At 72.0% G+C, this 57,671-nt stretch carries 46 protein-coding genes (1 of these 46 running past the window's edge); 19 read left to right on the forward strand and 27 right to left on the reverse strand.

Features of this window, described 5'->3' with window-relative positions:
• Positions 1–234: 234 nt before the first annotated feature.
• The 6 genes from lanKC to ACFVU9_RS24500 all read right to left on the reverse strand — a co-directional run bounded on the left by lanKC (position 235) and on the right by ACFVU9_RS24500 (position 10,036).
• Positions 235–2,802 (reverse strand): class III lanthionine synthetase LanKC, encoded by a 2,568-nt coding sequence (gene lanKC / locus ACFVU9_RS24475; RefSeq protein WP_387596626.1) that lies wholly within the window; start codon positions 2,800–2,802, stop codon positions 235–237.
• Positions 2,799–3,881 carry a radical SAM protein gene (locus ACFVU9_RS24480; protein ID WP_387596629.1) on the reverse strand — a complete coding sequence of 361 codons (1,083 nt, stop codon included), beginning with the start codon at positions 3,879–3,881 and terminating at the stop codon, positions 2,799–2,801. Before ACFVU9_RS24480 ends, lanKC begins: the two co-directional genes overlap by 4 nt.
• A gap of 287 nt (positions 3,882–4,168) precedes the next feature.
• The gene (locus tag ACFVU9_RS24485; RefSeq protein ID WP_387596632.1) at positions 4,169–4,609 is read right to left on the reverse strand and encodes a hypothetical protein; all 441 of its coding nucleotides are present in this window, start codon (positions 4,607–4,609) and stop codon (positions 4,169–4,171) included.
• The gene (locus tag ACFVU9_RS24490) at positions 4,609–6,747 is read right to left on the reverse strand and encodes an integrase (RefSeq protein ID WP_387596635.1); all 2,139 of its coding nucleotides are present in this window, start codon (positions 6,745–6,747) and stop codon (positions 4,609–4,611) included. Before ACFVU9_RS24490 ends, ACFVU9_RS24485 begins: the two co-directional genes overlap by 1 nt.
• Positions 6,744–8,444 (reverse strand): hypothetical protein, encoded by a 1,701-nt coding sequence (locus ACFVU9_RS24495; protein ID WP_387596638.1) that lies wholly within the window; start codon positions 8,442–8,444, stop codon positions 6,744–6,746. Before ACFVU9_RS24495 ends, ACFVU9_RS24490 begins: the two co-directional genes overlap by 4 nt.
• A 158-nt stretch (positions 8,445–8,602) precedes the next feature.
• The gene (locus ACFVU9_RS24500) at positions 8,603–10,036 is read right to left on the reverse strand and encodes a site-specific integrase (RefSeq protein ID WP_387596641.1); all 1,434 of its coding nucleotides are present in this window, start codon (positions 10,034–10,036) and stop codon (positions 8,603–8,605) included.
• Between the two features lie 237 nt (positions 10,037–10,273).
• Here ACFVU9_RS24500 and ACFVU9_RS24505 point away from each other — a divergent pair, with 237 nt between their 5' ends.
• The 10 genes from ACFVU9_RS24505 to ACFVU9_RS24550 all read left to right on the forward strand — a co-directional run bounded on the left by ACFVU9_RS24505 (position 10,274) and on the right by ACFVU9_RS24550 (position 17,111).
• Complete coding sequence (locus tag ACFVU9_RS24505; RefSeq protein ID WP_387596644.1) at positions 10,274–10,594, forward strand: NUDIX domain-containing protein; 321 nt, start codon at positions 10,274–10,276, stop codon at positions 10,592–10,594.
• Positions 10,591–11,547: a phosphotransferase family protein gene (locus ACFVU9_RS24510; protein ID WP_387596647.1), complete on the forward strand. Its 957-nt coding sequence runs from the start codon at positions 10,591–10,593 to the stop codon at positions 11,545–11,547. Before ACFVU9_RS24505 ends, ACFVU9_RS24510 begins: the two co-directional genes overlap by 4 nt.
• A complete protein-coding gene (locus tag ACFVU9_RS24515; RefSeq protein ID WP_387596650.1) occupies positions 11,517–12,002 on the forward strand; it encodes an NUDIX domain-containing protein in 486 nt (161 codons plus the stop codon). Before ACFVU9_RS24510 ends, ACFVU9_RS24515 begins: the two co-directional genes overlap by 31 nt.
• Positions 11,999–12,226, forward strand: a complete 228-nt coding sequence (locus tag ACFVU9_RS24520; protein WP_387596653.1) for a hypothetical protein — start codon at positions 11,999–12,001, stop codon at positions 12,224–12,226. The genes ACFVU9_RS24515 and ACFVU9_RS24520 overlap by 4 nt, the downstream gene beginning before the upstream one ends.
• A gap of 21 nt (positions 12,227–12,247) precedes the next feature.
• On the forward strand, positions 12,248–12,724 hold the full coding sequence (locus ACFVU9_RS24525; protein WP_387596656.1) for a GNAT family N-acetyltransferase: 477 nt from the start codon (positions 12,248–12,250) through the stop codon (positions 12,722–12,724).
• Positions 12,721–13,266, forward strand: coding sequence for an HIT family protein (locus ACFVU9_RS24530; protein ID WP_387596659.1), 546 nt, complete (start codon positions 12,721–12,723; stop codon positions 13,264–13,266). The genes ACFVU9_RS24525 and ACFVU9_RS24530 overlap by 4 nt, the downstream gene beginning before the upstream one ends.
• Positions 13,263–13,496 (forward strand): hypothetical protein, encoded by a 234-nt coding sequence (locus ACFVU9_RS24535; protein ID WP_387596662.1) that lies wholly within the window; start codon positions 13,263–13,265, stop codon positions 13,494–13,496. Before ACFVU9_RS24530 ends, ACFVU9_RS24535 begins: the two co-directional genes overlap by 4 nt.
• Positions 13,486–14,115 (forward strand): hypothetical protein, encoded by a 630-nt coding sequence (locus tag ACFVU9_RS24540; protein WP_387596664.1) that lies wholly within the window; start codon positions 13,486–13,488, stop codon positions 14,113–14,115. Before ACFVU9_RS24535 ends, ACFVU9_RS24540 begins: the two co-directional genes overlap by 11 nt.
• A gap of 620 nt (positions 14,116–14,735) precedes the next feature.
• A complete protein-coding gene (locus tag ACFVU9_RS24545) occupies positions 14,736–16,091 on the forward strand; it encodes a hypothetical protein (protein WP_387596667.1) in 1,356 nt (451 codons plus the stop codon).
• Positions 16,092–16,499: 408 nt separating this feature from the next.
• Entirely contained in the window at positions 16,500–17,111 is a 612-nt protein-coding gene (locus ACFVU9_RS24550; protein WP_387596670.1) for a hypothetical protein, read from the forward strand.
• 160 nt (positions 17,112–17,271) lie between these two features.
• Here the strand turns inward: ACFVU9_RS24550 and ACFVU9_RS24555 are convergent, their stop codons facing one another.
• From ACFVU9_RS24555 to ACFVU9_RS24565, 3 genes are all read right to left on the reverse strand, one after another.
• Positions 17,272–17,925, reverse strand: coding sequence for a septum formation family protein (locus tag ACFVU9_RS24555; RefSeq protein ID WP_387596672.1), 654 nt, complete (start codon positions 17,923–17,925; stop codon positions 17,272–17,274).
• A 557-nt stretch (positions 17,926–18,482) separates the two neighbouring features.
• Positions 18,483–19,466, reverse strand: a complete 984-nt coding sequence (locus ACFVU9_RS24560) for a hypothetical protein (RefSeq protein WP_387596675.1) — start codon at positions 19,464–19,466, stop codon at positions 18,483–18,485.
• Between the two features lie 417 nt (positions 19,467–19,883).
• The gene (locus ACFVU9_RS24565) at positions 19,884–20,954 is read right to left on the reverse strand and encodes a bile acid:sodium symporter family protein (RefSeq protein WP_387596678.1); all 1,071 of its coding nucleotides are present in this window, start codon (positions 20,952–20,954) and stop codon (positions 19,884–19,886) included.
• Between the two features lie 125 nt (positions 20,955–21,079).
• Between ACFVU9_RS24565 and ACFVU9_RS24570 the strand changes: the two genes are divergently transcribed.
• A complete protein-coding gene (locus ACFVU9_RS24570; protein WP_387596681.1) occupies positions 21,080–21,970 on the forward strand; it encodes a LysR substrate-binding domain-containing protein in 891 nt (296 codons plus the stop codon).
• A gap of 40 nt (positions 21,971–22,010) precedes the next feature.
• On the opposite strand, the gene ACFVU9_RS24575 is transcribed toward ACFVU9_RS24570, so the two are convergent.
• The 3 genes from ACFVU9_RS24575 to ACFVU9_RS24585 form a co-directional block, all read right to left on the reverse strand.
• Positions 22,011–23,954 carry a LamG-like jellyroll fold domain-containing protein gene (locus tag ACFVU9_RS24575; RefSeq protein ID WP_387596683.1) on the reverse strand — a complete coding sequence of 648 codons (1,944 nt, stop codon included), beginning with the start codon at positions 23,952–23,954 and terminating at the stop codon, positions 22,011–22,013.
• A gap of 132 nt (positions 23,955–24,086) precedes the next feature.
• The gene (locus ACFVU9_RS24580) at positions 24,087–26,432 is read right to left on the reverse strand and encodes an alpha-L-fucosidase (protein WP_387596686.1); all 2,346 of its coding nucleotides are present in this window, start codon (positions 26,430–26,432) and stop codon (positions 24,087–24,089) included.
• Positions 26,433–26,535: 103 nt separating this feature from the next.
• A complete protein-coding gene (locus ACFVU9_RS24585; protein WP_387596689.1) occupies positions 26,536–28,023 on the reverse strand; it encodes an RICIN domain-containing protein in 1,488 nt (495 codons plus the stop codon).
• 476 nt (positions 28,024–28,499) lie between these two features.
• On the opposite strand from ACFVU9_RS24585, the gene ACFVU9_RS24590 reads away from it, so the two are divergent.
• The 4 genes from ACFVU9_RS24590 (at position 28,500) to ACFVU9_RS24605 (ending at position 32,078) form a co-directional block, all read left to right on the forward strand.
• The gene (locus ACFVU9_RS24590; RefSeq protein WP_387596692.1) at positions 28,500–29,468 is read left to right on the forward strand and encodes an alpha/beta hydrolase family esterase; all 969 of its coding nucleotides are present in this window, start codon (positions 28,500–28,502) and stop codon (positions 29,466–29,468) included.
• Between the two features lie 80 nt (positions 29,469–29,548).
• Positions 29,549–30,202 carry a Gfo/Idh/MocA family protein gene (locus ACFVU9_RS24595; protein ID WP_387596695.1) on the forward strand — a complete coding sequence of 218 codons (654 nt, stop codon included), beginning with the start codon at positions 29,549–29,551 and terminating at the stop codon, positions 30,200–30,202.
• Between the two features lie 129 nt (positions 30,203–30,331).
• The gene (locus tag ACFVU9_RS24600) at positions 30,332–31,588 is read left to right on the forward strand and encodes an SLC13 family permease (RefSeq protein WP_380445316.1); all 1,257 of its coding nucleotides are present in this window, start codon (positions 30,332–30,334) and stop codon (positions 31,586–31,588) included.
• Positions 31,589–31,592: 4 nt separating this feature from the next.
• Positions 31,593–32,078, forward strand: a complete 486-nt coding sequence (locus ACFVU9_RS24605) for a universal stress protein (protein WP_387596698.1) — start codon at positions 31,593–31,595, stop codon at positions 32,076–32,078.
• Here ACFVU9_RS24605 and ACFVU9_RS24610 read toward each other — a convergent pair.
• From ACFVU9_RS24610 to ACFVU9_RS24645, 8 genes are read right to left on the reverse strand one after another with little or no spacing between them, the layout of a single operon-like run.
• Complete coding sequence (locus ACFVU9_RS24610; protein ID WP_387596701.1) at positions 32,075–34,690, reverse strand: glycoside hydrolase N-terminal domain-containing protein; 2,616 nt, start codon at positions 34,688–34,690, stop codon at positions 32,075–32,077. The genes ACFVU9_RS24605 and ACFVU9_RS24610 overlap by 4 nt on opposite strands.
• A gap of 1 nt (position 34,691) precedes the next feature.
• Positions 34,692–35,555 (reverse strand): ATP-dependent sacrificial sulfur transferase LarE, encoded by an 864-nt coding sequence (gene larE / locus ACFVU9_RS24615; protein ID WP_387596704.1) that lies wholly within the window; start codon positions 35,553–35,555, stop codon positions 34,692–34,694.
• A complete protein-coding gene (gene larC / locus ACFVU9_RS24620) occupies positions 35,552–36,778 on the reverse strand; it encodes a nickel pincer cofactor biosynthesis protein LarC (protein WP_387596707.1) in 1,227 nt (408 codons plus the stop codon). Before larC ends, larE begins: the two co-directional genes overlap by 4 nt.
• Positions 36,775–37,455, reverse strand: coding sequence for a nickel pincer cofactor biosynthesis protein LarB (larB, locus tag ACFVU9_RS24625; protein WP_387596710.1), 681 nt, complete (start codon positions 37,453–37,455; stop codon positions 36,775–36,777). The genes larC and larB overlap by 4 nt, the downstream gene beginning before the upstream one ends.
• Before the next feature lie 29 nt (positions 37,456–37,484).
• Complete coding sequence (locus ACFVU9_RS24630) at positions 37,485–38,609, reverse strand: glycerate kinase (RefSeq protein ID WP_387596713.1); 1,125 nt, start codon at positions 38,607–38,609, stop codon at positions 37,485–37,487.
• Positions 38,606–39,895, reverse strand: coding sequence for a nickel-dependent lactate racemase (gene larA, locus ACFVU9_RS24635; protein ID WP_387596716.1), 1,290 nt, complete (start codon positions 39,893–39,895; stop codon positions 38,606–38,608). The genes ACFVU9_RS24630 and larA overlap by 4 nt, the downstream gene beginning before the upstream one ends.
• The gene (locus tag ACFVU9_RS24640) at positions 39,892–40,770 is read right to left on the reverse strand and encodes an amidohydrolase family protein (protein ID WP_387596719.1); all 879 of its coding nucleotides are present in this window, start codon (positions 40,768–40,770) and stop codon (positions 39,892–39,894) included. Before ACFVU9_RS24640 ends, larA begins: the two co-directional genes overlap by 4 nt.
• A gap of 34 nt (positions 40,771–40,804) precedes the next feature.
• Positions 40,805–41,536, reverse strand: a complete 732-nt coding sequence (locus tag ACFVU9_RS24645; RefSeq protein WP_387596722.1) for a FadR/GntR family transcriptional regulator — start codon at positions 41,534–41,536, stop codon at positions 40,805–40,807.
• 352 nt (positions 41,537–41,888) lie between these two features.
• Here ACFVU9_RS24645 and ACFVU9_RS24650 point away from each other — a divergent pair, with 352 nt between their 5' ends.
• A complete protein-coding gene (locus ACFVU9_RS24650; protein WP_387596726.1) occupies positions 41,889–43,547 on the forward strand; it encodes a purine-cytosine permease family protein in 1,659 nt (552 codons plus the stop codon).
• A gap of 101 nt (positions 43,548–43,648) precedes the next feature.
• Here the strand turns inward: ACFVU9_RS24650 and ACFVU9_RS24655 are convergent, their stop codons facing one another.
• From ACFVU9_RS24655 to ACFVU9_RS24670, 4 genes are read right to left on the reverse strand one after another with little or no spacing between them, the layout of a single operon-like run.
• On the reverse strand, positions 43,649–46,030 hold the full coding sequence (locus ACFVU9_RS24655) for a beta-glucosidase (RefSeq protein ID WP_387596728.1): 2,382 nt from the start codon (positions 46,028–46,030) through the stop codon (positions 43,649–43,651).
• Positions 46,027–46,845, reverse strand: coding sequence for a carbohydrate ABC transporter permease (locus tag ACFVU9_RS24660; protein WP_387596731.1), 819 nt, complete (start codon positions 46,843–46,845; stop codon positions 46,027–46,029). Before ACFVU9_RS24660 ends, ACFVU9_RS24655 begins: the two co-directional genes overlap by 4 nt.
• Positions 46,845–47,741, reverse strand: coding sequence for a carbohydrate ABC transporter permease (locus ACFVU9_RS24665; protein WP_387596734.1), 897 nt, complete (start codon positions 47,739–47,741; stop codon positions 46,845–46,847). The genes ACFVU9_RS24660 and ACFVU9_RS24665 overlap by 1 nt, the downstream gene beginning before the upstream one ends.
• Positions 47,738–49,030 carry an ABC transporter substrate-binding protein gene (locus ACFVU9_RS24670; protein ID WP_387596737.1) on the reverse strand — a complete coding sequence of 431 codons (1,293 nt, stop codon included), beginning with the start codon at positions 49,028–49,030 and terminating at the stop codon, positions 47,738–47,740. The genes ACFVU9_RS24665 and ACFVU9_RS24670 overlap by 4 nt, the downstream gene beginning before the upstream one ends.
• Before the next feature lie 193 nt (positions 49,031–49,223).
• Between ACFVU9_RS24670 and ACFVU9_RS24675 the strand changes: the two genes are divergently transcribed.
• The 3 genes from ACFVU9_RS24675 to ACFVU9_RS24685 all read left to right on the forward strand — a co-directional run bounded on the left by ACFVU9_RS24675 (position 49,224) and on the right by ACFVU9_RS24685 (position 54,021).
• Entirely contained in the window at positions 49,224–50,294 is a 1,071-nt protein-coding gene (locus ACFVU9_RS24675) for a LacI family DNA-binding transcriptional regulator (protein WP_387596740.1), read from the forward strand.
• 246 nt (positions 50,295–50,540) lie between these two features.
• Positions 50,541–51,461: an NADP-dependent oxidoreductase gene (locus ACFVU9_RS24680; protein WP_387596743.1), complete on the forward strand. Its 921-nt coding sequence runs from the start codon at positions 50,541–50,543 to the stop codon at positions 51,459–51,461.
• 112 nt (positions 51,462–51,573) lie between these two features.
• Positions 51,574–54,021, forward strand: coding sequence for a SpoIIE family protein phosphatase (locus ACFVU9_RS24685; protein ID WP_387596746.1), 2,448 nt, complete (start codon positions 51,574–51,576; stop codon positions 54,019–54,021).
• 75 nt (positions 54,022–54,096) lie between these two features.
• On the opposite strand, the gene ACFVU9_RS24690 is transcribed toward ACFVU9_RS24685, so the two are convergent.
• The 3 genes from ACFVU9_RS24690 to ACFVU9_RS24700 form a co-directional block, all read right to left on the reverse strand.
• Positions 54,097–55,128: an ABC transporter permease gene (locus ACFVU9_RS24690; protein WP_380446218.1), complete on the reverse strand. Its 1,032-nt coding sequence runs from the start codon at positions 55,126–55,128 to the stop codon at positions 54,097–54,099.
• The gene (locus tag ACFVU9_RS24695; protein WP_387596750.1) at positions 55,112–56,671 is read right to left on the reverse strand and encodes a sugar ABC transporter ATP-binding protein; all 1,560 of its coding nucleotides are present in this window, start codon (positions 56,669–56,671) and stop codon (positions 55,112–55,114) included. Before ACFVU9_RS24695 ends, ACFVU9_RS24690 begins: the two co-directional genes overlap by 17 nt.
• Positions 56,672–56,754: 83 nt before the next feature.
• Positions 56,755–57,671: the 3' portion of a sugar ABC transporter substrate-binding protein gene (locus tag ACFVU9_RS24700; protein ID WP_387596753.1), read on the reverse strand. 136 nt of this gene lie beyond the right edge of the window; only the last 917 of its 1,053 coding nucleotides appear in the window; its start codon lies off the right edge, out of view — the gene reads right to left on this strand; it ends in the stop codon at positions 56,755–56,757.

Below are 57,671 nucleotides of genomic sequence, written 5' to 3' on the forward strand. Positions count from 1 at the left end.
CTGCGTGTCCTTCTGTCTTTGGGCCGACCTCCCTGCGGGCGGGGCGGGGGGGGGCCCCGGGGCCCCGCCCGGGCGGCCCGCGCCGCCGGGCGCCCCCCGCCCCCCCCCCACGACCCGATTCGGGGAACGGCTACTCGTCCACCCCGAGCGTGCTCATGTAGCTGTTGGCACAGGGCCACAACGCGGGCGCGTCCTCCTCCAGCTCCTGCAGTTCGAGAATCTCCTCCATGACGGTCACCTCCCTCCCAAGGTCGTCGGTGCCGGGGGCCGCGAGTCGAGGAGGGGCAGGGCTGGCCCGTCCTTCTCGAACGCGGAACTCAGGGCGAGCAGGACGCCCGCCGCTCCCGTGGCCAGGTCGGCGGAGAGCCGCAAGCCGTGGGTACCCGGGAAGGCGAGGTGGCCCCGATAGGACCGGGCGTGCCAGGCCAGACGGTGGATTTGAGTACGAATGGCCGGGGAGTCGCCGGTTTCGCCGAGGGCGGCGAGGACCGCGATGCCACCCGCACGGCCGCGGAACAGGCCGCTGTTGCGCACGAACAGCGCCTCACAGGTACGGCGGATCGCAAGGAGAGCGGCGGCCACGGCGGGGTCATGCCGGTGGCGGAGGAAGGCCCGCAGGCCGAAGGCGAGCCCGATGCTGCCACCATGCAGGTACGGGAGGTGGTGCTTCCCGCTGAAAAGGGCGAAGGCCCCGTCGGGGAGGACCTCACAGCGGGCCAGATCCTGTTTCAGTGCGGTGCCGGCGAGGTCCAGCCAGCGGCTGCCGTGGCCCTGCTCGTACAGTCGAAGGAACGGCAGGGCGAGACCGGCTCCGCCGTGCAGCAGCCCGAAGGGCGGATGCTGACCCGGTGTCACTGCTGGTTCACCACTCAGCAGTCTGGCGGCGGCCGCTTCGCCCAGACACAGGGCCTGCTCGCGGAAGGTGTCGTCCCCGGTGGTGCCAGCGAAATACAACAGGTTCAGCATGATGCCGGCCGCGCCGCCCGCCAGGGACGGGTCGAGGTCGCCGGTCCCGCGCGCACTCCATCGCTCCAGAGCTTCCAGGGCCTCATCCCGCCAGCCCAGCAGGTCGAGAGTGAGCGCGGCACCGTGCAGGCCATCGTAGAGCCCGGGCCGCGGTGTGCGGTCGCGCTCGACGGCGGCCACCAGCCACTGAATGTAGGCATCGGGGACCTCGGCGCCGGCATGGTGGAGCGCGTAGAGCACACCCGCCGCACCATGGCCCAGTGAATAACCCCCGCCGCTGGTAGGACTGGTCGGAGTGGCGGGGAAGAGCCGGTCCGGGCGCTCGGGTGAGGCCATGACGTGGATTCCGTCCACCAGTGAGTCCCGGATCGCCGGCCAATCGAGCGGGTCGGCCATAAGGAGCGTACCTGCGTCGTCGTCCTCCGGGGGCGCCCCCGGGAAGGTGAACAGTGCGGTGCGGTGGTCAGGCAGCAGAGGGTACAGCTCGTCGATCGTCTGCGCCGACCTGCGGAACTCCGCCGGCTGCAGTCCCGGTAGCGGCAAGAGGAGCCACAGCTGCAGTTGGTGGAGCAGGTAGGCGGTGGCCTCGGCTCCCCGCAGGCCAGCGGGGGCTGTGCAGCCGGCTTGGCCCACGGCTGGGGCGCGGTCGTCGTCGAGGTCGGTGGCGGTCTCGAAATCGGCCAGCACGATTCGGCCGTCCGGCCCGAGCAGGATCTTGTCCGGGTTCAGCTCACCCAGCCGCACTCCCCGGGCATGCAAGCGTCCGAGCACGTCTGCCAGGGAGTCGAGCACGCCCATAGCCCAACTGACGTACTGGGCCGCCTCGTTCGCAGCTCGCTCCTCGGTTGTCAGCGGAAGCGCGGCTGCCGCGGCTTCGGCGAGCGTCCTGCCCTCGATCCGTTCCACCGCGAGGAAGTGGTGCCCCCCATACACGTGGTGTCCGATCACCCGGGGCACGCACTCGAGCCCTGCGAGCCGTTCCAGAGTCGCGTGCTCCCGGGTCAGCCGGGCGACCGCGTCCTCGCTACGCCGATCGAGTCCGGCATGGGGCCGGGCTTCGCGCAGCTCCACCTCCCGGCCCGAGCGGGCCTCGGCCGCCAGGTAGGTTCCACCTGCATTGGTGAACTGCATCGCCCGTCGCACCTGGTAGGGGAACGGTTCGGCGGGCCCGGCGTGCAGGGCCTCCTGGTCCTGGCGCAGCGGCTCGGGCAGAGCAACCCAGTCGGGGCAGGTGAAGACTGGACGGCTCTCGTTGGGAACGAGAGTGCCGTCCGGCTTTCGCAACGTCTCTGCGGCGCCCAGGATTTCAAGACCGTTCGGGGTCTTGAAGGAGCCGTAGCGAGCGTAGAGCGGGCCGGAGCGGTGGCGCAGCGCCCCCAGGGCAGATGGGCCGGGCACCCCCTCCAGCCTGCCGCCGAGCTCCCCAAGCGCCCGCCTCAACTCGCCCTCGTCCGCGGGGTAGAGAGTGATCGGGCGGCCGCTGCTCAACCGATAGGCGTGCTTGTCGCCCAGGGCACGAGCACACGCAACGCTTCGAATGATGTCGTAGCCCACACGGTGGCGGACGGCCCAGTCGGCGACAGCCTGCGCCGTCCGGGCCAAGTGAGGCAGAGCCGGTGAGACGTGGATCAGCCAGCCCTGCTCGGGCAGCGCGAGACCACGCGGCCGCAGCCGCACGAACCAGCCGCTCTCGACCCTGTCCCAGCCCTCGGGCGGCTCGCCTGCTGCCGGGGCCAGTGCCGTTCCACCGTCCGGCAGTTGTTCCGGGAGTTCGAAGAAGTCCGGGTCGGCCAGACAGAAACGGTCGAAGTCCTTCAGCCGCATCAGGTCGCTCACCGAACAGGGCCGCTCGCTTCCTGGATGGGCACCACGAATTCCGGCGGTTCTTGCCGTACCGAACGCCGCTCGATCCTTGCCAGGTCCTCGGGGGACGCGAATCGCCGGTCCATCCGCCGTACAGCTTCCGCCCAGCCCTGCATCGAGCGGACGGAGGAGAGCGTCTGCACCACGAACGGATCCCTCAGACGCTCCCGCCCGCGCCGCCACAGCACATGCCCCGGCTCCTCCAGCAAGCTTCCGACCGTGCCCTCATACACGGCGCCGGCGCGGACCGCCCCGTCGGGTTCCACCTGCATCACCGGCGCGGACGCGCCCTGGGCAACGCGTTCCGGTTCCATGACGAGATCGAAGTTGTCAGTGGTGTGAACGGAGACCGAGGGCGGAGCGAGCTTCCGCAAGCGTGCGAGGAACTCCGAGCTGGTCAGTTGCCGGACCTGCTGGTCGTCGAGCAGTTCGCACCGGCCGAACTCCGGCCGGCTCGCGAGCCCCGCCGGCACCGCGGCGTTGAACACCAGCGTCCCCAACCCGGGGAACCGTGGCGCGATCTCCGAGGCGAGCAACTCCAGCTGGTCGAAGTTGCCGCGCACCACGACGCAGTCGATGCCGAACCGAAGTTTGCGGGCACCGCCCCGCCGCCGCTCGTGCGCCTCCTCGTCCAGCAGGCCGAGCGCAGCCATGACGCGTTCGAAGGAGCCGACCCGACCGCGGATCCGGTCGTGGACCTCTGCGGTGGCTCCGTCCACGCTGACCACCACCTCGTCGAAGCACTCCGCCAGGCGCAAAACCATCGCTCGGTCCATCACCCATCCGCTCGTGTTGACGGATGTCCGGACTCCCGCCTGCCGAAGCCTCACCGCCACGTCGAACAGCCCTGGCACAATGAGCGGTTCGCCCCCGGACAGTGCCACTACCCTCGGGCCGAGATCGATCAGCGCGTCGGCGACCCGCAGCATGTCGGCCCGGCCCAGCTGCCGCGCGGGACGCCGACCGGACTCGCTGTAACAATGCGAGCACCGCAGCGGGCACGCGTACGTCGTGTCCCACACGACTACCTCAGGCCCGTCAACGGCAGCCATCTCTCCCCCATCTCGTGGAGCCTTACTGAATCTCAGGAAAGCAGCCAGGACGAGCGGATAAGGCCATGACACGGCTGGCTTCACCTGATGCAGTGAAGCCCAGTCAGGATTCGGTCTTTGACTGCCGGCGGCGCTATGCGTCCGAATCTGCCGCGTCGAGCGGCGACGGCCAGGACGCGGCCGATGCGGCAGGTAGGCCACCATCCCGGTCCCCGTCTACGGCGCTCAGTCGGGTGAAGGCTGCGAAAGCGTACCGGCCGGCCCTGCTCTGCCTTGATCGCAGAGAGCTAATCACGCTTCGCCGTCCCCACAGAACGAGTCCGAACGGGCAGCTGGGTCACGCCGGCGGCGGCGCCGAGTTCCGCTTTGGCCTGCTCCAGTTCGAGCGACAGTTCGGCGATGATCCGGCGCATCACCTTGGTTCTCGACCGCTCCTCGGCCAGTTCGGTCCTCAGTTCGGCTGTCTCTGCCTTGAGGGTGCGGTTGGCGTCGGCGAGTTCCTGCATCGCGGTCGGGGTGGAGTCCTGGGCCTTGGCTCGGGCCTGGAAGTCCTGGACGAGGTCGGTGTGGCCATAGACGATGTCGCGCCGAAGATCGCTCTCGGTGATCAGCTCGGAAGCCGTGAGCTTTCCGGACGACGAGCGCAGGGGTGTGCCGGCCAGGAGACGGTCGGCCGCCGCGCGGATGGCGGCCCGATCGGCGTCCTGGTCGCGTGGTCGGCGTCCCATCAGTGCTCCCGCGTCTGGTTGTTGGAAACCGTCGTGTGTTCGTGCGCGTCGATGATGGCGCGGCTGCCGGCGGCCAGGGCTGCGGCACGGTCACGCAGAGGTCGCGGTGCCAGCCGGTCCGCTGCCGTGACCTCCCACTGCTTGAGTCGCAGTCGCTGCTCGACGATGCTCCGGTCGGTGTAGGCCAGGTTGGTGCACGCCAAGCGGCATTCCGACTCGTCGGGGCCGTCCTCTGCGGGCAGGCCGGCCTCGAGCCGGGCCTGGCGGCAGGCCGCGGTCTCGCGTCGCCACACGCAGGTCATGCCGTCGCCGTGGTGGATGTTCGGGTTCGCCTGGTCCAGGAGCCGCTCCACGCTCTTTTCGGCGGTGACCACGCGTCCGGAGAAGCGGGCACGAGCCCGCACCCGGTGCCGATACTCGTCGGCCGAGGGCCCGGACACGTGCTCGCCCTCATCGAGTAGGCGCGCGTCCTGCTCGTTCTGCTCCAGCACCATCTCCAGGGTCTCGATGTGGATATCGTCCATCCATGTCGTGTCGGAGCGCCCCGCGTAGCTCAAGGTCACTTTCGTGTGGACATGGGCGTACTGCAGGGCGGCTGCCACCAGTCCGCGTGGCCGGCGGACGATGAAGTACGCCAGCGTGCGCCGGAACCGGCTGGCATGGAGGTGCTTGGTCGGATCCGGTGGGATCGGCAGGGCTTCACCGGGGCAGTGGAAGGTCGCGTTCACCCAGGCCAGGAAGTCCTCCAGGTCGTTGTTGATCGACCAGCCCTGGCGGGCATTGAACTCGTTCGGGCGTGCGGCGTGCGCGTTCGTGAAGCTGGCGGGAAAGAGGAACGGGTATTCGCCGAGGCTCTCCAGCAGGGCGATTGCGGCGTGGACCGGGGCGACGACTACCCACGGGCGCTGGTCTTCCGTCGCCTCCTCGGGCAGCAGTGAGGCGCGGTCGAAGCCCTTGCCCCGACGGCCGACCATCAGCAGCTCTCCGGTCTCTTCATCGACTTCCCGGCAGCCGGGCCGCAGGTTGAGCACCTCGCCCGGGCGAGCGCCGCTGAGGTAACAGATAACCACGAAGCAGGCGGCGGCGACCATGCGGACCAGCGTCCGCAGCTCTGCGAGGGTGATTGGCGTCTCGCGCCAGGGCCGGCCGTCGATCAGTCCGGCGATCTGCCCGACATAGGTGTCCTGCGCGACCGGCAGCCCTGAGTCGCTCAGCATCCGCTTCTGGTTCGGGGTGATGCCCACGCGAACCTTGAGTTCGGGCGTGCGGATCATGCGCTTGATGGCGTGGCAGTTGACCGTCACCGTGCCGTCCTTGTGCCGGAGGCCCGGAAGCGACTCGCCGGTGCGGCGGCACCGCTCGATGTACTGCAGCAAGCGGTCGGCGGTCGGCCCGCGGAACTCGGCCTGGGAGGGGTGGACGCCCGCGTTGATCTGCTGGTGGGTCACCCAGGCGTCGCGGACGTCCGGGCCCACTGCCTCCACGACGTGCAAGGCCCAGGCCAGCAGGGCGGTCATGGTCTCCGGGGCAATCCGGGGCGTCTTGTTCTCGCGGCCTTCGGCCGGGCGCTTCGGATCGTCGTCGGAGGCTCCCGGCCACGGGTAGCCAGTGGACAGGCGTCCTTCCTCGGGCAGGTGGGGGCCGTAGAGCCACAACGTGCGGACTGCGGCAAGCATGTCGATCTTCCGGCCCTCTTTGCGTGAGAGACCGAGGACATGTGCACGATAGGCGTCCAGGGCCTGCGCAGTGACATCGCACAGGCGTGTGATCCCGTGGTCGTCGAGCCACTTCGCGAAGATCTCCAGGTCCATGAACCAGTAGCGGAAGGTGGCGACGCCGGCGCGCTCACCGCCGCGCTGCACGGTTGGGTCCCCGGGGTAGGGGTGGTCGAGTGCGGCCAGGAAGAAGGTCTTGAACGGGAGTTGGAGGGTATTCGGGTAGCGGGCCCAGATCAGAGCGGCGACGTTGACGTGCGCGTCGGGGTGCGCGGGTTTGATGTGCCAGAGCGGATCGCCGAAGCGGGAAAGCATGGCCGGATCGGTTCCCGCGCGAAGGGCTCGGTTGCGCAGGATGACCGTGTCCGCGGCTGGCCACGGATTCTCTTGCTGTTCGAGCGGCCGGAGCGCGGCTGTGGTCATCGCAGGTCCAATCGGCCGTCGAGGAGATCGTCGACGAGGTGCTGGTGGTCGTCCGTGAGGTCCGCGCGGGCTTTGCCGCGCTCGGCGTCGGTGTAGTGGTCGATGATGTCCTCCAGCTGCTGCAGGGGATTGCGGAAGCGGGCTCGCCACAGAGCCGGGTCGAGGTTGGGCCGGCGCTGGAGGATGCCGTCGCGCACGGCCAACTGGATCGGGAGCTGGTGCGGGAGGGCTCGGGCGTTCGCGCAGCTCAGGCAGTCCAGAAACGAGGCCGGGCAGGGCTGACCGGCCTCTGCGACGGGGCTGGAGAGATGGTCGACGCAGCCCACGGTGGCGGTGTCACGCTGGGCACCGAGGAGTTCCTTGAGCGACTGCGGTTCCAGCCCGACCTGCGCGGCGGCCCCGGCCAGGTCCTGGCGGGCCTGTTCGATGAAGTCCGCGGTGAAGACCAGGACGGCCTGCACTGCGCGGGCCTTGGCGACCTCCTGGCGTAACGCGGCTGCGACGACCCGTCGGCTGTCGGCCTGCACGGTGCGGCTGCCTTTGAGGTAGAGGTCATTGAGGGTGCGCCGCGAGTGCGCGACCGGGTGGCGACGGCGTTCCAGTGCCGTCTGCCGGATCCTCTTCACGTCCACCGCCGGCGGTCCGCCGGGCACGGCATTCCTGGCAGCGGGAAACCCGTGCGACCGTGCCCACGCCAGGACGTCACTGGCGTCCGCACCCACGCCCCAGGACGATCCGGTCTTGCCGCTGCCGAGGTACAGCGAGGCGAACGCCGCCGATGCCCCGCCGTGTCGGCGTGCCAACTCGCTCAGCGACAAGAGAAGTTGGTACACCCGCAACGGGGAGCGCATCAGCCGGCGCTCCTCGGCGCTCGCGCCGAGCAAGTCGGCGAGATCGGCGGGCAGGTCCTCGAGGGCAGCGATCATGTGTTCCCGCTCGGGACCGCGGCGCGGTTTGGCCTCCTCGATCAGCACGAGTCCCTCGTTCTCCCGCGCTCCGCCGGGGTGGAAGTGAGCGGCGGGCCAGGTGGCCACCGTGCCGAAGTTCTCCTGCGTCAACCCGGTCAGCAGCAGGCAGAACGCGGTCGCTTCCGACCGCGTCAGGCAAAGACGCGGGGCCAGGACCCGAAAGCCGCCAGCCCGCACGACCGCCCTGTTGTGGTTCCCCGAGGGCAGTCGCGGCAGCTCCCCGGTGCGGTCGAAGATGTCCAGGAGCGAGCCCACCTCCGACTGATGCAGGCTCAGGCTCGAGTCGTTGGCGCGCCAACGGGCCAGCAAGCGGCGCCCCACCTCGATCCTCTCCCGGGCGAGCCGGACATCGCGGCGTGCCGCCGTCATGATCGCCTGCCAGTCCGCATCCGGGTACGATCCGGGCCGCTCGATCTCGGCCCCCTTGACACGCACGTCCAGCAGCGTCTGCCAGGCGTCCTCGGGCAGTTCGGGGTCTCCCCGCAGCAGCGTACGTAGGCGCTTGACGTAGTCGTGCTGCACAGGTCGGCCGTCGTAGAAGTCGACGTACGCCTGGATGTGATTGCCCGTCAGGTCATCGGGTGAAGCCGGCTTCGGATCGCAGCCAGCCAGGACGTCGGCGAAGCTGCTGGCGGTGTAGAAGTGCCCCTCGGCGGTCCCGAAGCGTTTGCTCGACGTCCGGGCTGTACCGACTCTCCGACTGAAGGATCGGGCCAGCCACTGCTGCATGGCGGGCGCGACCTTGAACTTCGAGAAGTCATAGGTTCTGGCCCGGCGGCCGGACTCCTCCAGGAAGCGGACCAGTGTCCCGCCGCCTTCGGGCAGGATTCCACGCTGCGGCGGCTGCCAAGACGGCTCCGGGAGGGACGCCCGGCGCCCTCCCCGGCTCACCGCGCCCCCTTCACACCGCGCATCACCAGGCCGCTGTCCGCGGCAGCCGCGCGGACCAGGGCGTCCACGCCCGTCTGCTCGTCCTCATCCAGCAACGCCATCAGGTAGTCGACCTGGAGTCCGGTGAACGGCTCCAGGTAGTAGTCGCGAGTGGTATCCGGATGCGCATGTCCCATCAAAATGGACAATGCATACCAAACATCGCCGAACTGGTCGCGCAGGTCCGTGAGTTGCTCATCGCTGAAGCCTTGGACCTGCGGTTGCCAGACCATCGACAGGACCAGGAACCAGCGGAGGGCGAAGGAGTGACGGAGCATATGGGCTCGTGCCCACAGCGGGCATTCCGCCCGGCGCCGCTCGCGCTGCTCGGGTGTCAGCGTCTCGGCGGCCAAGTCCACCCACAGGTCGGCGATCCGCTCGTTGGCATCGCGGAAGGTATCTTCCCACCCGCCGACCTTCTTCGGCAGCCCGTCGTGAGACAGCCAGACCGCAAGCGGTTCAAGGCCGTTGGGCGTTCGGCGGAACAGCAGTCTGCGTTGGTCCGGGCCTATGACGTCGAGCGCCGTTGGCACGGACGATTCGGACCGTCCCTCCAGGTGGAGCTCCCGTGTTCGCGGGCTGTAGCCCGTCACGATCCACACCCCGGTGAGGCGGTCGTACCGCCCAGCGCGCTGGGCACGGCGGATCACCTCTGCCCGGGAACCCTCCCACTCGTCCATGTAGGAGGCCACCGAAGCCATCACCCGGCGCGGAATCCGGTAGTACCGCCCCTCCTTCGCCCCCTTGATGCACGCCTCCGCCAGCCAGGCCCGCGGGAAGCGCCCCTCCTCGGACAGCGGCAGCTCGACATCCAAGATGCTCGCCCACTCCTGGACCCGCAGGCCGGTCCCGTAGAGCCCGTCGACGAAGGCTGTGTCCCGGTCCTCGTTGTACCCGCGCCAGCCGCTTCGCCGCAGGCCGTCGAAGCCGTAGCCGCGCAGACCGATGTTCCGCCACTGCTCGAACCCGATTCGTAGCAGCCATTTCACCTGGCGCCGCCGAGTCGCGGTCGGCCGGATCGGATCCCGCCCGTTCCCGGCCAGCGGAACTCCGTCCTCATTCAGCACACCGGACGGCCGCCTCGATCGCTCGGACTGGCTCGGCAGCGACAGCACGGGATTGTCGACGCCGTAGCGCGGCTTGGCCCACACGTAGAAGCAGCTCAGCGCCGCCCGGTCGGTGTCGAAGCTCGTCCCCCTCACCCGCTCCTCGTTTCGGACGTCGGTGATGCGCCAGTCCTTGAACGCCTCGATGTCGCCCGCCGTGGCCTCGTCCCAGGTGCGGCCGAAGACATGAAGGAAGGTCAGCCAGACCGCGAGCGAGTACGCGTACCGGCGCATGGTCCCAACCGGCGCGCCGGCCATCGAGCCGGTGCGGAAGAAGAGGTTCACTCGCGGGTCCGCATAGCCCGTCGGAGCGATCAAGATCGGAGTGCCGTGCCGAGCCCCGTTCCGAGCAGCTCGCTCGTGGACGCCGCCGAACCACGCGAACTCTTCCTCAGCGGCAAACGGAACTGCCCCCACCATGTCGTAGAAGTCAACGGACCATCGCCCCAGACCATCCATAATTCCCCCATGCTCAGAGAGTTATTTCTACAACATGCGGATGCCCGGAGAACGGCCGGGCACATGGAGCGGGGCGAGTCGATCACCCGCGCGATGGCGCGCGAGGCCGAGGAGGAACTCGGCGTCACCATCGCCGAGGCCGACCTCGCGCTCGCCCACACGTTGCACCACCTCGACGCCGACGACGGCCGCAGCCGACTCCAGCTCTTCTTCCGCACCGGCCGCTACGAAGGCACAGTGCGCAACGCCGAGCCACACAAGTGCAACGAGTTGCGCTGGTGGCCGATCGGTCGGCTACCGGTCGACATCGTGCCCTACACCGCGCACGCCCTCGGCGAGATCACACGTGGCAACGCGCTGTCCACCGTCGGCTGGCCGGCATGACCGTGCCCGCCCTCCCCGACGACGCCGACCGGCTGCTGCGCAGCACGGCCGGTCCGTACGAGCCGCTGGGCGTGCACTCGCGGAACCGTGCGGGTCAGCCGGCGGTGTGGGAGGTCCGCACCGGCGACGGGCGCCGGATGTTCGCCAAGCGGCCCAAGAACGAGCTCATGCACCGGCGCGAAACCGCCGCGTACCGAGGCCTGGTACCTGCCCTTGGCCCCGGCCGGGCCCCGACCCTGCTCGCCGAAGACGTCCGCTCGTTGCTCCTCGTCACCGCCACGCTACCCGGCACGCCCGTGATCTCGGCCGCTCTCAGCGCAGCCGAGGAATGCGAGGTGTACCGGCAGGCCGGCCTGCTCGCGGCCCGCATCCACGCCCACCCGATCGCCGACGGCGTGTTCGGCAAGCGACTGCCCTGGAGCCAGGAGCGCGAACGGGCGCTCGCCCGCGCCCGGGACGCCCAGCTCTCGAAGGGGGACGTCAAGGTCCTGGCCGAGGCCACTCGCGCCGAACTCCCGAAGACCGCCATCGCTACCTGCCACGGCGACTGCGGCCCGCGGAACTGGCTGGTCTGCCGTTCCGGCGACGGCCGGCTCTTCGTCGGCGTGATCGACTTCGAGCGCAGCCAGGTCAAGGAGCCGGTGCGGCGCGACCTGATGCGGGTCATGCTCCAACTCACGCCACACCGGCCCGACCTCCGCACGGCGTTCCTCACCGGCTACGGGAGAGACCTCACCACCGCCGAGCAGGCGGCGTGCCGGGCCTGGGCAGCGATCGACTGCCCCGCCGCCCTGCGCTGGCCCTCGACCACCACAACGACGAAGAGATTGTCGGATACACCCGCTTCGTCCTGGAACAGCTACGCCGCCCCGCAGCGACCGTCTGAAACCTCGCTCCGTTCAACCATCTTGGAGGTAGCACCGTGGAAAGCCTTCGCCAGGCAGTGGCCGTGATCGTCCACGACCAGGTCCAGGGCCTGGTCGCGACGATCCACTACGCCACGAACAGCTGGAGCGCGACGCCGGCGTGGACGATCCCCGGCGGCAAGGTCGAGGTAGGAGAGCGCCTCGACGAGGCCGCCGCCCGCGAACTGCGCGAGGAGACCGGGCTGCTCGTCGAGCCCGAGGATCTGCGGCTCGTCCACACGATCCAGGTCCGTCAGGGCTGGGACGGCAAGGGGGCCTTCCTGCTCAGCGCGTTCCTCGCCACCGCCTGGCGCGGCGAACTGGCCAACACCGAACCGACCAAGCACCTCTCCGTCGCCTGGTCCCCGGTCGACGCGCTGCCGCTGCCGATGTTCCCGACCTCCCACGCCGCCCTCACCCTCCACCTGTCCGGTGGACGTGGCTTCTCCACCCACGGCTATGACGGTAAGCCCTTCGACCTGCACACTCTGGTCGGCGCGTGACAGCAACAGGCCGACACCGGCGACCACCCGACCCGCAGCTGCCGGCCGACACCGACGCCCGGCTGCGAGCCATCGCCAACGGACAGCCCGTCGTCGAGGGAGGCGTCGTCGTCTTCTCCGGCAGCACGGTCCCGTACGTCTACCGAACCGTGCACCGGTCGGACGGCGTAACCGACCATCACCTCGTCCGCCTCGATCCCCCGCCACCGCTTCTGTCCCCCTGACCGTCTTCTGGAGGAGTCGTCGTGTCCGGTCTCTCCGTTCGCCTCGCCGGCCCACAGGACGCCGACGAGTTGTTGCGCCTGCGCGTCGCGGTCCTCGACAGCGCCCAGCTCACCGACGAGTGGCGCTCCACCTTTCGCGACGACATGCGCGCCCGCCTCGGCACCGACCCGAACCTGCTCGCCTACGTCGTCCCCATCGACGCGCACACGCTCGCCTCGTGCGCCATCGGCATCGTCTACCGCGGCTACCGCGGCCCCACCCACCCCGGCGGGCTGTGGGGCCGCATCCACACCGTGGCCACCGACCCCGCCCACCGCCGCCGCGGCCACGCCCGGGCCACCACCGCCGCACTCATCGAAGCCGTCAAGGAAGCCGGCTGCGGCTCGATCGAACTGCGCGCCACCGAGGCCGGTGCCCCGCTCTACCAGTCCCTCGGCTTCGGGCCGCTGGACGGCTACATGGCGCTGCGCCCCGGCCCGGAGGGCTGCACGCGGTGAGCGCCTTCGACCTCGACGCCTACAACGAGCGGGCCCGCAACGGGCCGTGCTTCATCTGCTCGATGCTCGCCGGCACCCCCGGCTACGAGCACCGGATCGTCCTGGACGACGGCGTCCACGTCGCGTTCCTCGACCGCTACCCCACCCTGCCCGGCAAGGTGCTGGTCGCCCCGCACGCCCACGTCGAGGACACCATCGGCGGCTTCACCGAGGACCGGTACCTGGCCCTTCAGCGCGTGGTCCACCGGGTCGCCGCCGCGCTCGCAGCGACCGTCCCGACCGAGCGCGTGTACGTGCTGAGCCTGGGAAGCCGGCACGGCAACGCCCACGTCCACTGGCACATCGCCGCCCTGCCACCCGGCATCCCCTACGAGCAGCAGCAGTTCCACGCGCTGATGACCGAGCGAGCCGGCGTCCTGCCGGACGACCCCGAGCAGTCCGAGCACCTCGCCGCCCGGCTCCGTGCCCGGCTGCACCGCAACGCCCAGGAAGACGCGGTGGCGCCGGCGACCCGTCCAAATCACGTGGAGGAGACCGCTTGAAGGCCCGCACACCCAACCCCGAACAGGAGGGCGAGGTCTCCGACAGCAAGCGGTTCCTGTTCGGCGGCCGACTGCGCTACGACTACAGCTTCGACGACCACGAGCAGACCATGCTGACGGTCGGATTCCTCACCGTCACCACCCGCAGTGCGCGGTCGCGCTGCCCAATGTCGGCGGGGCCCGGTACCGTGCGGTCACGATCAAGGCCCAGGAGGGAACATGACGACTGAGGAAGCACCCATCACAGCCCTGACAGCCGTCATGTCACCGCGCGACGGCGCCGATGAGCAGGTGGACTGGACCGCGGTCGGGCAGGCCTGGGGTGTCGGGTTCCCGTCCGACTACATGGCCTTCATGGCCGTCTACGGAGCCGGCGGCATCGACGAGTCGGTGGGCATCCACGTCCCCGAGGAGACCACGCAGCCACCCGAGGGGCCGGGCTTCGGCAGCATGGCCAGCGAGACCGCCATCATGCGACGCCTTTGGTCGGACGACGGCGGACCGGCCGGCGTCGACGCCACCCCGGCCTCGGTGATCGCATGGGGCACCAGCAGCGGAGCCGACATGCTCGGCTGGCTCACCACCGGCTCCGACCCCGACACGTGGTCGGTCCTCGTGTGGAAGCGGCACGGATCGCCGCACTGGCAGATCCACGACTGCGGCATGACCGAGTTCCTGCGGCGCCTGTTCACCCGGGACTTCGCCGATTGTCCGCTCAGCGACGCCTCCCTGTGGGGCGACCCGTCGCCCCACTTCGTTCACTGGCGCGAGGAACGCCGCCGCTACGAAGCAGGCATCGACCCCTACACCGGACAGCTGCTGCCGTGGCACGGTGCAGACTTCACCTGACCCCGGTCCTCCACACCGCTCCGGCCAGCGCCACCGGGGTGGCCCGCGGCTCCCGATCCGGCTGCCGGGCCGCAGCCCGTGCGGCGGGGCCAGGGAGTCCTCGGGACCGCGGCCAGGCAGGCATGAAATTCACGAAAGCAGCGTGCCTGACTCGCCTCAAACCGCAATCTCGGCCCGTTGCCGGCCCCGGCGCCAGCATGTGGCCGGCAGGTCACGCGTCGAGGACGTCCCCCACCTCCACGATGGGCTACACGAACGCACGTCCGCCGCCTGACTCGCTCACCGCCAGCGCCCACGTCACCGGCCCTCGCCCAATTCCCGACCCCTCGCGTCTGCCATACCGGGCCCAACGAGCCGCGGATGCCTGAGGGGACCAAGCCTCACACGACCTGCGGTCCTGGGACAGCGGGACTACCTCCAGCCCGCACGCGTGCAGGCTCGGACGCCCACGGGAAGCCGCCCGCTCGCGGGCTTGGCGCACCAACCACCGGACGCGGCCCGCGAGACCGCAGATCCGAGTGGCGGGCTTCCGGCCGTGCTGTTCGATGCGGGGCCTTGAACGTCAAGACCAGAGGAGGCCGCTGAGGGCGGTGTCGGTGGCGGCTGCGATGATCCACTTCATGAGTGAGACGACCCCCGCCGTGACGTGGACGCATGACCTGGCCACCACCGTCGAGCTGGTACGCACCCTGCACGACCTGCCGTGGGCCGCGGACCGGTCTGCGGTCGAACGGTTGGTGGCCGAGCGCCCCGGCTGGAGGATCCGCCGGGAGATGAACGACCTGCTCGCCGTCGGAATGTTCCCGACCGGCGGGACGGAACTGTACTTCGACGCCACCGCCCCCAAGCAGGCGCACTACCGGCGGGTCCGGTTGATGCGGCTGCTGGACTTCGCCCCGACGGCAACGCCGCACCAGCGGCAGGCCGCCCTGCGGCAGCTCGCCGAAGCGCTGGGCGCCGTCGGCACGCCGACGCCGGCACCGACGGGAGCCGAGGGCTTCGGGCTGCGCTGGCGCTCGGGAGAACGGGTCATGCTGCTGCAGAGCAACGACCGGTGGGCATGGGTCTCGCTGCACCAGGCAGTCGCCGGCGCGCAGCACGTCGACGAGGACGTCCTCGGACGGATCAGCGAGGACCTCCCGCCGCTGTGGGATAGCGGAGAGCGGGACCAGCGACTGACGCTGCACCGGTTCGCCGAGTCTCCCGCGCTCGAACACCGACGGGACGTCTTCGCCGACGTCTACCGGGCGGTGTGCGGCGTGCTCGGCGACCCGACGCTGTACGGGGGCGGCCCTGACGGGCCTGACGTCCGGTGGCGTGGCAGCGGCGAGGACACCACGCTGCTGCGGCTGCGGGCCGACCGGCAGGAGGTGTGGGTCGAGACCGCTTCGGCCGAAGCGGTCGAGGCGGAGGAACTCGGCATCTTCCGGTGGGGCGGCCCGGGCAGTGACGGGAGCAGCGACTTCTCGCGGCTGCCGTACAGCTGGCAGCTGCACCTGTACGGGCCCGGCGAGACCGCCGTCTACCTGCCCGGCGGCCGACTGGCCGGCAATCTGCCGCACCTGAGGGAGGCGCTGGAGCTGCAGTTCGCCGCCTGGATCGAGCAGCTGCCCGTCCAGCGGCCCGGGGAAAAGGTCACGTTCACCATCGCCTCGCGCCGGATCATCGGCGGAATCTCCTTCACGTACTACACCGATAAGGGGTTCCTGCTCCGCGTCGGTCCCCGGCCCGGGGACCCGCAGGTGGTGGCGGCGGCCATGACCGCCGACGGGTGGCATCCGTCCGGCAAGCGCTGGAAAGCCGAGTTCCCCGCCCCGACCGCGCGGACCGCCACCGACGTCGCCGCGCTCATCATCGCCGAACTGGCCGCCCGCGGCCTCACCGGCGACCACGGCGAGGTGACCGCCCGCCGGGTATGCCTCGGACCCGCGTGGGGCTTCTTCCTCGCCACGGGGCTGGGGCTGGAGACGAGCTGACGCACCGCCGTCTGGGGCCCGCCCCCGGTCAGCTGGAGCACGGCGGGTAGCGGCAGCGGACCGAACCGGGCCAGGGCCTGATCAACGGCGGTACCCGTACTGTCCTGGCCCGTCGCCACTCCGGTGCCCCCGCTGCCTCGAAGATCGCGGACGATGGTGCCGGGCGGGCGGGCCTGGGCCCCGGGCGCTCGTCCGAGGCGCCTGCCGGAGCAGCGGGGTTCGAAATGCCACGCCGCCCGCCGAGTTGGTAGGTCGGCGGCCGGCGCGCGGTGAGTCGCCGGCGGCGGCGAGTGCCTGAGGTTGTCGGAGATCTCGCGCCCCTCGAACCGTCCAGGGAGGTCCACCGGCTCCCGACTCCCGAGATGGTCCCGCCGGAACCGTGTCGGACCCTGTTGTTAGCCTGCGCGGATGGGACTGGACATCACCGTGGTCATGGCCGACTGGAACCGGCTGGCCCGGATACCGGCGGACGAGCGCCTGGACGTACTGGACGACACCGTGTTCCCCGTCCCCTGGAGCGATCCGGTCCCGGCCGCCCTCGCCGTCGCCCAGCCCGACGGCTGGGTCTGGCCGCCCGAGCCGACCTGGTGCGCCCGGTACAGCTTCTACGGGACCACCGGCTCCTACAGCTTTCACTGGCACCTGGCCGCCGCCTGGGCGGACATCAGAGGATCGGCGGCCCCCGACCTACGGGCGGCCCTCGACCGCTTCCTCGGCGCCCTGATCCCCGAGCCACCGGACGACGGCCCCGCACCGGCCGCCGGCTTCCCCGACGACCCCTCACCCTGGCACCCGCACGTACTCCTGCTCTGCACCCCTGACGAAATCCCCGTCCTCGCCCGCTCCTGGGAGACAGCCGCACCACGGCTGGAGGAACTCCGCGCCCCGTTCGACGCCGAGTGCGCCGGCTATTCCTGCCGGCCCGCCACCTTCGACGCCGCCGCCGCACTCCTGCACGAGTGGGGCGAGGTGGTCGCCGGAGCCGAGTCCCGCGGCTGGGGCCTCATCGGCCTCCGGTGAGCTCGCCGTTCAACTGCCCTGGCAGCACCGCGTGGTCGCCTACGGCTTCGGCGGGCTGCGCCTTGCCTCCGGCGCCGACCCGGACCTCACCCTCCACCGCACGCCGTGAGACCGGAATCCCGCATCGGCCCACTGACAGTGCGGAATTCGGCCGGGCCGGCTACTCGCTGGTGAGGCCGAGCGCGGTCCGGACGGCGGCGGCCTGCGTGTGGCCGCCGTGGCTGCGAACGGCTGCGACGTCCTCTTGTGCGCTCGTGCCGTCGGAGGCGGTCCGCAGTGCCGCCAGCGCCGGCAGCATCTGGAGCAGTTCGGCCTTCAGATCGGCTGCGGGCTGCCGGACCCGGTCGCTCCAGGTGGTTGAATCCAGCGTCGCCACCTCCGCGTTGACGGCGGCCGACAGGCGGTCCGCCCAGGGCCGTGCGCTCGTCGGGTCGGCGTCCAGGTCCATACTGCGGGGCGCGCCGGCGAGCTCGCCCTCCATGCGGTCGGCGACCTGGAGGTAGCCGATCTGTTCCGTGGTCAGGGTCGTCTCGTCGCGCCGCAGCGAACCCGTCCGGTCACCCTCGTCGTCGGCGAACCAGCAGACGATCCTGTGCCCCGAGCTCTCCCAGGACTGCTCGTCGGGCAGGTAGTCGTGGACGCGCACGGAACGCGGCAGGGCCCAGGTGTCCATCGCGTAGGCGTTCCGCTGCGCCTCGCAGGCCTTGGTCGTCTCGCGCTGGAGCGGGTACGGGCCCGGGTAGAACGGGTCGTCCGCGGTCGCCACGGCGAATACCTCGCCGGAGTGGCGCTCCGCGCAGGACACCGGTCGCACGCGGGTACGGTCCTACCGCAGGTGACCGCTCCGACGCTCTCGACCTCCTCGAAGCCACCCCGCTCGGCGCCCCGTGGGAGATCACCGTCACCGCTGTCCACACCGCCCTGTGCCACCCCGGCGACCAACGTGCAGCCGACTCCGCCGCCGATCACTGCCTGGCGCTGGAACTCTGCGACGGCCTGGCCGCATTCACCACGCGGCTCGCCCCCACCGCCATCCACGCCGCAGGCCCAACAACCGCCACCGCCCGACCCCTCATCGACCACCTGGCCCACCGGACGAGCGAGGTCCGCGACGGCTACGCACTGCGCGACTTCCTCGCCCATCCAGCTGTCCGCCATCACCCCGACCCCGTAAAGGCAACCGAATTCGAACACACTCTCGCCAGCTGCGCACTAGCCTCAGGCGACCTCCCGGAACCCCTCACCGTCAAGCTGAACAACGCGCTCGCGGTCGCCACCGCAGTGATCGACGACTCCTTTCACTGACGATCCCCGGCGCTGCATGACTGGGCGGCAGCAGCCGGTTCCCCCAGCGAGCAGAACCTGCTCGTCTCACCGCGACTGCCGACTTCGGCCTGACGCCGGTGCCGGCCCCGAGCGGCGCAGATGCTCGGGCTGTTCACCGGACGTGGCGGTCGGCTGCTTCGACGGCCTCCACGAGGATCGGGCCTTGGCCGCGCTCGCCGAAACCTTCCGGGCGCGCACCGAACCAGGCCCGGGCCGATCCAAGGCCTGTCCCATCTTCCGAAGCATCGGAACCTCCACGACAGCAGGCGGGGCGATCGCGCCGGCAAGCAGGGCCCCAGCGCCGGGAAGCGCTTGCCTCCGAAGCGAGGCACTGTAGGCGCCGGCCGCCCCACCGACAGCGAGCAAGGCCTCCGCGCTCGGCAACGGCCCCTGATGACGCCGAAGCCAATCCGCTCCCTGATGAGCGAGCCGCGCGATCCGCTCGCAGGCCACGATCGAGACATCGCGTAGGAACTCCAGCACCCGACGATCACCGACCAACCGGTCGAAGCACTCGCCGGACCGCTCCGCCAGCGTCGTCCACAGGTGCCGCGCAGCGCCACGGACGGTCTGGATCTCCAGCCACTGCGGGACGTCCCGCACGATCGCAGCATCCTTACCGGCTTCCCTCAGCGCCGCGCTGACTCCGTCCACAACGGGGGCCGACTCACGGGCCGTGACTCCCTGAGCAGTTGGTGGTCCCTGCTGCGGCTGCTCCTGCAGCACCGCAATACCTGCGCTCAGCACGGCGCGTAGATCGTCCACGACCTCCGGTCCACTCGGCACCACCTCGACCCAGGCCGCGAGTACCGCCTCCAGAGATGCCCGAAGATCGATGCGAGCGAGCTGTCCACAACTGAGGTAGACGGAGTCGTCGAGTTCGGCTCCGAATTCAAGCTGCTCCCCCGACAACACTCCGTCCTCGTACACCCCGGATGCAGGACCGTCGGACAACGGCGCGTCCTTCGCCTGGGCCTGGGCCGCATCCTGCTCGGCGAGGAAGTCCCAGATGTCCCTCGCGTCGTCCATTGTTGCGTCCTCACGCGTGGCTGTCCGCTCGGTATGAGAATCACGATCGGCCAAGTCCTGGCACCTCAAGTCTGGTCGAAGGCCATACGCTGTCCTGGCGGATCAGCCGGTTCAGCATGACGTCGGGCGCACCTCCCCGACCAGCGACACGCCCGCTACGCGACAAGGCAGTTGACACATCAGAGGCACATTGCCACTGCCGCTTGCCGGGCCATTCGCACTGCCGAACGACATCCGACAGGAGACGGCCGCCAGAGCGAGTTAGTTGTCATTGTGGCGTTCTATGGGACTCTCCGACGCCAAGGGTGAACCCATCGCAGCACCTACCGGACCCGCGCCAACACTTCTGCCTGTAAAGCAAATGCGTTGATACTCAGATGCCAATCACCCCACCCAGCACGGATACGAGCAGCAAGGTCACACCGAGTGGTCAAGCACTCGTACGGGCTTCGCCCGTGCCGCAGCCTCGGCGGCCTGGGCCTCCGCGCCCCAGCGGCGGGCGAGGACGGCGCAGACCATCAGCTGCAGCTGGTGGAAGAGCATCAGTGGCAGCACCATCAGGCCGGCGGCCGGGCCGGGGAAGAGGACGGCGGCCATGGGGACGCCGCTGGCCAGGCTCTTCTTCGAGCCGCAGAAGACGATGGCGATCAGATCGCCCCGGTCGAATCCGAGCCGGCGGCCGGCCAGCAGGGTGATGGTCAGGACCAGCGCCAGCAACACCGACTCGGCCACCAGTAGGGCGGCCAGCCGGGGCAGCGAGAGCGTGTCCCACATCCCGCCGACGACGGGGGCGCCGAAGGCGCTGTAGACGACCAGCAGAATCGAGCCGCGGTCGACCAGGGCGAGGACGGCGCGGTGGCGGGCCGTCCAGGCGGCGATCCAGCGGCGCAGCAACTGGCCGGCGGCGAAGGGCAGGAGGAGTTGTTCGGCGATCTCCAGCACGGTGCCCGGCGAGATGCCGCCCTTGGTGTGCAGTAGCACGGCGGCGAGCAGTGGGGTCAGGAGGATGCCGAAGAGGCTGGAGAAGGTCGCGCTGCAGACCGCGGCGGCGGTGTTGCCGCGGCCGATGGAGGTGAAGGCGATCGAGGACTGCACGGTGGAGGGCAGCAGGGTCAGGAAGAGCAGGCCCTGGTAGAGCTGCGGTGACAGGACGGTCGGCACCAGCAGATGGGCGGCCGTCCCGAGCAGGGGGAAGAGGAGGAAGGTCACCGCGAGCACGGTGCCGTGCAGTCGCCACTGCTTGAGTCCGTTCCAGGCCTCACGGGCGGAGAGCCGGGCACCGTAGAGGAAGAACAGCACGGCGACCCCGCCGGTGGCGGCGTCCGAGACGACCGGTGCGGCGCCGCCACGGGCCGGCAGTACGGTGGCGAGCAGCACGGTGCCGAGTAGGGAGGCGATGAACGGGTCGACGCGGAGGCGGGCGCAGCGGTGTAGCACTGGCCGGGTGGGAAAGCGGCGGGAGCGGGTTGGGGTGTTCGGGCGGGGCATGGTTCTCCGCGCGGGTGGTTTCGGGTGGGACGGTCTCAGCCTTTCGCCCGTTCGGGTGATTGTGAATCCCGCTGGCTGCACTCACTGTCATCATGATTCGTGATATCAGCCGATAGAGTGGCTGGATGTTCGATCCGGTGCAGTTGAGGTCCTTCCTCGCGGTGGCCCAGACCGGCGGTTTCACCCGGGCCGCCCAACGGCTGGGGCTGCGGCAGTCGACGGTCAGCCAGCACGTGCGGAGGCTGGAGGAGACCGCCGGCCGGCGCCTCTTCGTGCGCGACACCCATTCCGTACAGCTCACCGGCGAAGGTGAGACGATGCTCGGCTTCGCCCGGACGATCCTGGAGGCGCACGAGCAGGCGCTCGGCTACTTCGCGCGGACGCAGGTGCGCGGGCGGGTGCGGTTCGGTGCGTCGGAGGACTTCGTCGACACCGAACTGCCGCAGATCCTGCGCGGCTTCCGGCGGCGCAACCCCCAGGTCGACCTCGAACTCACCGTCGGGCTCAGCGCCGTGCTCTACGAGCAGCTGGCCGACGGCCGGCTCGACCTGGTGCTCGGCAAGCGCCCGCCGGGCGGCGACGCCCAGGGCCAACTGGTCTGGCAGGACCGGCTGGTGTGGGTCGCGGCGGAGGACTTCCGGCTGGAGCACCCGGCGGAGCCGCTGCCGCTCATCGTCTACCCGCCGCCGAGCTTCACCCGGGCGCGCGCCCTGGAGGCCTGCGAACGCGACGGCCGGCCCTGGCGGATCGCCTGCACGAGCACCAGCCTGTCCGGGGTCCGGGCCGCCGCGCTGGCCGGTCTCGGGGTGGTGCCGCACGCCCGGAGCCTGATCCCGTCGGGCCTGCGGCCGCTGCCCGACCAGCCGGGCCGGCCGGGCCTGCCGGACCTGGGCACGACGGACTTCGCCCTCACCACGGGACGCACCACGGCCCGCGGCCCGGCCCGGGTCCTGGCCCAGGCCGTACTCGCGGACGCGTTCCGGCTGCAACGCGCCCCGGAGCGGGCGCAACCCTGAGCGGACGGAGTCGCCCCAGTCGGCCGGCACGGCCTCGGCGTCACGAGATCATGAACTCCCCCGTCGACAGCGCACGCTTCACGATCCGCACGTCGCCGATCCAGCCGTGGAAGATCTTGTCGAGTACGCCCGCGTACTCGTACCCGCCGAACATCCACGGTCGCCCGAGGGTGGTCAGGCCGACGGCCGGGGTCGACGGGTTGCGGGCCACCTCGCAGCCGTCCACGTACATCCGGTTGAGCCGGCCGTCGTTGACGACCGCGACGTGCCACCAGTGGTCCAGCGGCAGCTGGTGGCCCCAACAGGTCGACGCGCCGGTCTGGTTGAGCGGGTAGACGCACCACTGCAGCGCGGGCGCCTCGGACAGGCTGAGCGTGACGACCGGCTCCTGCGGGTCGGTCGCGTCCCCGCTCTTGCCGGCCTCGCCGCTCATGCCCCAGCGGCTCAGGATCCCCGACCACGCGTTCTCCCCCGGGTCCCAGTCCGCGGGCAGCTTGAAGAAGGCCTCGATCGTGTAACCGTGCTCGAACGTCTCGCGGTTGACCGGCGCGGTGGGCACGGTCTGGAGGTACGCGCCGACCGGCGGCTTGTTGCGGCTGTCGAAGAGCAGGCTGCCGTGCCCGGGCTGGTCCGGGTGGTGGTCGGACGAGCACGCGAGTGCGGTGTCGGGCGCGCCCGGGGTGGCCTGGCGGACCAGGTCGTTGCCCTGGCCGGTCAGGTCCCGGACGGTCTGCAGGACGCCGGTGCCGGCCTTGCCCCCGCCGTCGAAGCGCCAGTAGGCGAGGGTGTCGCGGACGAGCAGCTCGCTCGCGGGGCGAGCCGGACGCGGCGGGACGGGGGCGAAGCCGGCGAAGCGGCGTTCGAAGGCGATCGGGATCGAGAACCGGTCGACATCGGAGGTCAGTTCGGCCTCCCGGGCGGCCAGGGCGTTGCGCTCCTCCGCTGCCGTCTCCAGGATCCAGGGCGAGAACGTCGACACGTCGATCGTGTTCCGGTCGAGGTCGAAGCGGTAGGTGCGGATCATCGCGGCGCCGCCGTAGTAGCGGTCCTGGTAGTTGGTGATGTGAACGTGCACATCGTTCCCGGCCTTGTTCCGCAGGACGGTGCGGCCGGGCGGCCAGTAGTGCCCGTTCACGGTGAGGAACACCTGGTCGTTGCCGCTGACGAGCTTCTCCCACAGGCGCTTCCCGTAGTCGGACAGGTTCGCCTTGCCGCTGTCGTCCGCGTAGGCCATCTCGTGGGTGGTGAGGATGACCGGCAGCTTCGGGTTCTCGGCGATCATCCTGTTCGCCCAGGCGAACCCCGCGTCCGACAGGCGCCAGTCCAGGGAGAGGACCATCCACTCGCGGCCGGCCGCCGTGAAGACGTGGCAGGTGTTGTACCCGTCGGGGCTGGATGCCCGGTAACCGGGCGTGCGGGCGGCCCTCGCCGCGGTGAACGTGTCCAGGTACGGGGTCCTGCCGCGCTGGTCGTCGGTCGAGGAGCGGACGTCGTGGTTGCCCGCGAGCACGCCGTAGGCGACGCCGGCGTCGTCGAGCAGCGCGAAGGACTTCGTCGCGGCGGCGTACTCGGCCGGCAGCCCGTGCTCGGTCACATCGCCGAGGTGGGCGAGGAAGACGATGTTGTCGTCCCCGCCACCCTCGCGGTTCGTCCCGCCGTCGAGGACGTAGCGGAACGACGCCTCCAGCGGGGCGGGGTGGATCCGGTCCTCGTCGAACAGGTACTGCGTGTCCGGCATGACGACGAAGGTGAACTGCCGGCTGTCCGGGTCGGGCTCCCAACCCTCGGGGCGGGTACGGGGCTTGACGTCGGCCTCGGCGGGGGCGGCGACGCCGAACAGCCCGAGCCCCGCCGAGCCGACCCCGGCCCCCAGCAGCCCGGCCCCGCGCAGGAACCGCCGCCGGCTCGCCGCCGCTGCCCCGCCCCCGTCGAGTTCCGCGGTCCGGGGGCAGGCGCACGCGTCGGACGGATGGGAATCGTGCATGATCGCTCCAAGGAGTGGTGTGGCCCCGGACGGTTCACCGGACGTTAGGGACCGAACCTTGTCGCAGGTCATCCACGTGGCCACGCCGCGCTGAACAGCGGCCGAATGCCGCGATCACGACAGCGGCCCCCGTCACAGGGCGACGATCTGCCAGTCCTGGTTGTCACCTCCGGTGATGGTCCACTGGATGACCTGGGCGCCGTCGGCGGTGGAGGCGTCCTTGACGTCGGCGCACCACCCGTTGCGGACGTTGACGAGCCGGTAGTAGCCGCCGGTCGCGGAGGGGACGAGCTGCCACGACTGGTTGTCGCCACCGTCGCCGGTCCACTGGTCGAGGCTCGCGCCCTGGACGGAGTTGCCGGGGCTGTCGAGCACCTTGCCGCTCTTGGCGTTGGCCAGCCGGTAGGACCCGTCCGCGTTGGGCAGGAGCTTCCACTGCTGGTCGGCGCCGCCGGTCCAGGGCCGTTGGACGAGGCCGGCGCCGTCGGCGGTGGAGGCGTCGCCGACGTCCAGCACCTTGCCGCTGCGGCGGTTGACCAGTGTGAACGTGCCCAGGTCCGCGCCGAAGGGCCGGTCGTAGAGCTCCAGGGTGCTGATGGACGCCCAGACGCCGTCCGGCAGCCCGGTGACGGTGACGCGCACGTACCGTGCCCGGGTGCGGAACTGGGCGACCTGGACCTGGCTGGTGCCGGTCGTCGCGGTGAGGTCGGCCAGCGTGGTCCATCCTGCGTCGTCGGTGGAGCCCTCGATCTTGTACCGGTAGTTGGTCCGGTCCAGCTCCCAGGCGATCCGGGTGCCGGTCAGGGAACGGGTCGAGCCCAGGTCGACCTTCAGCCAGTGGCCGGTGCCGCCGTCGTTCGCGCACCAGCGGGTGGAGGTGGCGCCGTCGACGGCCTTGGCCGCGGTGTTGCCCTTGGAGCTCTCCTCGCTGTCGGCGGTCGCCGTCGCGCCGACGGCGACCGCGACGTCGGCGGGCTGCACGCTGCGGTCGAGGACAACGCCGACGACGCTGTCCTGAGGGTGGGTGGTGCGGTCGATGCCGGCGACGGCGACCCGGCCGTCGGCGCTGACGGTGTAGCCGAGGTTTCCGCCGGAACGCACGTCGAACACGCGGGTGACCTGCGCGTCGCCGATCGGCGGGGTGGTGAAGGTGGTTCCGCTGTAGCCGGGCAGCAGGTGGACGTAGAAGGTGTCGTCCTTGTACGTGTAGCCGTACTGGCCGTCGAGCGGGTTCCACGGCCCGCCGCGGGTGCCGTAGACGGACCGGCCGCAGGCGCTCATGAAGGAGCCGATCTGCCGCAGCAGGGCGGCCTGGGCGTCGGAGACGGTGCCGTGCCGGTCCGGGCCGACGTTGACCATCACGGTCATGTTCCGCACCCAGCAGTTGACCAGGATGTCCATCGCGGTGCCGTAGCCCATGACGGAGGAGTTGGAGTAGCCCCACGTGCCGATGATGCTGAAGACCTTCTCGACGAGCCTGCCCGTGCGGACCGCCCCGGTCGGGACCCCCGGGCCCTCGTCGCTGTCGTAGTCGCCCTTCCAGCCGGAGCGCGAGGTCGCGACGATGTCGGGCTGGTGCTTGCGGACCATGCCCATCAGGCCCAGCGGCCTGCCGTCGGCGTCCGTCTCGCCGTAGGCGGCGTCCACCGGCCACTGGTTGGCGGTGTCGCGGAACCGGCCGGGTTCCCAGAAGAAGGCGCCGGCCGCGTCGGTGCCCTGCTCGGCGATCCAGCCGCCGTCCCACCACAGGTCGTCGATCACGCCGTACCGGGTGACGAGTTCCTTGACCGACTCGTACACCTCGGTCTTCATGATCCGCGCGTTCTCCTTGTGCGCGGGATCGGTGGTGTAACCCCAAGGGTTCGCTGCGCAGTTGGTACCGCTCACATCGTAGTAACCGGGGTAGCGCCAGTCGATCGGCGAGTAGTAGAGGCCCACCCTCAGGCCGGCCGCCCGCACCGCCGCCACATAGTCCTTCACGAAGTCATGGCTGAGGGGCGCCTGCCCGGAGTTCCAGCTGTCGGGGTGGTTCAGCGGCCACAGCGCGAAGCCGTCGTGGTGGCGGGTCGTGAGCGTCGTGTACCTCGCCCCGAAGTCCTTGGCCAGTCGGGCCCACGCCGCCGGGTCGTAGGCATCGGCGGTGAACTGCTCGCTCGTCGCGTCGGTGACGTACTTGCGGTAGTCCGCCGGGGTGACCGCGGCGCTGTGCATGTACCACTCGCCCTTGGCCGGGCCCGCGTACACGCCCCAGTGGATGAACATCCCCAGCTTGGCGTCCATCAGCCACTGGATCTTGGCGTCCGGCTGCTGTTCGAGGCCCAGGTCGGTCTGCGGGATCCGCAGGGGAGGCAGCGGCAGCGGGTCCGCCGCCGTCGCGGCGTACGCGGGCGCCGTCACGGCGACCGGGACCACCGTCGCGGCAACCGTCATGGCCGCCATGCCGACGAGAAGCGACCTGCGCGAGATGGGGTCCGGCACTGTTGTTCCTCCGGTTCGAGTCTGAACGGTGGTGTTGGAGTCCCCGGACGGGCCCGTTGCCGGCCGGGCCCGGCTGCCGACCGGGCCCGCTGCCGTCAGCCGGTCAGGAAAGGGTCCAGCTCTCACTGGCGGCGCTCGAACTGCCGCCCGGCTCCTGGTCCACGGCCCCGCCCTGCGTGGTCGAGCCGCCGGTGCCGATGGTCAAGCCGCTGGCGATGCCGACCAGCACGTACTTGCCGCCGACGAGGTCCAGCGCCCACTGCTGGTTGGTGCCGCCGTTGCAGGTCCACTGCTGCAACTGCACGCCGGTGGCGGTCGAGTAGCCGGGGACGTCCAGGCACAGTCCGCTGTTGGCGCTCGTCAGGGTGTAGACGTTGTCCGCGACCCTGGTGAGCGTCCACTTCTGGTTGGCACCGCCGGTCGACGGCCATTGGATGACCCCGCCTCCGGCGGAGGTGGAGGCACCGGACACGTCCAGCGGCATCGAACTGGCCGCGTTGGTCAGGGTGTAGGTGCCGGCGGAGGGGAGGCCGCTGCCGGCCGACCAGGTGCCCGCGGACGTGTCGAGGGACCAGGTGGGGTACTGGCCGAGGTTCAGCGTCGTCCCCCTGATGGTCAGCGGGAGCCAGATCAGCCTGGATCCGCCCAGGTCGCCGGTGTCCCAGCGGTCCCCCGCGTAGATGTACGTGGTGCCCGAAGTGCCCTGGACGGTGATGATGTTGGCCGTCTGGCTCCCGTAGGTATTGGTGCCGGGGGCGGCCAGGTCCCGCCAGGCCGACCACGGTCCGCTCGGGGACGTCGCGGTGGCGTAGACGTTGTCGTTGAGGTACCAGCCCGACAGGTGCGACCCCAGCAGGTAGTAGATGCCGCCCACCTTCACCATGGCCGGGGACTCGATGCTGCCGCCGCCCAGGAGCGCGACCGGGCTGTCGACCGAGAGGTAGTCGGCGGAGAGCTTGTCGATCCGCAGGCCGCCGTTGTTGCGGTCCTCGGTCAGCAGGTAGCCCGTGCCGTCGGACTCCTGGAACAGGCCCAGGTCACGGCTGACGTTGCCCAGCGGCCGGAAGCTGCCCCGGTAGACGTACGGGCCGCACGGGGTGCTGCTGGTGGCAACACCGGCCTTGGCCTCGGAGTAGTCGCCGCTGTCGATGTGAACGTACATCACGTACGTGCTGGTCGACGCGTTGTAGATGACCTTCGGCCGCTCGACGACCCGGTTCGGCCCCAGATCTCCACTGCTCTGCTTGGCCAGTGCCACGCCCTGGTAGGTCCAGGCGCCGAGGTCGCCGGAGGTGTAGCAGGGGATGTCCTGGAACGAGGTGTTCGCCGACGTCTCACCGGTCTTGTCCTCGCCGAAGCCGTACCAGGTGCTCCCCACCTTGAGGATGCCCAGTCCGTGCAGCTGCAGCGCGTTGCCGTTCTGGTCGGTGCGGGCGCCGCCCAGGGTGAACTGCACCGGGGCCGAGGCCGCCTGGGCCTGTGCGGCGGGCAGCAGCACCGCCGCGAAGGCGCCGAGCAGGGCGAGAAGTCCGGCGAGTGCGGTCCGCCACCGGCCGACCGGCCGGGTGTCGCCTGAAGGACTGCGGGACAAGGGGTCACCTCTCCAAAAGGACATGCGTCGGAAACGTCCATGACATGGGATGGATTAAGGCCCAAACATCGGGTGCTTGTCCAGAGTTTCGACAGCTTCTGCCGAGCAGCCGCCCAACAGTGGCGTGATTCATCTGACCTAACGGCAACAGACATGGGATGTCAGGCGATCCCTGACTCGATCCGGGCCGCTCCACCCGCGCCGGGCCCCGAAGACCGTCCGCACCGGCGTCACCGTGAAACTTTCACCAGTGGGATCGCGCCGATCGGCCTGTATCGCCTGGAAGCCTGGAAGCCGGGAAGAAGCCCAGCCACTCCTTGACGAGGTCGCAGTCGCTGATGCAGCGTCAACAGTCCGAAACACTCCGGAAACAAGAGCAAGGGCGACGCCGTGAGCGCGAGCACCGATGTGAGCGCTCACATGCGTGACCTGCTCACCGCCCGCCGCTGTCAACAGCCCGCGGAGAAAGAGGTTCCATGCTGCGTTCCCGGTACCTGACGACCCGCCTGCTCGCCATACTCCTGGCGGTCGGCGCCGCACTCGGTGTGAACGTGTCCAACGCGCCCCGGGCCGGCGCCGCCTCGTTGACCCGGATCACGGGCTTCGGCACCAACCCGACCGGCCTGCAGATGTACCTGTACGTCCCGAACAGCGCCAAGGCCAACCCGCCGATCCTGCTGGCACTGCACGGCTGCCAGGGCTCGGGCCCCTACCTGTACTCCAGCACCGACTTCGCCGCGCTGGCCGACCGGTACGGGTTCATCGTCATCTACCCCTCGACCAGCCCCGGCGGCAGTTGCTGGGACGTCTCGTCCGACCAGGCGCTGACGCGCAACGGCGGCAGTGACCCGGTCGGGCTGATGTCGATGATCACGTACGCCGAGCAGCGCTACGGCGGGAACCGCAACGCCGTGTACGTCACCGGCGAGTCGTCGGGAGGGATGATGACCAACGTCATGCTCGCGGACTACCCGGACGTGTTCAAGGCCGGCTCGGCGTTCATGGGCGTGCCCTACCACTGCTTCTACACGGGCACCGTGCGCGGCTGGAACGGCCCTTGCGCCGGGGGCCGGGTCTCCATGACCGCGCAGCGGTGGGGCGACCTGGTGCGCGGTGCCGATCCCGGCTACACCGGGCCGCGCCCCCGCGTGCAGCTGTGGCACGGCACCGCCGACCCCATCCTGAGCCACAACGATCTCGGTGAAGAGACCAAGCAGTGGACGAACGTCCTCGGGGTGAGGCAGAGCCCGTCGTCGACCGACACCCCGGCCGCCGACTGGAACCGGGCCCGGTACGCCAACGGCTCCGGCATCACCCAGGTCGAGACGTACAGCATCGCCGGCGCCGGGCACCAACTTCCCATCCAGGGCACGCAGATGGCCGCCTACGCCATCCACTTCATGGGGCTGGACGGCGGCGGCAAGCACCAGCGGGCCCTCGGGTAGTCGCTCTCCGGTTCCCCTCCAGATCAAGGAGATCCCGCCCGGTCGCCGATCGGGCGGGATGCGTCGCCGACGTCTCCGCCATGACCGCGACGGCCCGCGCCGCCGGACGGCTGCTCGTCGAGGCCGCCTGGAACCGCTGGCACCCGCGCACCCGGGACCTCGAAGACCTGGTCGCCCGCGGCGCGATCGGCACCGTCCACACCGTCACCGCCCGGTTCGACGGTCTCGCCCCCGCCCCCGGCAACTACCGCCTCGACGCCGCCCTCGGCGGAGGGGCCCTCTACGACGTCGGCTACTACGCCGTCTCCGCCGCACTCGCCGCGTTCGGCTGGCGCGCGCCGACGGTCCTGCGGGCCGAACAGGAGCGCTGGGGCCCCGGCTCCACCGACTCCGTCACCCGGTTCCTGCTGGAGTTCCCCGGCCGGGGAATGGCCGAGGTCGACTGCTCACTCGTCGGCCGCACGGCCGAGACGTTCACCACCACCGGCACGGGCGGCTCGATCACCCTCACCCCACCGGCGTTCTGCGCCGGCTCCGCCCCCAGCACGCTCACCACCACCGGCGGAGACCGCCGCGACTACCCGGCCCAGGATCCCTACCGCCTCATGGTCGAGTCCGTCGACTCCGCCGTGCAGGGCGACACCACGGCCCGCCTCGTCCCGGTCGCGCAGTCGCTCCTCGTCGCGACCACCCTGGACGCCGTCCGCGGTCACCTGGCGCGAGTCGACAGTTGACGGTCGACTCGACGACTCTGCCGGTGCGGTCCCGGTCGACACGGGGTCCGAGCTGGTGCGCAGCGGTCCCGAGGTGTCTGATTCGATGGGGCCGTCGATCGTCACCACCGCCCGAATGGGAGCAAGACCCTGAGTACGTCGTTCGCCGAGGCGTTGTCCGTCGGCCTGCTGATCCTGGTCCTGGTCTGCGCGGTGGTGCGGCCCTGGGGGTGGCCGGAGGCGGTGGTCGCCGTGCCGGCGGCGGGGCTGGTGGTCGCCGTCGGCGCGATCTCGCCGTCGGACGCCCTGGCCGAGGTGCAGCGGCTCGGGCCGGTGGTCGGCTTCCTGGCAGCCGTGCTCGTGCTGGCCCAGCTCTGCGACGACGAGGGCCTGTTCCACGCCTGCGGGGCCTGGATGGCCCGCACCGCCGCCGGGCGGCCGCGCCGGCTGCTGGCGCAGGTGTTCGTGGTCGCCTCGGTGATCACGGCCGTGCTCAGCCTGGATGCCACCGTGGTGCTGCTCACCCCGGTGGTGTTCGCCACTGCGGCGCGGCTCGGCGCCCGGCCCAAGCCGCACGTCTACGCCTGCACGCACCTGTCGAACACCGCCTCGCTCCTGCTGCCGGTCTCCAACCTGACCAACCTGCTGGCCTTCGCGGCCAGCGGGCTGAGCTTCACCCGCTTCGCCGCCCTGATGACGCTGCCGTGGCTGGCGGCCATCGCCGTCGAGTACGCGGTGCTGCGCCGGTTCTTCGCCGCCGACCTGGACGCGGGCGCCCCGGCCCCGGCCGACCTCGCGCCGCCGGAGATGCCGCTGTTCGCCCTCGCCACCGTCATCGGCACGCTGGGCGGGTTCATCCTCACCTCCGTGCTCGGGCTCGACCCGGCGTGGGCGGCCCTGGCCGGTGCCCTCGTGCTCGCCGTCCGCGCGCTGGTCCGGCGGCGCACCACCCCGGTCGCGGTCGTGCGCTCGGCCGCCGTGCCGTTCCTGGCCTTCGTGCTGGCGCTCGGCGTCGTGGTGCGGGCCGTGGTCGACAACGGGCTCGCCTCCGCGCTCGGGCACCTCGTCCCGCAGGGCACCGCGCTGCCCGCGCTGCTCGGCACGGCGGCGCTGGCGGCGGTCCTGGCGAACGTCATCAACAATCTGCCCGCCACCCTCGTCCTGTTGCCACTGGCCGCCCCGGCAGGGCCCGGCGCGGTGCTGGCCGTGCTGCTCGGGGTGAACATCGGACCCAACCTCACCTACGCCGGGTCCCTGGCCACGCTGCTGTGGCGGCGCATCGTCCGCGAGCACGACACCGACATCGGCCTGGGCGAGTTCACCCGGCTCGGGCTGCTCGTCGTGCCCGCTGCGCTGCTGCTGGCCGTGGTGGCACTGTGGGGGTCGTTGCAGACCATCGGAGGTTGACACCGTGACCGTCGTCGTCTGGATCACCGAGGGCACCTGGCCCGCCTGCGTCGACGCCGCCCGGACGCACGCGCCGCGGGACGCCGGGATCGTCCTGCTCCATGTCAGCGGCCGGGAGGTGCCCGGCGCCGCGCACGGCGCCTTCGCCGGGCTGCTCGGGCGCGGGCACCCCGAGCGTGATCCCGGCACCCGGATGGAGGGTCTGGCAGCCGCCTCGGGCCGGCACCTCCTCGATGCGGCGGCCGAGCGGCTGGGACGGCCCTGCACCCCGGTGGAGCGCAGCGGCCGCACCGAGCGCGAGGTCGTCGCCGCGGCGGAGGGGGCCGAGCTGCTCGTCCTCGCCCGGGACGGCGACCGCACGCGCCTCGGGCCTCACAGCCTCGGGCCGGCCACCCGCTTCGTCGTCGACCACGCCCCCTGTCCCGTCCTGCTGGTCTGGCCGGAGACGGCCCCGAGCGCCGACACCCTCCCTCCCCCGCCCCACCACTAAACCTGGCTGCCCGCCGGGCCGGAGAAGGCGAGCCGGCAGCGGCTGCCGGCCGGGAGGTGGAGCCGGAAGCGCCGGGGGTCACCGGGAACCGGGACGAGTGCGGCGTCGCGGCCCTCCCGATCGGCCGCCACCGGACGGCCCGTCCGCTCGGGCAGGTACAGGTCGACCGTCGTGTCCCGGACGGCGTGCAGCTCGGCGCCGGTCAGCGCGCCCCGGCGCCAGCTCAGGCCGGCCGTGATGCCGCCCCGCGCGCGCAGGCCGTGGACGTCGCCGTCCGGCCAGGACGGCGGCAGGGCGGGCAGCAGCCGCACGATGCCGTTGTGGCTCTGCAGGAGCGTCTCGGCGATGGCGGCGGTGATGCCGAAGTTGCCGTCGATCTGGAACAGCTGCGGCGGGTGCAGGTCGAAGAGGTTGGCCGCGACGGAGGTCGCGAGCAGGCGGTCGACGGCGTGGCCGGCCAGGGGGCCGTCGCCGAGGCGGGCGGCCAGCGCGGCCACCCAGGCGAGGCTCCAGCCGGTGCCGCCTCCGCCGTGTTCCAGCCGGCGGTCCAGGGCGCGGCGCGTCGCGTCCACCAGGGAGGCGTCGGCGAGCGGGTCGACGGCGCTGCCCGGGTAGAGGCCGTACAGGTGGGAGAGGTGCCGGTGCCCCGGGTCCTCGTCGGGGAGGTCGTCCCGCCATTCCAGGAGGCGGCCGTCGGCGGCGATGGACGGGGGCCGCAGGCGGGCGCGGGTCCGGGCCAGGTCCTCCGCCAGGTCGTGGTCGACGCCGAGTTCGCGGGCGGCGGCGACGGTGTTGTCGAGCAGTTCGGCGGCGAGCCAGTGGTCCATCGTGGAGCCGGCGGAGACGGCGGCCAGGGTGCCGTCACCGAGCCGGAAGCTGTGCTCGGGCGACGTGGACGGGCTGGTCACCAGCGTGCCGTCCGCGTCCTCGACGAGGAGGTGGGTGAGGAAGCGCGCGGCCTCCCGCATGACGGGGTAGGCGCGGTCGGCGAGGAAGGCGCGGTCCCCGTGGAAGAGGTGGTGGTCCCACAGGTGGGCGGCCAGCCACGGCCCGGCCATGGGCCAGTGGAACCACATCGGCTCCCCCAGCACCGGGTTGGTGGCGCGCCAGATGTCGACGTTGTGGTGGCAGCACCAGCCCGGCGCGTCGTAGTACGCCCGCGCGGTGGAACGCCCGGACTCGGCGAGGTCCGCGACGAGGTCGAACAGCGGCTCGTGGCACTCGGACAGACCCGTCGTCTCGGCGGGCCAGTAGTTCATCTGGAGGTTGATGTTCGACGTCCAGTCGCAGTTCCACGGCGGCGTGACGAAGGTGTTCCAGATGCCCTGGAGGTTGGCGGGCTGGGTCCCGGGCCGGGAGGAGGCGATGAGCAGGTAGCGGCCGTAGGCGAACAACTGGGCGGCGAGGCCCGGGTCGGCGGTGCCCGCGTTGGCGGCGGCGAGGCGCTCGTCGGTCGGCAGCTCCGCCGCCGGCCCCGCGCCGGGGAGCCGGAGGGAGGCCGCGCCGAAGAGCCGCCGGTGGTCGGCCACGTGGGCGGCGCGCAGCGTGTGGAAGTCCTGTCCCCCGGCGTCGTCGAGCCACTTGCGGGCCTCGGCGAGCGCCGCCTCGGGCCCGTCGGGCCGCTGCCGCCAGTCCTGGTACCCGGTGCCGACGGAGACCAGGAGCACGGCCTCGTCGGCACCGGTGACCTCGATCCCGCCGTCCACGGCGCGGGCGGTTCCGTTGACCGTCCGCACGCGTATCTCGGCGGCGAAGCCCGTGCCCTCGTCGTCCCGGTAGACGGTGTCCGTGCCGCCGAGCCAGCTCGCGACGCTCGCCGGGGCGCGCCCGTGGACCGACAGGGCCGCCGCATCGGCGGAGGTGGCCGTGGCCGGGTGGGGCGTCGTCAGGCTCGTACGGAAGGTCAGGGCGCCGGGGGCGTCCGCGCTGAGGCGGACGGCCAGGACGCCCGCCGGGGCGGAGACGAAGCTCTCCCGCCGGTAGCGGACTCCTCCTGCCGTGAACGACACGGTGTGCACGGCCTCGTCGAGGTCCAGGGCACGCCGGTAGTCGGCCGCGCCGTCCTCGCCGTCCTCGCCGTCCTCGCCGAGCGACGGGAAGGTCAGCAGGAGGGTGCCCAGCGGCTGGTAGGCCTCGGTGTCGGGGCCCTGGAAGTGGGCGGTGGCGATCGCGTGGGCGCCGGCGTGGTCGCGGTCGCGCACCGCCTCCCGCAGGGCGGGCAGGTGGTCGGCGGCGCCGGCCCGGTCGCGGGGGCCGGGGCCGCCGGACCACAGGGTGTCCGCGTTGAGCTCGATCCGCTCGGTGCGCACGCCTCCGTAGGTCATGGCGCCGAGACGGCCGTTGCCGAGCGGCAGTGCCTCCAGGAGGCCGTCGGCGGGGCGCCGGTACCAGAGCGGATCCGTGGCGGGGTGCTGCGTGTCCGTGGGCGCGGTGTTCATCGGCGCGGTGTCCATCGGCGCGGTGTTCATCGGCGCGGTGTCCATCGGCGCGGCGTCCTTCCGGTCGTGGGCGGGGCGGGGGCCGTCGTCCGGGTGGACGGGCCGGAAGAAGGTGTTCAGGGGACGGTAGCGACGACTCTGCGGCGGCCGGTGTCCGGACGGGCCGGTGGGCATCTCAGGACTCCTCGGTGACGGGCGGCCGCTCGTGGTTGAGCCGGCCGGAGGCGAAGCCGTCGATCACGACCGGCGCCGCACCGAAGCCGGCGGCGGCCAGCACGTCGGCCAGGGAGGTCAACTCCGCTGCGGCGGGGACCACTTCGGCGTCGAGTTCAACCCGGACGGTGTCGCCGAGGTCGCGCACGCGCAGTTGCCCGGAGCGCAGTCCGGCGCCGGCGAGCGCCTCGCGCACCGCCCGTTCGGCGCGGTCGACGCGCGCCAGGCGGTGGCCGGTGACGGGGATGCCGTAGCGGATGCGGCTGGCCAGGCAGGGGGTGGCCGGCTTGTCCCAGGTCGGGAGGGACCACAGGCGGCTGACGGCGCGTACGTCCGCCTTGCCGAGGCCCGCGTCCAGCAAGGGCGTGCGGATCCCGCGCTCCCGCCCGGCTCGGATGCCGGGCCGGAAGGGATCGGCCGCGTCGTCGGTGTTGGTGCCGGTGGCGACCTGGTCGAAGCCGTGTTCGCGGGCGACGGCGGCGATGACGTCGAGCACCTCGGACTTGCAGAAGTAGCAGCGGTCCTGCCCGTTGGCGCGGTAGCCGGGGCGGTTCAGCTCCTCGGTGCGGGGAGACAGGTGTGTCACGCCGAGGGTGTCGGCCAGCGCTCGGGCCGCGGCGAGCTCGCCGGAGGCGAGGCTCTCCGAGACGGCCGTCACGGCGAGCACGCCGCCCCGCCCCAGCGCGCGGGCGGCGGCCGCGAGGACGAGGGCGGAGTCGACGCCGCCGGAGTACGCGACGGCGACGGGCCCCGCTTCGCGCACCGCCGACAGCAGCGCGGCGGCCTTCTCCTCGACGGCGTCACCGCCCCCGGGTTCACTGGTCACGGCGTTCCGTCCTCCTGCGTCCATCGATCCGGGTGGTCCTGCTCGGCCAGCCGCCGCGCCCGGTCGGCGACGGTGCGCAGCGGGAGGCCGGTTCGCCGCGCGGCGGCCGCGGCGTCGTCGTACTCCGCTTTGGCCCCGTACGGGCCCTGTTTGACCCGGACGGGCATGCCGTCGACCTCGACGGTGCCGGTCCGCCGAGGGGCCGCGACGCGGGTCTGGACGGTCTGGCGGACGCCGAGCGTTCCCGTCTCGGCGAGCACCAGCTCCCGGAGGTGCGCGGCGGTCTCGGGCCGGGCGAGGACGTGGAGCACGTGCGCCGGGCGGCCCTTCTTCATCACGGCCGTCGTCGTCCAGGCATCGAGCGCGCCCTCGGCCAGGGCCCGCGCGATGGTGTGGGCGAGGGTCTCGCCCGTGACGTCGTCGAGGTTGGTCTCCAGGGTCACCACGGTCTCGACCGCCTCGGCGGCGCCGCCCGCCCCGACCGCGCCCGCCGGTTCCGCGCCGGACGGGGGCAGCGGGCGGCCCAGCGTGACGGCGACGACGTTCGGCCGGTCGGCGAGGACGCGGGTGCCGGCGCCGTAGCCCGTCGCCACCGGCGTCATCGTGGGCGGCGGGCCGTAGCGGGCGCCGGCGGCGCGGAGCAGGGCGGCCCCGGTCGGTGTGACGGTCTCCCCGCGCAGGTCGGTGCCGGTCACCACCGCGCCGGACAGCAGCTCCAGCGTGGCGGGGGCGGGGCAGGGCAGCAGTCCGTGCGCCGCGTGGACGCTGCCGACGCCGAGCGGGAGCGGCGCGCAGACCACCTCCGTGACGCCCAGGGCGTGGAGGGCGGCGGCGACGCCGACGATGTCCACGAGGGCGTCGTGGCCGCCGAGTTCGTGCAGGTGGACCTCGCCGGGATCGGTGCCGTGCAGGCGGCCCTCGGCGCGGGCGATCGCGGTGAGCGCCGCGGTGGCGAGCGCGGCCACCGGCTCGGGCCGCGCGGCGGCGGCCAGCTCCAGCAGTTCGGCGGCGCGCCGCTCGGTGGCGGTGTCCGTCACCCGCACCCGGGCGCTGGTGGCGGTGAGCCCGTGCACGGTGACCCGTTCGGCGTGGAGCTCCCAGCCCGGGAGGCCGGTGGCGGCGATCGAGGCCCGCACCTGCTCCAGCGGGGCCCCGGCGTCGAGCAGGGCGCCGAGGAGCATGTCGCCGGCGAGGCCGGTGAACGGGTTGATCCAGCAGATCACGCGCGCCTGCTCCCCGCCCAGGCGAGCCGGTGCGCGGCCATCGCCGCGCCGAAGCCCGAGTCGATGTTGACCACGGTGATGCCGGCGGCGCAGGAGGCGTGCATGGCCAGCAGGGCCGTGACACCGGCGAGGGACGCGCCGTAGCCCGTGGAGACGGGCACGGCGATCACCGGGCAGCCGACGAGGCCGCCCACGACGCTGGCGAGGGCGCCCTCCATGCCGGCCACCACGACGACCGCGTCGCTGGCCCGCAGCTGTTCCTGGACGCGGAGCACGCGCTGGAGGCCCGCGACGCCCACGTCCTGCACGGTGGTGACGGCCAGTCCGACGGCTTCGGCCACGGCGGCGGCCTCCGCGGCCACCGGCCAGTCGGAGGTCCCGGCGGAGACGACGGTCAGCGCGAAGCCGTTCGTCTCGGCCGGGCGCCAGACCAGCAGGCCGGCCGTGGCGTCGTACGAACCCACGGGCAGGTGGTCGAGGACCTCCCCGGCGGTCCCGGGGTCCACCCGGGTGACGAGGACCGGGCCGGAGTTGTCGCGCAGCAGTTCGGCGACGATCGCGCGGATCTGGCCGGGCGTCTTGCCGGGCCCGTAGACGACCTCGGGAAGTCCCTGGCGCTGTTCGCGGCCGATGTCCACCTGGGCGAAGCCGAGGTCGTGGACGCGGGTGGGGTGCATGCGGCTCTGCTCCTCGGGGGGTGCTGTGGTCAGGAAGAGTGCCGGCGGGCGAGCTCGGCGCCGGTCTCCCGGAGCAGGCGTCGCGTCTCGGCCATCGCGGTCGCGGGGCTGCCGGCCCGGTCGGTGAGGGAGTGGGCCGATGTGATGCCGTGGGCGGCGAGCTCGGCGGGCGACACCTCCACGCGTCCGGCGACGGCGGTGACCGGGACGCCGGCGCGGCGGGCCCGGTCGGCCACGCCGATCGGCGCCTTGCCGCGCAGGCTCTGCGCGTCGAGGCAGCCCTCGCCCACCACGACGAGGCTCGCCGAGGCCAGCGCGGCGTCCAGGCCGAGCTCGGACAGCAGCACGTCGACGCCCGGGCGCCGGCTCGCGCCGAGGACCAGCGCCGCGAACCCGGCGCCGCCGGCCGCCCCGGCTCCCGGCCGGTCGGACGGGTCCGTTCCCAGCCGCGCCGCGACGAGTCGTGCGAAGCGGGCGAGCCCGGCTTCGAGTACCGCGACCTGGCCCGGGTCGGCCCCCTTCTGCGGGGCGAAGACGGCGGCCGCGCCGTCGTCGCCGAGCAGCGGGTTGTCGACGTCGGAGGCCAGGACGAGCCGGACGCCGCGGAGGCGGGGGTCCAGGCCGGAGAGGTCGACCCGGTCCGCGTGGGCCAGGGCCGCGCCGCCGGGCGGGAGTTCGGCGCCGCGGGCGTCGACGACGCGCGCGCCGAGGGCCCGGAGCAGACCTGCGCCGCCGTCGGTGGTGGCGCTGCCGCCCACGGCGAGGACGATCTCCCGGCAGCCCAGGTCCAGTGCGGCGCGCAGCAGTTCGCCCGTGCCGTAGGTGGACGCGGTCAGCGGCGCGTGCCCGTCCTCGGGCAGCAGGTGCAGTCCGGAGGCCTGGGCCAGTTCGACGACCGCCCGGTCGCCGCGGACGGCCAGGTGGGCGTCGACCGGCTCGCCCGTCGGGCCGCTCACCCGGACCGGCACCGCGTCGAAGCCTGCCGCGAGGAACGCCTCCGCCGTCCCCTCGCCCCCGTCGGCGACCGGTGCCTCGCGGACGCTCAGCTCCGGTGCCGCCTGCCGGATCCCCTCGGCGAGCCAGCGGCACGCCTGCACGGCGGTGGCCGAGCCGCGGAACTTGTCCAGGCACAGCAGGACCTGTCCTCGCGTCATGGCGCCGACGCTCCGCCGCTGCGCAGGTACGGGATCGTCATGGGCCCTTCCGGCAGGACGCACGCGCGGGCGCCCGGGCCGGCGGCGGCGAGTGCCTCGGCGACCGTCGCGGAGATGTCGGCGGTCTGTTCCAGGTGGGCGGTCGCGAGGTCGGCGTCGCTGAGGTGGGAGGTGTGCATCACCACCCGGCAGGAGGACTGGATCCGGGCCTGGACCTGCACCTGCCACTGGTCGGGCACGGTCCGCGGCCTGGCCCCGATGTCCGCGAGCAGGGCCTGCGGGGAGGGGGCCGAGGCGAGCACCTCCCGGTAGGAGCCGTGGTCGGGGAAGCCGTCGCGGCACTCGGCCGCGCAGACGATGAGGCCGCCGGGCCTGACCACCGTGTGGGCGGCCGACATGCCCTTGACGGACTGGTAGAGGTTCTGGTCGAGCGGGTGTCCCGCGTTGGTGGTGACCACGACGTCGAAGCGGTGGTCGACCGGGCGCATCGCGATGCGGCGGGCGGCGGCGGTGGCCGCGGCATGCATGGGCAGCAGGTCGCCGCCGAAGGCCTCGACGATGCGGTGGTCGCGGTTGAGGACGACGTCGAGCGCGAAGTCGACGCCGGTGCCCGCCGCGATGGCGCGGACGTCGTCGTGGACGGGGTTGCCGTGGGTGACGCCCCAGGTCGCGCGGGGGTCGCCGATGCGCTTGGCGTCGTGCAGGACCAGCACGGTCTCCAGGCCCGCGAGGCCCGGGGCGACCAGTTTGGGGCCGCCGGAGAAACCGGCGAAGAAGTGCGGCTCGACGAAACCGGTGGTGATCCGGACGTCGGCCTCCACCCACTCGCGGTTGAGCCGGACCGGGACGTCGTCGCCCCAGCGGCCCACCCACGCGAGCGCCGCGTCGTCGCGGGCGTCGTGGTTGACGATCCGGATCCGGTCGACCACCTCGTCGCCGAACATCCGCCGCAGCTCGTCCGGGTCGTTGCCGCGGTGGGTGCCGGTGGCCACCAGGATCACCACGTCCTCGGGCCGGACGATCCCGTCGAGTTCGGCCAGGACGGCCGGGATCATCAGGTGGCGCGGCTGGGGCCTGGTGCCGTCGCAGGCGGAGATGGCGACCGTCTGGCCGGGCCTGACCCGCTCGCGCAGCGGCCGGCCTGTGACCGGTCGGCGCAGCGCGGCGCGGAGCGCGGCCGTCTCGTCGGCGGCGCCGGAGTGGTGCAGCGGCTCCACGACGGTGGTGACGGCCGGGTCGACGTCGATGTCGAGCCCGGTCTCACCGTAGGCGAGTCGGACCTTCATGCCGGCGGCTCCCCGTCGCCGGGCCGCGCCGGTCCGTCCAGCCCGTAGATCCGGGCCGCGGTGCCGCCGAAGACCTGCGCACGCTCGTGCGCTTCCAGGCCTTCCGTCAACTCGTCTGCGGTGTGGACGACTTGTTCGTAGGAGGCGGCCACCAGGCAGACCGGCCAGTCCGAGCCGAACATGACCCGCTCGGGTCCGAAGGCGTCGAGGGCGGTCTCCGCGTAGGGACGCAGGTCGGCGACGGTCCAGCCGGCCGGGTCGGCCTCCGTCACCAGGCCGGAGAGCTTGCAGGAGACGTTGGGTTCACGCGCCAGTTCGCGCAGGCGGCCGGCCCAGGGTTCCAGCTCTCCGCGCGCGATCGGCGGTTTGGCGAGGTGGTCGAGGACGAACGGCTGCTCCGGCAGGGCGCGCACCGCGTCGATGGCGGCGGGCAGTTGGTGGGCCCGGACGAGCAGGTCGTAGCAGAGCCCGGCGTCGCCGACCGCGCGCAGTCCGCGCCGGACGTCGGGGCGGGCGAGCCAGGCCGGGTCGGGTTCGCCCTGGACCAGGTGCCGGATGCCGACGAGCCGGTCGCCGCCCGGCCCTCGCCGCAGTGCGGCGAGGGTGTCGGCGATCCCGGGCGCGGTGAGGTCGGCCCAGCCGACGACGCCCGCGATCAGCGGTTCGGCGGCGGCCAGGGCGAGGAACTCCCGGGTCTCCGCGGCGTCCGGCAGCACCTGCACCAGCACGGTGCGGTCGATGCCGGTCGCCCGGGCCCGGGGGGCCAGGTCGGCCGGCCCGAAGTCGCGCCGGATGGAGGCCAGCTCCGGCGCGTCGAGCCAGGAGTGCGGGCGCCGGCCCGACTCCCATATGTGGTGGTGCGCGTCGACTCTCACGCGCATCGCTCCTCGGTCGGTGGTTGACGGTCGGTCAGGTGCGGAGGGGGTCCGGCTGCGGTCTCGTCGCCGCCGGGATCTCCTCCCCCTCGGCCAGGTGCTCGCGCAGCCAGCGTTCGGTGGTGTTGACGTGCATCAGGGCGGCGGCCTGGGCGAGGTTCGGGTCGCGGGCGACGAGGGCGTCGAGGATCGCCTCGTGCTCGGCGATGGTCCGCCCGGCCGCGTCGGCGTCGGCCAGCCCGCGCCAGACCCGGGCCCGCAGCGTGCGCCCGGAGATGTGCTCCAGCAGGGTGGCCAGGGTCTCGTTCCCGGTGGCCCGGATCACCGCCCGGTGGAAGGCGGCGTCGTGCCGGGTCAGCAGCTCGACGTCGTCCCGTGCGTCCCGCATGGCCGCCAGGTGACGCTCCACCTCGGCGAGGTCCTCGTCGGTGATGCGGGTGGCGGCCAGCGCGGTGGCGACCGGCTCGAAGAGCCTGCGCACCTCGGTGAGTTCGAGGACGGTGTCCCCCTGGAGCAGCTCCACCGCGCCGCCGAGCCCTTCCAGCAGCAGACCGGGCGCCAGGCTGGTCACGTAGGTGCCGTCGCCGCGCCTGATCTCCAGGACCCGGGCGACGACGAGCGACTTGACCGCCTCGCGCATCAGGTTCCGGGACAGGCCGAGCTCGGCCGCGAGCTGCTGCTCGGGGGGCAGCTTCGAACCCGGGGCCAGCTCGCCCTCCTGGATCATCCGGCGGATGCGGGCGATGGCTCTGTCAGTCAGGGACACGGCGCCAACGTATCAGGTGATCCCATGTCTCGGAAGAGATCCAATGCCTTCCCTTCGTTGAACTCGGCACACTGCCTGGAACTATGCCGCGCGTCGGCCCTTCCTCTGGCCACCTCGGGTGGCCTTTCACCCGGGATTCATCCCATGTATCGACTCGAAGGAGGAGCCGCTCGTGGCAGCTCACGATGCGGCGTGGATCGGGTGGCCTGGAGGGAGTTCGAAGCGGTCGGCGGGCCGCGGCGCGGCGTCGCGGGTGAGCATCCGGTTACGCGCCGTTCACACCGCGCGGGCTCGTGGGGAAACAAGCGGTTCCTAGCGTGTCCGCTCACACCGCACCCCGGAAAGGCGGACCATGACCACCACCGAGTCGCGTCCGACGACGACCACACCACCCGACGCCGAGAAGAGCCAGGCGACGAAGGAGACCCTGGAGGACTACACCCTCCGCTTCGCGCCCCGCAGCTACCGCCGCTGGACCCCAATTGTCGTGGCGACCACCGCGCTCGGCGGCATCGCGTACATGGCCGACTTCTCCATCGGCGCCGGCATCGGCCTGGCCCACGGCACCGGCAACGCGCTTGTCGCGATCGCGGTGGCCGCAGTGGTCATCTTCGTCACCGGCTTCCCGCTCGCCTACTACGGAGCCCGCTACAACATCGACCTCGACCTGATCACCCGTGGCTCCGGCTTCGGCTATTACGGCTCGGTGCTGACCAGCGTCATCTTCGCGAGCTTCACCTTCATCTTCTTCGCCCTCGAAGGCTCGATCATGGCCCAGGGCCTCGAGCTCGGCCTCGGGCTGCCGCTGTGGCTGGGCTACGCGGTCTCCACGCTGATGGTGATCCCCCTGGTGATCTTCGGCATGAAGGCGCTCAGCAAGCTCCAGGTGTGGACGACGCCGGTCTGGCTGGTGCTGATGGTCGCCCCGCTGGTCTACCTGATCGCCGACGACCCCGGCACCGTCGACCGCTTCCTCTCCTACGCCGGCACCGACGGCGAGGGGGGCGTCAACCCCGCCTCCGTCCTGCTCGGCGCCGGTGTCTGCCTGTCCCTGATCGCGCAGATCGGCGAGCAGATCGACTACCTGCGCTTCATGCCGCCCAAGACCGAGGCCAACAAGCGCGGTTGGTGGACCGCCGTGATCATGGCCGGTCCCGGCTGGGTGGTCCTCGGCGCCCTGAAGCAGGCCATCGGCGTCTTCCTCGCCGTCTACATCATCGCCGGGGTCGGTGCCACCGCCGCCCCGGAGCCGATCCGGCAGTTCAAGGGCGCCTTCGACGCGATGATGCCGTCCTGGCTGGTCATCCCGCTCGCGGTGGCCCTCGTCGTGATCAGCCAGATCAAGATCAACGTCACCAACGCCTACTCCGGCTCGCTGGCCTGGACGAACTCCTTCACCCGGGTCACCAGGCACTACCCCGGCCGGATGGTCTTCGTCCTGGTCAACCTCGGCTTCGCGCTCGCCCTGATGGAAGCCGACATGTTCAGCTTCCTCAACAGCATCCTGGGCTTCTACTCGAACTGCGCGATCGCCTGGGTCGTCACCGTCGCCACCGACATCGGCGTCAACAAGTACCTGCTGAAGCTCTCCCCGCTCCAGCCCGAGTTCCGGCGCGGGATGCTGTACGCCGTCAACCCGGTCGGCGTGGTGGCCTTCGTCGCCGCCTCGGGCCTGTCGATCGCCATGTACTTCCACGCCCTCGGCGACACCCTCCAGCCGTACTCGCCCGTGGCCGCCGCCGTCATCGCCTTCGTCCTCACCCCGCTGATGGCGACCGTCACCAAGGGCCGGTACTACCTGCGCCGCACCGGCGACGGAATCGACGAGCCCCTGCTCGACGCCGCGGGCAATCCCAGCGCCGTCACTCTCGACTGCCACGTCTGCCACCAGCCCTACGAGCGCCCCGACCTGGCCGCCTGTGCCACCCATGAGGCGGCCGTCTGCTCGCTGTGCCTGAGCACCGACAAGGGCGGTGACCACGTGCTGCCCGCACAGCCGATCACCGGCTGACCCCGGGACACCGGCGGCCGCCCACCCTGAGCGGAGAGCGCCCGCGCCCGTGGCCGCGGGCGAATGAGCCACGGCCCGTCGGGTTCGAGGGGCCTCCTCCGTTACGGGGTGGCGGCTTGTGGGAGGTCGTGGACGGCGACGGTCGGGTGCAGTCGGCGGGTGTGGTCGAGCGGGCGCGGCGGGCCGGTGAGGCGCAGCGGGACGGTCAGGCGGTGGTCGGTGCTGGAGGCGGAGATCCTCAGTTCCAGCGCGCCGGGTTCGACGATCCGCCTGCCGTCGCGGCCGGTGAAGGACGCCAGGTCGGCGGGAAGAGTCAGCTCCACCCGGCAGCCGGCTCCGGCTTCGAGCCGGATCCTCCGGTAGCCGACCAGCCGCTGCACCGGCTGCACGACGCTTGCCACCGGATCGTGCAGATACAGCTGCACCACCTCCGCCCCCGCCCGCGCGCCGGTGTTGTGGAGCTCGAAGCCGAGCCGGAACGCGCCGTCGGTCCCGGTCTCCGCCACCTGCACGTCCAGGCCGGACCACGCGAACTCGCTGTAGCCGAGCCCGTGTCCGAAGCCGTAGGCGGGGGTCGGATCGATGCTGGAGACGTCGTCGGCCTGGGCCAGCCGGGCGGCCAGGTAGGTGGCGGGCTGGACGGCGGGGTGAGCGGGGACGGAGACGGGCAGGCGCCCGGACGGGTTGACCCGCCCGCTGAGCACGCCGGCGAGCGCCCGGGTCCCGGCCTCGCCGGGGAAGAAGCACTGGACGATCCCTGCCGCTCCGGTGACCGCGCGGCCCAGCGCGTACGGCCGACCGGCCAGCAGGGTGACCACCACGGACGTCCCGGAGTCCAGCACCGCCTCCAGCAGGTCCCGTTGTCTGCCGGGCAGTTCGAGCGAGGCGGCGTCGCATCCCTCGCCGCTGGTGCCGCGCCCGAACAGCCCGGCCCGGTCGCCGAGGGCGAGCACCACCACGTCGGCCCACCGGGCGGCCCGTACGGCCTCGGCGATGCCGGCGGTGTCCTCGCCGTCGACCGTCACGCCGCGCACCGTCCGCACCTCGCTGTCAGCGAACTCCTCCGTCAACGACGCTCGCAAGGTGGGGAGTTCGATGCCGAGCGGGGTCTTCGGGTGCTGTCCGCCGACGTGCACGGGGAAGGAGTAGCAGCCGAGCACCGCGGTGGGTTCGTCGGCGTTGGGGCCGATCAGCGCGATCCGGGCGGGGCCGCGCAGCGGCAGCAGGCCGTCGTTGCGCAGCAGCACCACGGCCTGCTCGGCGACTTCGGCGGCGAGCGCGCGGTTGGCGGGCGGGTCCAGGTCCACCGTGCCGCGCAGCGCCTCCGGCTCGCTCGGGTCCGCGTCGGCGAGGGCGGCGGGTACGGGGCTCCAGTCCGCGTCCAGCAGGCCCAGTTCGGCCTTCTGGGCGAGGACGCGGCGCAGTGCCCGGTCGATCACGTCCTCCGGGACGCTGCCCGCCGCGACCGCGTCGAGCAGCGGCTGCCCGAAGGTCTTCACGGTCGGCAGCTCGACGTCGACCCCGCCGGCCAGGGCCAGGGCGGCGGCGTCGGACCAGTCCTCGGCGACGCCGTGCAGCGTTTTGAGGAAGGCGATGCCGAAGTAGTCGGCGACGACCGTGCCGGTGAATCCCCAGGTGTGCCGGAGCAGTCCGGTGAGCAGGGCTTCGTCGGCGGCGGAGGGGACGCCGTCGGTGTCGGTGTAGGCGTGCATGACCGAGCGCGGACGGCCTTCCCGGACGGCCATCTCGAAGGGCGGCAGGATGACGTCGGCGCGCTCGCGCGGGCCCATCGAGACGGGGGCGAGGTTGCGTCCGGCGCGGGAGGCCGAGTACCCGGCGAAGTGCTTGAGGGTGGCGACGACCCCGGCCGACTCCAGGCCCTGGACGTAGGCGGTGGCGACGGTGGCGACCAGGTACGGGTCCTCGCCGATCGTCTCCTCGACCCGCCCCCACCGGGCGTCGCGGACGACGTCGAGCACCGGGGCGAGGCCCTGGTGCACGCCGACGGCCCGCAGGTCGCGCCCGATGGCCGCAGCCATCGCCTTGACGAGCTCCGGGTTGAAGGTGGCGCCCCAGGACAGGGGGACGGGGTAGGCGGTCGCGCCCCAGGCGGCGAAGCCGGCCAGACACTCCTCGTGGGCCAACGCCGGGATGCCGAAGCGGTTGGCGGCGGCGATCCGCTGCTGGGTGCGCAGCAGCGAGAGCGCGCCGAGCGCCGGGTCGACCGGGGCGGTGCCGAACGGGCGGGTCAACTGGCCGAGCCCGTGCGGCAGGAGGGCGTCGAGGTCGGGCGGCTGCTCCATCTCGTGCTGGTGCGGGGCGACTTCTCCGCCCTCGCTGTCGGCGCCCACCCAGACGCCGACCAGTTGGGCGGTCTTCTCCCGCAGGGTCATCACCGCGATCAGGGCGTCCGCCCTGGCCTCCGGCGTCAGTGCGGGGTCCTGCCAGGGAGCCGTGCTCGGGGAGTTGCCGAGGCCGTTCATTTCCCTCCCAAGCCCGTGAGGCCCTGGACCAGGGCGCGCCGGGCGAACAGGTAGACGATGAAGACGGGGAGCATGGACAGCACCACGGCGCTCAGCAGTCCGGGCACGTCCACGCCGTGTTCGGTCTGGAACTCGTACAGGCCGAGGGTGATGACCTTCGTGGAGTCGGACTGGGTGAGGATCAGCGGGAAGAGGAAGCCGTTCCAGGCCTGGAGGGCGGCGAAGACCACGATCGAGGCCAGCCCGCCCTTGGACAGCGGGAGCACCAGCTGCCGGAACACCCGCGCCGGGGACGCGCCGTCCATCGCCATCGCCTCGTACAGCTCGGGGCCGATGTCGCGCATGGCGCCGGTCAGCACCAGGGTGCAGACGGGCAGGCAGAAGGCGGCCGTCGGGAGGATGACTCCGATCAGGTGGTCGTACAGGCCGGTCCTGCCGATCACGTAGAACATCGGCACGATCACCGCCTGGGCGGGGATCGCCAGGCCCAGCAGGAACATCCGGAACACCCAGCCGGTGGCCCGGCCGCGGGCGCGCACGATGGCGTAGGCGAGGGGCGGGACGACCAGCAGCACGATGGCGACCACACCCGCGGTGACGGTCAGGGTGTTGAGGAGGTCCTTGCCGAAGCCGCCCGAGAGGTCGGCCAGGTAGTTCCGCAGCGTCCACTGCGCGGGCGGGCTCAGCGGGCCCTCGGTGGAGTAGTCGGAGCGGGTGCGGAAGGTGGCGATCAGCAGCACGTACAGCGGCAGGCCGACCAGCACCAGCCACACCAGGGAGCCGAACCCGGCCAGGAGGTTGGGGCGTCGGCGCATCACAGGCCCTCCGTCGTGCCGCGCATCCGGTCGTAGCCGGAGAGCCTGACCACCGCGAGCGAGATCAGGGTGGCGACCACCACGAGGACCAGCGCGATGGCCGACCCCGTGCCGAAGTCGAAGCCCTTGAACGCCTTCTGGTACATGTAGTAGGCAGTGACGGTGGTGTCCGTGCCCGGACCGCCCTGGGTGAGGATCAGCACCGTGTCGAAGGTGGTCAGGCCGCCGACCACCATCAGGATCACCGAGGTGACGACGGTGTTGCGCAGCTGCGGCAGGGTGATGTGGAAGAACTGCCGTACGGTGCCCGCCCCGTCGACGGCCGCGGCCTGGTAGAGCACCTGCGGGACGGCCCGGGCGCCGCCCTGGTAGATCAGCGCGTGCAGCGGGGTGAACTGCCACACGCCGACGAAGGTCAGCACCCCGATCGCGCCGCTCCTGCTGCCGAGCAGGTTGCCGTCGCCGAACAGCCACGTGAGCTGGGCGGGCACGCCGAAGTTGGGGTCGAGGACGGCCCGCCACACCACCGAGACGGCGGTCGCCGAGAGCAGCAGCGGCACGAAGTAGACCGCGGAGAGCACGGCCCGGTTGCGCTGGTGCCCGGCGGCCCAGACGCCGAGCAGGAGGCTGACCGGTGTCTGGGTGACCACGCCGAGGGCGGTGAGCAGCAGGGTGGTCCAGACGGACTGGAGCATCACGGGGTCGTGGAGCAGGGTGCGCCAGTTGTCCAGGCCGTTGAAGTGCGGCTCGCCGATGCCGTCCCAGCTGGTGAAGGAGAGCACGGCGACGAGCGCCATCGGTGTGAGCGCGAACAACAGGAAGAACACCGCCGCGGGCACCGCCCAGACGACACCCGGGCGGGTCGTCCCCGGGCCGGCGCCGGCACCGCGCGTCATGAGGCCGGCAAGGCCTGCATGGCCTTGATGAAGCCGTCGGCGTCGGTCCTGCCGTCGAAGAACTGCTGCACGGCGGTGTGCATCGGGGTCATGGCGCTCGGCGGGTAGGCCTGGTCCCAGGAGAGCTGGAACGAGGGGGCGGCCTTGACCAGCTCGTACTGGTCCTTGGAGTAGGCGGGGCTGGCCGAGAGGTCGAGGAAGCCGGCGGTGCCGGTGGTGGTCGGCAGGTTGCCGATGGCCAGTTGCGCCTTCACGAACTCGTCGGAGTACATGAGCTTGAGGAAGGCTGCGGCGGCCTCCGGGTGCTTGGTCTTCTTCAGCACGGAGTAGAAGTTGTTGGTGTTGCCGACGACGTCGGCCGGGTCGCCCTTGCCGCCGCTCACGGCCGGGAAGCCGGTGTAGCCGAGGCCGGACTTCGCGAAGTCCGGGTTGGCGTCCTGCTGCGTGGAGTAGTACCAGGAGCCCATCAGCTCGAAGGCGGCCTTGCCCTTGGCGACCAGGGCCGGGGAGCCGCCGTCGGTGAACTTCACGGAGTCGGAGTTGCTCCCGAAGGCTCCCGCGTCGACCAACTGCTTGAGGGTGGCCAGCGCCTTGCGGCTGTCCTCGCTCGCCCAGGCCTCCCGGTCGCCGCCCAGCGCCCGCTGGAACAGGCCGGGGCCGGCGATCCGGTCGTAGAGGTACTCGAACCACATCAGGGTGGGCCACTGGTCGCCGCCGCCGAGCGCGATCGGGGTGATGCCCTTGGCCTTCAGGGTCCTGGCGGCGGCGACGAGGTCGTCCCACGTCTTCGGCGGCGTGAGCCCGGCGTCCGCGAGCACCTTCTTGTTGTGGAACAGCAGCACCGGCTGGGTGCCGCGCATCGGCACGCCGTACGGTTTGCCGTCCACCACCGCCGAGTTGAACACCGAGGACAGGAAGTTGTCCTTCAGGCCCGGGTCCTTGGCGATGAAGTCGTCCAGCGGGAGCAGCAGACCGGCCTTGACGAACGGCTGGATGGAGCCGCCACCCCAGTTGAAGAAGACGTCGGGGGCCCGCGGCGTGGTGATGACGGTCTGGAGCTTCTGCTGGTAGTCCGCGCCGGGGACGGTGTCGAGCACCGCCTTGACCCCGGAGGTCTTGTTGAACGTGTCGACGATCTGCTTCTCGACCTTGTTGGCGGCGTCGCCGTAGACCAGCACGTGGATCGTCCCGGCGCCGGCGTCCGAGGAGGTGCCGCCCGAACCGCAGGCGGCGGACGTGCCCAGCACGAGTGCGGTGGCCGCGGTGATCGCGGCGATTCTCGATCGCATATCCTGCCCTCTGGTTCGAATGTTTCGAGTGAGTTGCCGAAATGCTGTGGGAAACCTAGGACCGACCTGACCAACAGTCAAGAGCGCCGACGGGATCGGCATCGGCCGGTCGGCGGGCTAGCATCCGTGCGGTACGACACGGCCACGGCCGGGCCGTACCGCCACCGACAACGGAGTTCGCCCGGCAGGGGCAGTGCAGGAGGAACTCGTGACCAGAGCGGCCACGCTCGCCGAGATCGCGCAGGAGGCCGGGGTCTCCGCGCCGACAGTTTCGAAAGTCCTGAACGGGCGCGCCGATGTCGCCCCGGCCACCCGGGAGCGGGTGGAGGAGCTGCTGCAGCGGCACGGCTACCGGCGGCGACGCGGCAACCGCCAGGCGGCCCCGCTGCTGGAGCTGGTCTTCCACGAGCTGGAGAGCGCCTGGGCGGTGGAGGTGATCCGCGGCGTCGAGAACGCGGTGCGCGAGGAGGGCCTGAGCATCGTGCTCTCCGAGGCCGCCGAGCGGCACGGCCCCGGCCAGTCGTGGGTGGACGCGGTGCTCGCCCGCCGCCCGACCGGCGTGGTGCTGGTGCTGTCCGACCTGGACCGCTCCCTGCGGGAGCAACTGGCCCGCCGGGACATCCCGTTCGTGGTCATGGACCCGGCCGGCGACCCGGGCCAGCAGGTGCCCGCCGTCGGCACCACCAACTGGGACGGCGGCCTGGCCGCCACCCGCCACCTGGTCGACCTCGGCCACCGCCGGATCGGGCTGATCGGCGGCCCCGCCCGGATGATGTGCAGCCGGGCCCGGGCCGACGGCTACCGGGCGGCGCTCGACATGGCGGGCATCCCGTACGACGCGCAGCTCGTCCGCGAGGGCGACTTCCACCACGAGTCCGGCCGCCGGCTCGGCCTGGAGCTGCTCGGCCTGCCGGACCGGCCGACCGCCGTGTTCGCCGGCAACGACCTGCAGGCGCTCGGCCTGTACGAGGCCGCCCGCGAGCTGGGACTGCGCATCCCGGAGGACCTCAGCGTGGTCGGCTTCGACGACCTGCCGCTGGCCCGCTGGGTCGGCCCGCCGCTGACCACCGTGCGCCAGCCGCTGACCGAGATGGCCGAGGTGGCGACGCGCCTGGTCATCGACCTGGCCCGCGGGGTCCGGCCCGGCACGCTGCGGGTGGACCTCGCCACCAGCCTGGTCGAGCGCAGCAGCACCGCCCCGCCGCGAACGGTCGACGGTCCGTCGGACGGATCCGACGGACCACGCCGGGGATCGGAGGGCTGACGGAAAGTTTCGACGACGACCTCCTCCGGAAGGATATCGACCACGACGGCAACCTTTCCGGTCCGGGCGACCACACCCAGGGGTGCGACAACCACGGCAAGCCGCAGTCGGCAGCGGCACGCCATCCGTGTCGGCCTCGGCGGCGGTCGGCACCCGCCCCGGATGCCGACCGCCCGCCCCCGGCATAGCGTGGCCCACAGCGCCCTGCCCGCCCGGCTGCAACACCGGTTCCCTGGAGGTCCGTTCATGCGCGCGGTGACCTACGACTCGTACGCCCCGGACAACTCGCGGCTGCGGTACGGCGAGGTGCCCGACCCCAAGGTCGGTCCCGGCCAGGTCCTGATCGAGGTCCGGGCGGCCTCCGTCAACCCGGTCGACTGGAAGGTCATGGCGGGCGGCCTGGACGGCATGATGGACACCGTCTTCCCCGTCGTCCCCGGCTGGGACGTGGCCGGCGTGGTCACCCGGACCGGCCCCGACACACCCGAGTTCGCGCCCGGGGACGAGGTGATGGCCTACGCCCGCAAGGACGTGGTCCAGGCCGGCACCTTCGCGGAGTACGTCGCGGTCGCCGCGCCCGCGGTGGCGCGCAAGCCGGCCGGACTCGACTGGGCGCAGGCGGCCGGGCTCCCGTTGGCCGGCCTCACCGCGCTGCGCTGCCTGGAAGGGCTCGCGGTCGGGCCCGGAGACGTGCTCCTGGTGCACGGCGCGGCCGGCGGCGTGGGCAGCCTCGCGGTGCAGCTCGGCCGCGACCGCGGTGCCCGGGTGATCGGCACCGCCTCGGAGCGCAACCACGCGTATCTCCGCGGGCTCGGCGCCGAACCGGTGACGTACGGGGACGGCCTGACCGACCGGGTGCGCGCGCTGGCGCCCGGCGGTGTCTCGGCCGTCGCGGACTTCGTCGGCGGCCAGCTGGAGACGACCCTGGCCGTGCTCGCAGATGGCGGGCGGCACGTCTCCATCGCCGACCCGGGGGTGTCGCAGCACGGCGGCCACTGGATCTGGGTCCGCCCGGACGGCGCGAAGCTCGCCGAACTGGCCGCGGCCGTCGACCGCGGCGCCCTGACGGTGGAGGTCGCCCGGACCTTCCGGTTGGACCGGACGGGTGAGGCCTTCGACGCCAGCCGCACCGGCCGCACCCGCGGGAAGCTGGTCGTCGTGCCATGACCGCTCCCCGTCCTCGTCGGTGGGAGCGCGCGTGGCGGGGGCCGGACCTAGGCTGGAGCGTGGCGCCGGAATTCCCCCTCCGGCGTGCACGGCTGCCCGGACGGAGGCGCGCGTGGAGACGACTGGCGAGAAGGACGCACCCACCGCCGTTGTCGTGGTCGACCCGGACGGCGTGGTGAGCGGCTGGAGCGAGGGCGCACTCCTGCTACTCGGCTGGACGGCCGAGGAGACCGTCGGCCGCCCGGTGGCGGACTTCCTGGTCGATCCCCCGCCGGGCTTCCCTGGGAATGGCAGCCCCCGGAATGACAGAGCCGGGAATGACGGCCCGGACCCGACGGGATTGATCGCCGTGCGCCACCGGGACGGCTCCACGGTGGACGCCGTGGTGACGGCCCACCCCCTGCGCGGCGCCGACGGCCTGGCGGTGGGCCGCGTGGTGACCGTGCAACGCTGGGCGCGCCGCCCCGTGATCGCCGACCGGGCCTTCGAGCAGTGCCCCTTCGCCCTCGGCGTCTACGACCCCGACCTGCGGTTCCTGTGGGTGAACGCCGCCGCGTGCCGGGTGATCGCGCACACGGAGGAGCAGATCCGCGGTGAGAAGTACCGCGAGCTGTTCCCCGAGCTGCAGGGCGTCCCGTACACCGACAAGCTCTCCGAGGTGGCCAGGACGGGCGTGCCCGCGCGGCTCATCACGATCTTCAAGCCGCTGGGCAGCGCCTACGCGAACGCCTGGGCCACCAGCATCTGGCCCGTCCGGGACGCCGGGGGCACGGTGCGCGCGGTCGCCAACTGGGGCTTCGACATGAGCGCCGAGTACTGGGCCCGCCAGCGCCTGCTCATCCTCAACGAGGCCACCCGGGGCATCGGCCGGACCCTGGACGTGACCAGCACCGCCCGGGAACTGGCCGAGACCCCGGTGCCCGGCTTCGCCGACCTCGTCACCGTCGACCTCTTCGACGAGGTGCTGCGCGGGGAGGAACCGCCCGCCTCCGCCGCGGTCGCCGCGGGCGGCACCATCACGCTCGGCCGCGCCGCCCGGCACAGCGCGAAGGAGGACCCCGACCTGCCGCCCGGACCGTCCGCGCGGGTCAGCTACGCCCCCGGTTCCGTCGCCGCCCGCTGCATGTCCGCCGGCAGGTCCGTGGTGCAGCTCGCCGCCGAACCCAACCAGGGCGGCGAATGGGCCTTCGGCCCCGGTCTCGCCGCCGATCCCGCCCACTGGCCGCCGGGCACCCCGCTGATCGACCGGTCCATCGCCGCGAAGGGGCTGACAGGAAAGATCACCGTGCCGCTGCTGGCACGCGGCGCCGTGCTCGGCGTCGTCGCCTTCGCCCGCCGCGACCGGCCCGAGGCCTTCACCGCCGACGATCTGATCCTCGCCGAGGAACTGGCCGCCAAGGCCGCCGTCGCCATCGACAACGCCCGCCGCTACACGCGCGAGCACGCCCTCGCGCTGACCCTGCAACGCAGCCTGCTGCCCCAGCGGCTGCCGTATCACGGCGCGATCGACGTGGCCTCCGGCTACCTGCCCGCGGGAGCCGGCGCCGGCGTGGGCGGTGACTGGTTCGACGTCATCGCGCTGTCCGGCGCCCGGGTCGCCCTGGTCGTCGGCGACGTCGTCGGCCACGGCGTGCACGCCTCGGCCAGCATGGGAAGGCTGCGCACGGCGGTCCGCACCCTGGCCGACGTGGACCTGCCGCCCGACGAGCTGCTCACCCACCTGGACGACCTGGTCCTCCACCTCCCCGACGACCCCCGGCCCGACGGCGGCTACGAGCCGACCGGCGAGACCGGCGCCACCTGCCTGTACGCCGTGTACGACCCGGTCTCCCGCCGCTGCGCCATGGCGAGCGCGGGCCATCCGCTGCCCCTGGTCGTCTCGCCGGACGGCACCGGCACCGCCGTCGAAGCCCAGCCGGGGCCCCCGCTCGGCGTCGGCGGGCTGCCGTTCGAGGCGACCGAGATCGAGCTGCCCGAAGGCAGTCTGCTCGCCCTCTACACCGACGGCCTGGTGGAGAGCCGCGAGCGCGGCGCCGAGCAGGGGACCGCCGATCTGCTCCGGGTCCTCAGCGAGCCGGCCGCGTCGCTGGAGGCGCTCTGCGACACGGCGATGAAGGCCATGCTGGCGGAGCACCGCACCGACGACGCGGCCCTGCTGCTCGCCCGCACCCGCGCGCTGGACCCCGACCACGTCGCCGACTGGGACATCGAGTCCGACTTCGCGCAGGTGGCGCACGCCAGGCGGCTGGCCGCCGACCAACTGGCCGTCTGGGGCCTGGAGGAGACGGCGTTCGTCACCGAACTGGTCGTCAGCGAGCTCGTCACCAACGCGATCAAGTACGGCCAACCGCCCATCAGGCTGCGGCTGATCCGGAACACCTCGCTGATCTGCGAGGTCTCCGACGGCAGTGACACCTCCCCGCACCTGCGCCGGGCGCGCACCTTCGACGAGGGCGGCCGGGGCCTGATGCTCGTCGCCCAGCTCACCCAGGGCTGGGGCACCCGACACAGCACCAGCGGCAAGACCATCTGGTGCGCCCAGAGCCTCGGCCCGACGTGATCCCGGACGCCGCCGGCCCACGACGCGGCCGTGCCGGACGGGACGGTCCGGCACGGTCGGGTGACGGCCCTCGGACTACTCCTGCTTCTCGCCGGAGGCGTAGCGGGAGATGATCAGCGCGATGATGATGATCGCGCCGTTGAGGAACTGGTTCCACAGGGGCGGGACACCGGCCAGGGTCATGACGTTCACCACGAGCTGGAGCGTCAGGACACCGGTGAGGGCGCCGAAGAGCGTGCCGCGGCCGCCGTTGAGGCTGACGCCCCCGATGACGGTGGCGGCGAAGACCTGGAAGATCCAGCCGTTGCCCTGATCGGCGGAGATCGAGCCGTAGTGGCCGGTGTAGAGGACGCCGGCGAAGGCGGCGAGCAGGCCGCCGAGGATCAGCACGGCCCAGGTGATCCGGTCGACGCGGATGCCCGCGGCCCGGGCGGCCTCGGCGTTTCCGCCGATCGCGTACAGCGCACGGCCGTGCCGCAGCCAGGCGAGGGCGCTGCCGCCGATCAGGAAGAGCAGGGCACAGATCCAGATCGCGGCCGGGACGCCGAGCCAGCTCGCGCTGCCGAGGTAGCGGAAGGAGTCCGGCACGTTGACGATGGACTGGCCCTGGGAGATGGCGACTTGGAGGCCACGGAGCAGCGTGAGCGCGCCGAGGGTGACGATGAAGCCGTTGAGGCGCAGCTTGAGGATGAGGAAGCCGTTGATCGCGCCGATGAGGGCGCCGACCAGCAGGCACAGGGGGATGGCCGTCCAGGTGGGGAAGAGCCCGAGGCCGTTGAAGCGGGCGCCGTGGTCGGGCAGGACGAGCCAGACGGCGATCACCGGGGCGACGCCGATGGTGGATTCCAGGGAGAGGTCCATCCGCCCGGCGATCAGGATGAGCGCCTCGGCGAGGACCAGCAGGCTCAGTTCGGTGGCTTGCTGGCCGACGCCGAGGAGGTTGTCGGAGGTGAGGAAGGCCGGCGACACGATGAAGCCGATGACGCCCAGCACGAACAGGACCGGGACGAGCGACAGGTCGCGGTAGCGGGCGAGGTCGAGGCGGCGGCCCGCGGGGGCGTCGGCCGCCGCGCCGGGGAGCTCGGGAAGCTCAGTGGTGGGAGACATTGCTTTCCTTCGTGTCGGTCGGGCCGGACATGCCCTCCATGGCCGCGACCAGTTCGTCGTCGCTCCAGCCGGATTCGAACTCGGCGACCACGCGCCCCTGGAACATGGTCAGGACGCGGTCGCAGACGCGCAGGTCGTCGAGTTCGTCGGAGACGATCAGGGCGGTCCTCCCGTCGTCGGCGACCTGGCGGATGGTGCCGAGCAGGGATTCCTTGGACTTGATGTCGACGCCGTTGGTCGGGCGGATGGCGACCAGGACGTGCGGCTCGGTGGCCAGCGCGCGGGCGATGACGACCTTCTGCTGGTTGCCTCCGGACAGCGCGGACACCGGGGTGCCGGGGCCGGGGGTCTTGATGTCGAGGTCGCCGATCATGCGCTGGGCGAAGCCGCGCGTGCGCGAGGGCAGGACGGTGCCGTACGGGCCGAGCCGGCCGGTGACGGTGAGGGTCGCGTTCTCGGCGACGCTGCGCTGCGGGATCAGTCCCTGGATGTGCCGGTCCTCGGGGACGAACCCGATGCCGGCGGCGAGCGCGGCGGGGACCTTTCCGGTGCGCACCGGTCGTCCGGCGACGGTGACGGTCCCGGCGACGGGCCGGTGCAGTCCCGCGAGGGTCTCGCCGAGCTGGACGTTGCCGCTGGCGGCGGCGCCGGCCAGGCCGACCACCTCGCCGGGCCGGGCGGTCAGGTCGACGTCCCCGTAGTGGCCGGCCAGGCTCAGGCCCGTGACGTCGAGCAGCGGCGGCGCGTCGTCCGGGAGCGCTCGGCCGGTCGCCGACCAGCTGGGCTCCATGCCGCGGGAGGACTCGCCGGTCATCGCCTCCACCAGGGCGTGCTGGTCGAGGCCGGCGACCGGGGCGGTGACGATGTGCCGGGCGTCGCGGTAGACCGTGACGGTGCTGCAGAGCTCGTAGACCTCTTGCAGGTGGTGCGAGATGAACAGGAACGCGACGCCCTGTTCCTGGAGTCCGCGCAGTTTGGCGAAGAGCTTCTCGATGCCGCGGGCGTCGAGCTTGGCGGTGGGCTCGTCCAGGATGATGAACCGGGCGCCGAAGGACAGCGCGCGGGCGATCTCGACGAACTGGCGCTGCTCGACGGTGAGGTCCTCGGCGCGGGCCGTCGGGTCGACGTCCACACCGTACTCGGCGAGCAACTCGCTCGCCCGGTGCCGCAGTCGCTTCCAGCTGATCGGGCGCAGCGCGCCGGTGCTCTGCCGGTCCAAGAAGAGGTTCTCCGCGACGGTCAGCGCGGGGATGATCGTGGAGCGCTGGTAGACGCAGGCGACGCGCGAGCGCCAGGCGTCGGTGTCGCCCGGGGCGGGGGCGGGTTCGCCGTTGTACCGCAGGGTGCCGGTGTCGGGGTTCTGCAGCCCGGTGAGGATCGAGACGAGGGTGGATTTGCCCGCGCCGTTGCGCCCGACCAGGGCGTGCGATTCACCGGGGGCGACCGAGATGCGGGCGTCGCTGAGGGCGACGGTGGCGCCGAAGCGCCTGCTGATCCCGTCGGCCTCGACGACGGGGCCCCGGACGGGGCTGGGATCCGCCATGGCGGGGTGTCCTCTCCGTGGGTTCCGCGGACGGGCGGGCCATCGGCCTGGGTGCCGTGCTCCGCCCGCCCGCGGGGGCCTGGTCACTTGCTGACGTTGTTGCCCCACAGGGCCTTGTCGTCGACGTTGTCCTTGGTGACCAGGGGCGCGGGAAGCTGGTCCTCCAGGCCGTTGGGCAGCTGGATGATGGTGGAGTCGTGGTCGGTCGGGCCGGCCTGGAAGGTCTTGCCCTCGGCAGCCGCCTGCGCGTAGGACAGCGCGTACTTGGCGTACAGGTCGGCGGGCTGGGAGACGGTGGCGTCGATGTCGCCCTTGCGGATGGCGTCGAACTCCTGCGGGATGCCGTCGTTGGAGACGATCGCGATGTGCCCCGGCTGGCCGGCGGGCTTGAGCAGGTCCTTCTGCTGGAGCAGGGCGAGGGTCGGCTGCAGGAAGGCGCCGCCGGCCTGCATGTAGATCCCGCCGAGGTCGGCGTTGGCGGCCAGCGTCGACTGGAGCTTCGCGGAGGCGACGTCCCCCTTCCAGTCGGTGGCCAGCTCGATCACCTGGATGTCGGGGAACTTCTCCTTCATGCAGGCCGCGAAGGCCTCCGAGCGGTCGCGGCCGTTGATGGAGCTGAGCGAGCCCTGGAGTTCGGCGACCTTGCCCTTGCCGCCGAGCTGCTTGCCGAGGAATTCGCAGGCCTTGGTGCCGTAGGCCTTGTTGTCGGCCCGGACCACCATGTAGACGTTGCCCCTGTCGGGACGCGTGTCGACGCTGACGACCGGGATCTTCTTGGCGGAGAGCTGGTCCAGGGTGGAGGCGATCGCCCCGGTGTCCTGCGGGGCCATGACGACGGCCTTGGCGCCGGTGTTCTGGAAGACCTGGACGTTGGCGACCAGCTTGGTCACGTCGTTCTGCGAGTTGCTCACCGGCAGGGTGTTCAGGCCCTGGGAGGAGGCGCCCTGCTTGATGTACTGCGCGTAGGAGTTCCAGAAGTCGGAGTCTGCGCGGGGCAGGT

It is taken from the genome of Kitasatospora sp. NPDC057936 (genome assembly GCF_042887525.1).
Classification (GTDB): Bacteria; Actinomycetota; Actinomycetes; order Streptomycetales; family Streptomycetaceae; genus Kitasatospora.

What these genes read in the sequence shown, in the direction of transcription:
- ACFVU9_RS24495 (WP_387596638.1), bottom strand. Translation starts at nt 8,444, where the DNA reads ATGCAGCAGTGGCTGGCCCGATCCTTCAGTCGGAGAGTCGGTACAGCC.
- ACFVU9_RS24660 (WP_387596731.1), bottom strand. Translation starts at nt 46,845, where the DNA reads ATGCGCCGACGCCCCAACCTCCTGGCCGGGTTCGGCTCCCTGGTGTGG.
- ACFVU9_RS24575 (WP_387596683.1), bottom strand. Translation starts at nt 23,954, where the DNA reads ATGCACGATTCCCATCCGTCCGACGCGTGCGCCTGCCCCCGGACCGCG.
- ACFVU9_RS24665 (WP_387596734.1), bottom strand. Translation starts at nt 47,741, where the DNA reads ATGACGCGCGGTGCCGGCGCCGGCCCGGGGACGACCCGCCCGGGTGTC.
- ACFVU9_RS24545 (WP_387596667.1), top strand. Translation starts at nt 14,736, where the DNA reads ATGAGTGAGACGACCCCCGCCGTGACGTGGACGCATGACCTGGCCACC.
- ACFVU9_RS24510 (WP_387596647.1), top strand. Translation starts at nt 10,591, where the DNA reads ATGACCGTGCCCGCCCTCCCCGACGACGCCGACCGGCTGCTGCGCAGC.
- larB (WP_387596710.1), bottom strand. Translation starts at nt 37,455, where the DNA reads ATGCACCCCACCCGCGTCCACGACCTCGGCTTCGCCCAGGTGGACATC.
- ACFVU9_RS24480 (WP_387596629.1), bottom strand. Translation starts at nt 3,881, where the DNA reads ATGGCTGCCGTTGACGGGCCTGAGGTAGTCGTGTGGGACACGACGTAC.
- ACFVU9_RS24655 (WP_387596728.1), bottom strand. Translation starts at nt 46,030, where the DNA reads ATGAACGGCCTCGGCAACTCCCCGAGCACGGCTCCCTGGCAGGACCCC.
- ACFVU9_RS24490 (WP_387596635.1), bottom strand. Translation starts at nt 6,747, where the DNA reads ATGACCACAGCCGCGCTCCGGCCGCTCGAACAGCAAGAGAATCCGTGG.
- ACFVU9_RS24650 (WP_387596726.1), top strand. Translation starts at nt 41,889, where the DNA reads ATGACCACCACCGAGTCGCGTCCGACGACGACCACACCACCCGACGCC.
- ACFVU9_RS24550 (WP_387596670.1), top strand. Translation starts at nt 16,500, where the DNA reads ATGGGACTGGACATCACCGTGGTCATGGCCGACTGGAACCGGCTGGCC.
- ACFVU9_RS24595 (WP_387596695.1), top strand. Translation starts at nt 29,549, where the DNA reads ATGACCGCGACGGCCCGCGCCGCCGGACGGCTGCTCGTCGAGGCCGCC.
- ACFVU9_RS24590 (WP_387596692.1), top strand. Translation starts at nt 28,500, where the DNA reads ATGCTGCGTTCCCGGTACCTGACGACCCGCCTGCTCGCCATACTCCTG.
- ACFVU9_RS24610 (WP_387596701.1), bottom strand. Translation starts at nt 34,690, where the DNA reads ATGCCCACCGGCCCGTCCGGACACCGGCCGCCGCAGAGTCGTCGCTAC.
- ACFVU9_RS24690 (WP_380446218.1), bottom strand. Translation starts at nt 55,128, where the DNA reads ATGTCTCCCACCACTGAGCTTCCCGAGCTCCCCGGCGCGGCGGCCGAC.
- ACFVU9_RS24565 (WP_387596678.1), bottom strand. Translation starts at nt 20,954, where the DNA reads ATGCCCCGCCCGAACACCCCAACCCGCTCCCGCCGCTTTCCCACCCGG.
- ACFVU9_RS24630 (WP_387596713.1), bottom strand. Translation starts at nt 38,609, where the DNA reads ATGACGCGAGGACAGGTCCTGCTGTGCCTGGACAAGTTCCGCGGCTCG.
- ACFVU9_RS24670 (WP_387596737.1), bottom strand. Translation starts at nt 49,030, where the DNA reads ATGCGATCGAGAATCGCCGCGATCACCGCGGCCACCGCACTCGTGCTG.
- ACFVU9_RS24485 (WP_387596632.1), bottom strand. Translation starts at nt 4,609, where the DNA reads ATGGGACGCCGACCACGCGACCAGGACGCCGATCGGGCCGCCATCCGC.
- ACFVU9_RS24540 (WP_387596664.1), top strand. Translation starts at nt 13,486, where the DNA reads ATGACGACTGAGGAAGCACCCATCACAGCCCTGACAGCCGTCATGTCA.
- ACFVU9_RS24695 (WP_387596750.1), bottom strand. Translation starts at nt 56,671, where the DNA reads ATGGCGGATCCCAGCCCCGTCCGGGGCCCCGTCGTCGAGGCCGACGGG.
- ACFVU9_RS24505 (WP_387596644.1), top strand. Translation starts at nt 10,274, where the DNA reads ATGGAGCGGGGCGAGTCGATCACCCGCGCGATGGCGCGCGAGGCCGAG.
- ACFVU9_RS24680 (WP_387596743.1), top strand. Translation starts at nt 50,541, where the DNA reads ATGCGCGCGGTGACCTACGACTCGTACGCCCCGGACAACTCGCGGCTG.
- larA (WP_387596716.1), bottom strand. Translation starts at nt 39,895, where the DNA reads ATGAAGGTCCGACTCGCCTACGGTGAGACCGGGCTCGACATCGACGTC.
- ACFVU9_RS24570 (WP_387596681.1), top strand. Translation starts at nt 21,080, where the DNA reads ATGTTCGATCCGGTGCAGTTGAGGTCCTTCCTCGCGGTGGCCCAGACC.
- ACFVU9_RS24560 (WP_387596675.1), bottom strand. Translation starts at nt 19,466, where the DNA reads ATGGACGACGCGAGGGACATCTGGGACTTCCTCGCCGAGCAGGATGCG.